The following is a 57,671-nucleotide window of genomic DNA, read 5'->3' on the forward strand; positions in this document are numbered from 1 at the left end:
ATGATGTTGGATACATCAGGTAGTATGGGTAGTGGTAGTATTAGTAACGATTACGGTTCATGTAAAACTAGCTATACTTCTCAGACATCAGAGAGAATCCGGGCCGTTGTTTATAATCGTCAAACTGATACGTCGGCTTCAGATGGTTTGTTGAGAGACGATAGTGGCAATACCGTTAAAAATTTGAGCAGTATTAAAAGTGAACTAACCTTTACCCCTATTGGTTGTAAAGTTGGAAGTGCCAATACGATACGTTACTCTCGATTAACCCGCTTACAAATGGCGCTTATCGAGCTATTGGCTGATGAAGTTTACGATGTAAGTAGTAAATTGAAAGATTCAGGGTCACTATCAGATGACTATGAGATAGGTTTTGGTAACTATAGTTATAGTGGTAATGGTAGAACAGGGGTGGTTTTAGTGCCGACTAAGGCACTAACTGCATTGCAGCGCCAAACGTTAATTGCCGCTGCAAATGGATTGAGCGCAACAGGTAATACGCCAACTGCCCACGCGCTGGCAGAGTCTGGCGCTTATATGATGGGCACTACCTCTAAGGGTAGTTACAGTTATTACAGTGGGTTTGATGACTCGGTCAGCACTTCTAAGTCTGGTAGCAAATATATCTCTCCACTGAGTGAAAAAGAGTGTAGTGGCAATGGTATTTACCTATTGACCGATGGTGAGCCTAACAGTAGTAGTTATACTGTATCTAGATCACTCATGAATACCACTTTATCAGGATCTAGTCCGGCATTATCAATCAATAGCTGTGAGAGTTTAACAGGTGATACCTCGTCTAGGTCATGGGGTTGTATGGCTAGCTATGCATCACTTTTGCGTAATACTGCCAACAATCCGCTTAATTTGCCCATTAAAACTGCAACAGTTGGTTTCGGCGCTTCGTTTGCCGGTCTTACTGGTACACGTACCATTACAGTTGACGGTGCATCAAAAGAGGTGACTGACTGTGATAGCGGCAGTGCAGATAATGACACGCGTAACTTGTGTAGACTAGGTGAGCGTAGGGGCGATGACGAGACCAAAACCTATGGTGATGGTGGTTTCTACTACACAGAAGAATCTTCTGATATTGCAGATAGTATTGTCGATTTTGCCGCTGGACTCGTACAAACCATCAGTACAGCTCCATCGGGTACTATTACGATTCCTGATGACCCGTACCTCGCTTCAAACCAATTGGCATATGCTTTTTTGCCCATGCTTGACCCTGATGTTGCTTCATCTGCAAGTACCTGGGGTGGTAACCTGAAAAAGTACAATTTGGATGAAGGTACACTTTATGGTAAGAATGACAGACTATTATATGAAGATGTGGCAGGTAATCTAGATTCAGATACTCAAGACATATGGCAGACCTCTAACTTTACAGTAGATGGCAGTAATGCCAATAATGAGATTACAGCAGGTGGTGTCTATGCACAGTTAAAAGCACCAGACTCTGGGCTGAGTAGTGTGCGTACACTATATGTAGAAGATTACACCTCATCGAGTAATACCACACCAATATTACGTAAGTTAAGTGTTAATGGAAGTGGTAAGCCACAAGGTTTTGGTAATTTGGTAGATACGGCTACTTATACTCAACTTAACAAGCGTCGCCTATTGAGTTTCTTAGGCTTCAATTCTTTACTTACGGCTGATGGGCAGGTCACAAGCACCACAGATGTTGAAAATCTAACGCTTTCTATACCTACTACTGAGATTAAAGTATTAGGCGGTGTCGTGCACTCAAAGCCTACAGCCATCTCATACGGTGCGGATTTAGATACCAATGGTAATATCACTGATGATCGTGATGATTATGTGTTATTTGGTTCTATGGACGGTGCGCTACACTTGGTGAACTCTGACGACGGTAAAGAAGAAGTTGCCATTATTCCTAAGTATATGGTGGAGGCACAGCCAGAAGCCTTGGTAGACGACTCAACGATAGATAAGATAGGTCAGCCTTACTTCGGTGTCGATGCACCATGGTTGGTGACTACAGATTACACTTATGATTTAGATCTTACTAACCCTAAGGTGACTATTGACACTTCAGCAGGCAAAGGTATGTTTGCTTATGGTGGCCTACGTATGGGTGGTTCAGCTTTTTACGGTATGGATATTTCTGACGTAACTACGCCTGAGATGTTGTTTACAATTACACCAGATGGCTTGCGTTCTACCACTTCTTCTAAATCTACTACAACAGGTTTCAGTCGTTTAGGTCAGATTTGGAGTAAGCCAACCGCTGCTAAAATTCGTCTAACTAGAGACGCTGATGCCACGGATGTACTGGTATTTGGTGGTGGTTACGACACTGGCTACGAAGAAGATAGCTATGTACCAACGTCGAGCGCCCCAGCGCAAGGTAATGCTATATATATAGTGGATGCTGCGACAGGTGAGCTGATATGGTCAACCAGTGGCGAAGCGGGTAGTACAAAAAACCTTAAAACCAGCACTATGATTAATAGTATGGTTGGTGGTATCACCATACTGGATAGAGACAATGATGGCTTAATGGATCATTTATATGCGGCAGATTTAGGTGGCCAAGTATTCCGTGCCGATTTTGAAAATGCTCGCCCTGCGGCAAATGGCTATACTGAAGTCAGTAGTTTTTCTAACAAACGCGTAACACGAGTGCTCAATGTAGCGCCAAGCAGCACATCATACAAAAAATATGCTTACCGCTTTTACGAACGTCCAGTTGTGAGTTTTTATCGTAATGAAGGGATTACAGGTGAAAGTATCGCTAACAATGGTCAAATATTTGCGTTAGTAAACGTTATCTCTGGTAACCGTAGTGCCCCTTTGTCGACCATGCGTAATGACAACAGCTATGCTAACCGCGTTTATGGCCTGATCGATACTGATATCATCTCGACAGATATATATGAAAGTACATTTACGCCCACTATCCAAAACTTAACAGAAAGTAACTTAACTGAGTTATCGACTGCGCTTGGGACTGCTCCGACAACAGCCATCAAAACCGCGGCAAAAGCAGACATGATCAGAGGTACTAAAAATGGTTGGTATTATCCTTTGACTCGATTCGATGGCTATAACAACGTTAGGTACAATAAGGGCGTGGGTGATAGTGCTGTGATCAATAACTTGCTATATACCACAGTATATAATCCTGATAAGCAATATGATGGCACAACAGCCAGCTGTGCAGCACAGATATCAGGTGGTTCAGAGCGTCAGCTTTATTGCTTACCTTATGGTGTGTGTATGGAGGATACCTCAGTGACAGGTACTGGTGGTTATATTCCTGCTGGACAAGGTATTCAAGAGCTAACGCTTGGTGCTTATAACGAAGACAATACGGATGTAAAAGTACTTATCGGTACTACCACACTGACAGAGCGTATCGAAGTGGCAAACCGTGCAGGTTATGGTAGTGATAGCGTTAAGGACAGTAGCAATATCAAAGATCTATATTCAGGCGAAACCAACTCTGCTACTACAACGGGTGGTGATGGTAGCGCGGCTGAGTATATCTTTAATGAGCGTTATACTTTACAACCGCGTGCATGGTACGAGCGAAAGCAGTAAGCAGTACGAAGGCTAAAAATATAGGCAGTGAGGATTGTTTCTGAAGCTATTCACTGAAGCATCATTCACTGCCAATACTGCGGGTGCTGCCAAATAATAGCAATGAATGGTGATTCTAATAGTATTCCTAATAGGGCGCGGTATATGACCAAGTCGTATCAAAATAAGACAGTAAGCATGACAACGTATCGCGGCGCACGTGGTTTTACGCTCATAGAGCTAATGGTTATTGTGGTGATTATCAGTATCCTTGCTGCTATAGCCATCCCCACTTATCGTCAGTATGCAGTGAGAAATGCTGAAAACGAGGCACAGGCAAAAATGCTCCAGCTACAGGTGGAGCTAGAGCGTTGGCGGTCAAAAGCGTTGAGCTATCAAGGGTTCCAACCAAAAGTCATCAATAGTACAACCAACGCTGTTGCCTATAGCTATGATGAATCAGATAACACTACCATCTATGTACCAGATGGTAGTGATGCAGCCAACTATCGCTATTTAATTACCCTAGTAGATGGTAACAATACTGCCAGCTCATTGGTTCCTGCTGCCAGCACTAGTGTTGATAGTGCTACTGGGCGTACATGGAAAATGCTAGCGATACCGAACCCTACAGGCATTACCGCCAATGCCAATGAAATTATGGTAACCAGTACAGGTTTGCGCTGTCGGAGTAAATATAACAGCATTGCCATCGCAGACAGTGATTGTGGGACAGGAGAGGAGGAGTGGTAATGCCTATCATGTTAGATCGACCGACAACTTCATCGCAACAGGGTATAACATTAGTTGAGATAATGATTGTCGTGGCCATCATCGGTGTATTAGCTGCTATTGCTTATCCAGGCTATCAAAGCTACATCATAAAGTCTAAACGTACCGATATGATGAGTGAAATGCAGAATATCGCCACTCAAATCCAAACCAACAAGCTGTCACAAGGTAGTTATAGTAATGATTTGGTGACAGGACTGGGTGGCAACTATCCTGCTCAGGGTACTACTCTGTATCAAGTGACGTTCACCCCTGATCCACTTACCTCTAATTGGACTATCATTGCCACGCCAGAAGCAGGAGCACAGATAGCAACAGATGGTACGCTAAGCCTAGACTATCAAGGTACTAAATGCCGATCGACTACCTGTAGCACTGGTGATGACTGGAATGAGTAAGGCTTTTAGCTGAACCAAATGAAATAAGCGTACACTACTAAAAAAGAGCCACCCTAGATAAATAAACAACCTAGGATGGCTCTTTTTTAGTAGTGTATTAGTAGAATGATAATCATTATCTGACAAAAAGTGTCATGCTCATTTACCTGATACACTTAAATGTCACTTAAACTGACAATTTTCAGCAAGTTAATAGCAACATTAGTCAATAGACAAAAATTGTCATTGGCCGATATATGCAGATCTAACGAAAGCATGAGCGGTTTCTAATATCTCTACAAACCAGAGAAATCTTATCCAATGCCTTTACTACCAATGATTAATATATTGTTAACCATTACTTCATAAGACAGATTTAGGTAGGTAAGCTTGAGTAGCGACTGTATTATTAGTATAAGTCATAAGATTGGTATAGAGAATATTAGTATTAATCAAAAAGTTGGCACGCTACCTGCAACATTATTAATAAGACAGTTAGGCGAGTGAGTCACTCATACTAACAAACCATTATTTATAATAGATGGCAGATAGTGATACGGAATAGCGTATCAATACGATTTGTTATCACCTTACTCTAAAGGACATACTATGAACGCTAATATCCAGAAAGGTTTTACCCTAATCGAATTAATGATCGTTGTTGCGATCATCGGTATCCTAGCTGCTATCGCTATTCCTCAGTACCAGAACTATATCGCTAAGTCACAAGTTAGCCGTGTTGTCGCTGAGACAGGTTCACTGAAAACTGCTTACGAGACTTGCCTAAACGATGGTCAAACTGATGTTGATGCATGTGACCTTGGTTTCACTGGCTCGAACCTATTTGATCTAGATGCTCCAGCAGATATTAATGCTGATACTCCACCAACAGCTGCCGTAACGAACGAAGTAGCGCTTAGCTCTACAGGTACAATTGTAGGTACTTTCGCAGGAGCAGCATCAGCAGCGCTAACCGATACAGCTACTACTATTACTTGGTCACGTTCTGATCTAGGTACTTGGACTTGTGAATCATCAGCAGATCCTAAATACAATGCTACTGCCTGCCCAGCACCTTAGTAATAGACTATTTATCTAAAGCATATACTGTTTAGATAATTATAAAAAAAGCCAAGCATATTGCTTGGCTTTTTTGTTTCTGATTTTCATAATTGATGTATATTTGTTTTAAGGATCACCGTAGTAAAAGTAGTGACTCGAGTTTATTCTATCCAATAATATACTTAGATAATGTTATGTCATGTTGAGTGATTCAAGGCAGGTGGCATAAAGCGTGCACCTATAAAGGTACTATTATAAATCTGGCTACTGCTATGTTATTTACCAAAAATCGTCACATGACTGTTCAACTTGGGTTTACGCTAATTGAGCTAATGATAGTTGTGGCCATCGTTGGCGTATTAGCAGCCATTGCCATTCCTCAATATCAAATATATATAGGTAAAACCCAAGCCACACGAGTGATTAATGAGTTGGGTCAATTACGCTTAACCGTAGAAGAATGCTTGCAGACAGGGAGGACGGTGATTGGAGTCGGCACTACCGAGTGTGACCCACGTGCATCCGGTTCTAATCTGATAGTAGGCAGCTCACAGGTGGGCGTTACTCTGTCTAATGGTATGGGAGTGGCACAGATGACCAGTCCACTGACAGTAACAACTAGCATTACTGCTGTTGTATCCGACCAAGTCAACCCAAGGTTAGCAGGTAAAGATATTGAGTGGATACGTACCAGTAATGGCTCATGGAGTTGTAGCAGTAACATTGAAGCGTTGTACCTGCCAAACTCTTGCAGCTATAATGCTAACTTATAGTTTTGTGCGACAATAGAGTCGTTATTCTTTATACAACGAAAAACCACCTAACAGCCCTTCTTGTCTGATGGCCATTAGGTGGTTTTTTATTAGCTCAAGACAGATTAGACTGTCTTAAAGAGTTATTCTATTTCTCTAAATACTGAATTTTACCTTCTACGCCATCCCACTTTGCAGCTTCTGGCAACTGATCTTTCATCTCAGTGATATTCGGCCACTTTTGCGCCAACTCTTCATTAAGCTGGGTAAACATCTCTTGGCTTTTTGGTACTTCATCTTCTGAAAATATGGCGTTGGCAGGACATTCAGGCTCGCATAGCGCGCAGTCGATGCACTCATCAGGATCGATGACGAGGAAGTTTGGACCTTCATAAAAGCAGTCCACAGGACAGACTTCTACACAGTCGGTGTATTTGCAAAGGATGCAGTTATCTGTAACGACAAAGGTCATAGTAATGTCTACCTGTTATTGGCTTAGGGCTAAATAGAATAGATTAAAATAAAGCGTATTTTAACGCCTTTACGCCTAATTGACAATTCCCTTTAATGACTAATGATTTTCTTTAGATGATACAGTAAATCATGAGCTTGCTTGGGTGTCAGACTGTCAGGATCAATGGCATGCAGTTCATCTTGCAAGCTAAATAACTGATTTTGTTGTGGAATAATTTCTATGCTTTTAGTTTGTATGTCTAGCTTGTCGACTTCGGCACTATCAATACTATTGTAATGCTGTTCACGTTTATCCTTTACTGACTTAGCTAATTCATTTTTATCATCAATAGGTTGCTCGTTTTCCACTTTTAGATTATCTAACTTTACATTATCTGCCGTTAAGTTATCTAATAAGTAGCGTTTAGCGTCATTCAGTACTTGAGTGGGGATGCCAGCCATCTTTGCCACATGCAGTCCAAAGCTAGAGCTTGCTGCGCCCTCCTTGATTTGATGCAGTAGTAGCAACTGACCATCGATCTCACTGGCCGCGACGTGGACGTTACGAATGCTAGCTTGAAGGTTTTCATTATTTTGCGCCAATTGCGTTAGCTCAAAGTAATGAGTGGCAAATAATGTCAGGCAACCAATCTCTATCAATCGATTGACACAAGCATGGGCGATGGCAAGTCCATCAGTGGTAGCAGTACCGCGTCCCACTTCATCCATTAATACCAACGACTTATCCGTTGCTTGATTGAGGATGTTAGCCGTCTCAATCATCTCTACCATAAAGGTTGACTTACCGCCCGCCAAATCATCCGCCGAGCCAATACGCGTAAAGATACGATCGATATCACCGATATGAGCACTCGCTGCTGGGACGAAGCTACCGCAATGAGCGAGTAGGACTATCAGTGCGGTTTGGCGCATGTAAGTAGATTTTCCGCCCATATTAGGGCCAGTAATCATTAATAGCCGCTCAGCGCTTTCATTGCTGCCTACTGTTTGACCAAGAATACAATCATTGGCAACGAACTGGGTAGTGTGTTTTGCCTTACTTTGAGTAACGCTATTCATTGGCTGTAAGGCTGCTTCAACGACGACATGGCGACCTTGTTTGATATTGATACTGGTCTGATTGCTAGTATTTATAGTGTGTTCTGAGTCGTTACTCATCACTGGACGCTGCCAGTTATAATCCAAAGCGAGCTGTGCCCAATTACATAGCACATCTATCTGCGCGATGGCGGCGCTAAGCTGTTGCAGTTCGGCTAAATGACTGCTCAAGACGGTTAATAGCTCTTGATACAACTGCTTTTCCTGAGTTAATGCTAACGTCTGTGCGCTTAGATATTCGGTTTCGACTTCTTTTAGTTCATCTGTGATAAAGCGTTCGCTACTCTTGAGCGTTTGCCGACGGATAAAATGTGCTGGTGCATTTTTCGCCTGCATTTTGGGCAATTCAAAATAAAATCCGCTAACTTTATTAAAGCCAACTTTTAGACTCGGTAGTTGGCTATCTTGACGGGCGCGCTCGACCATGTCATCCAAAGTCACTTGGATGTTGTCATGTAAATGAGTCAGGCGATCAAACTCTTCGTCATAGCCAGCAGCAAGCATACCACCATCACGAATATGGGCAGGTGGTTCTATGACAATGGCTCGCTCAATCAGCTCGGCTACGGATTGTATAGCAGGTAACTGAGCTGGCAGTTGCTGCATAAGCATAGGTAATAGTCCAGCATGCTCATGGCTAATGCCTGATTCGTTGAGTAAGGTAATCAGTTGGTTGCTACTGGCAATGCCATCGGCAAGTTTACGTAAATCGCGAGGTTTGGCACTCATCAGACCGATGCGACTACTGATTCGCTCAACATCACCAATGGCATGTAGCGTTTCGCGTATGCTCGTGACTAGTGTGCTCTTTGTTTCGCTATTTACTAATGTTTGCTCAGAGCGATTTGGCGAATGTTCTGTATTTAAGAGACTTGTGATTGCATCTAGGCGTAAGTTGATACGTGAATGTTGACGAAGTGGGCGTTTCATTTGTTGTACCAGCAATCGTCTTCCCATTGGAGTCTGGCAGTGATTTAATACGGATATCAATGAAGTACCGTTACTGCTAACAGGCGCAAACAGCTCAAGATTCTGTTGGCTATTGGCATCAATAATCAGATAGTCGTCGTTGTACTCTACGATTAGCTGATTGACTTGTGGCACGTGGCGTTGCTGCGTTTGCCGTGCATAGTGAATCAGCGCTGCACAGCTAGATTGAGCCAGTGGTGCATCACTAATACCCAATCCATCGAGACGTTGTACCTCAAATTGCTGGCATAAGGTCGAGCTGGCATGCTCAGGATGAAAGTCATTGGCAGCGACTTCTATAATGGGGCAATCAAGATTTTGACGTAACCACAATATCCACGCTGTATCAGTATCGCCAATACTATCGCTGAGCGCTTCACTAATGATGCATTCACTAGGAGCGAAGCGTGCGAGTACCGTCAGCATTTGAGTTTGCAAACCTTCGATATCATCGTGATCCGCACTGAGGGTTTGCGTGGTCAACGTTCCAGCAGCCAAGTCCATTTGGCTAATGGCAGCTTGCAGAGGCTGTTTGCTATTCGCTCTAGGTGTGGCAATATCAATGGCGACGACCGTAGGCGTATGATTTGGCGCAATTAATGCATCATCTGTAATCGTCCCTGCTGTCAAAGTCTTAACCACTTCACGGCGCATGATACCGCCAGCAGCAGATTTACTTTTGTCTTTCTTTTGCTTATCGCCTATCGTAGGGGCATTGGATTTGCTACTCGTACTGTCAGTGGTTGATTCGTCAATTTGCTCACAGACAACGACTGTCTGCCCAGCAGCGATTAATCGTGCCATATAGCTATCGGCAGCATGGAACGGCACACCTGCCATGGCAATCGTGTTGCCCGCTTTATCCGTACCACGGCGAGTGAGCGTGATATCTAATATGTGTGCTGCGCGCTTGGCATCATCAAAGAACAGCTCATAAAAATCACCCATGCGGTATAGCAGCAGCGCTTGTGGATAGTTGGCTTTCATGGTTAGATATTGCACCATCATCGGCGTATGATCGGCCAAGTTATAAACGCTATCGCCTATCATTAAATGGTCAGCAGTTAATGGCTCAGAGCTATGTTGAGCGCTAACTCTTTTTGACGTGGCATCTATTGATGGATTAGATTTTGAGGTATTAGAGTTTTGAGCGGATGGTTTAACGGTCATGCAGAGTCTCTTATAGTTTTAAATACAAATGGTGCTTAAACATTAAATGAATTTTTATTGATGATTTTCAGTAAATGGGCATTAGATAAGCAGGGTTAAATATTAAATCTAGGTATTGAATCAAAGAATAAATGAGAAAAGTATTAGATAATGAGTTCTTATGATTTTGGTTGAATCGTACTAAAAATCTTCGTTTATAATAGGTCATAACAGGTGAATTACACCCTAATAAATTCGATAGATTTGAGTATGCAAGCATCATTTTAACACGTCCTACTGAGCTTTTATGTTGGCAAATATCTACTCGTTGCCCTTGTATCCATCAGCAGCATAACCATATATAATGGCGTCACACTTAATTGGGCAATACTTCATTAGGCGATACTTCATTGAGTGGTATAGTCAGAGAACTACTAATCAGAGAACTACTAAATAGCTACGGCGTTACCCTACTTAGATGTACGACTTGTACTATCTGCAGTAGGCTGCCTTGTAGCTGTTTTAGACTTCTTTGACTATAGTTAGCCGGATAATGACAAGGCAGCGAGCTAATCGTTGGCTAATGCGCACTAATTATCGAATATTTCCATAGGTCAAAAAATTATGTTATCAAAGATTATAGGCAGTGTCGTTGGCACTAAAAACGAGCGTGAATTAAAACGCATGCGTAAAGTGGTCAGCAAAATCAACGCACGAGAGGCCGAAATACAAGCCCTGTCTGATGAGCAATTACAGCAAAAAACCGCAGAGTTTAAAGCACGTCATCAAAATGGTGAAAGCTTAGATGCATTATTGCCAGAAGCTTTTGCCGTCTGCCGCGAAGCATCATTACGTGTCAATGGTATGCGTCACTACGATGTGCAGCTGATCGGTGGTATAACCTTGCACGAAGGCAAAATCGCTGAGATGAAGACCGGCGAGGGTAAAACCTTGATGGGTACCTTGGCTATGTACCTAAATGCGATCAGTGGTAAAGGTGTACATCTGGTCACGGTCAATGATTACTTGGCCGCGCGTGATGCTGAATTAAACCGTCCGTTGTTCGGATTTTTGGGCATGACGGTTGGCGTTATTTATTCGCAGCAGCCGCCACAAGAAAAAATCGCTGCTTACCAAGCCGATATTACTTATGGTACCAATAACGAATATGGTTTTGATTACCTACGCGATAACATGGTCTTTAAGTTAGAAGAGAAAAAACAGCGCGCCTTAAACTTCTGTATTATTGATGAAATTGATTCTATCTTAATTGATGAAGCACGTACGCCGTTGATTATCTCAGGCCAAGCCGAAGATTCGTCACGTATGTATGCGCTGATTAATACAATTATTCCTGTGCTAATCCGTTCAAAAGATGAAGAAGCCAATAAGAATAACGAAGAAGAAGATTTCTGGATTGATGAAAAGAATCGTCAGATTGAAATTAGCGAAAAAGGCTATGAAAAAATTGAGCGTTTCTTAATCGAAGTCGGTGAGCTGGGCGAAAATGAAAGCTTATATAGCCCAAGTCGTTTGCCACTATTGGCTCACGTACAGGCAGCTATTCGTGCGCATCATGTGTTTGTCAAAAACGTTCATTACATCGTTGATGAAGGCGAAGTGGTCATCGTTGATGAAAATACCGGTCGTACGATGCCTGGTCGTCGCTGGTCAGAAGGTCTGCATCAAGCGGTAGAAGCCAAAGAAAACACCGAGATTCAAGCAGAAAATCAAACGCTTGCGACCACTACATTCCAGAACTATTTCCGTCTGTATGAAAAGCTATCAGGTATGACTGGTACGGCTGATACCGAAGCGGCAGAATTTAAATCTACGTATGACTTAGATGTCATCGTCATTCCAACGCATGAGCCGATTGCTCGTATTGATATGGATGACCAAATTTTCTTAACCAAGTTAGGAAAATACAAAGGCATCATCCGCGAAATTAAAGAGATTCAAGCCAAAGGTGCGCCAGTATTGGTTGGTACGGCGACGATTGAAGCCAGTGAAGAATTGTCTTATTTATTGGATCAAGAAAACGTCAAGCATAACGTCTTGAATGCCAAGCAGCATGAGCGTGAAGCTGAGATTATCGCACAGGCAGGTAGCCCAAAATCTGTCACCATCGCGACCAATATGGCAGGTCGTGGTACCGATATTATCCTTGGTGGTAACTGGCAGTCGTTTATTGAAGATATTGATTCTGTCAGTCCTGAAGAAATGCAGCGTCTAAAAGCCCAGTGGCAAATCAAGCATGACCAAGTGGTAGCAGCGGGTGGCTTGCATATTATTGGTTCTGAGCGTCATGAGTCACGCCGTATTGACAATCAGCTACGTGGCCGTGCTGGTCGTCAGGGTGACCCTGGTATGTCGCGCTTCTTCTTATCGTTAGAAGATGATCTCATGCGTATCTTCGCAGGCGATCGCGTGGTCAATATGATGCGTGCGATGGGTCTCAAAGAAGATGAAGCCATCGAACATAAAATGGTTTCTAAATCGATTGAGAACGCGCAAGGCAAAGTAGAGAGTCGCGATTTCGATGCCCGTAAAAACTTGCTGAAATATGATGATGTTGCCAATGAGCAGCGTAAAGTTATCTATGGTCAGCGTGATGATTTACTGGCAGAAATGGATTTGCTTGATGCTCTCGAAGTGATGCATCGCGAAGTCTACAACGCGATGATAAACCAATTTATTCCGCCGGGTTCTATCGATGACCAATGGAATGTCGATGGGTTAGAGGATGAGCTAGAAGACGAGTTCAAAATCTCGATGCCGATTAATGATTGGCTTGATGAAGATCGCCGCTTAGATGAAGAAGGGCTGCGTGAAAAAATCGTCCAAACGGCACTAGAGCGTTATCATGGTCGCCGTGATCAGATGGGTGAGCAAGACGCAGCTCAGCTTGAGCGCCACTTTATGCTCCAGAGCTTAGATAAGCATTGGAAAGAGCATTTGACACAGATGGATCAGCTCCGTAAAGGTATTCATCTACGTGGTTATGCACAGAAAAACCCTGAGCAAGAATATAAGCGTGAGTCGTTTGAGTTATTCCAAATGATGCTTGGTGCTATTAAGTCTGAGACCGTACAAGATTTATCACGTGTCCATATTCCAACCAAAGAAGAGTTAGAAGCGTTAGAGATTCAGCAACGTGAAAATGCTGCTCATATGCAAATGCAGTTCGAGCATGATGGTGTTGATAACTTAGATAGTAATGGAAATAGTAACGAAAATAGAGCTGCTGGTCAGGCGCAAGCACAAAGCAGTGCTCTAGGTGGCGGCGTTGCAGCGGCTGGTGTAAGTGGCGCTATAGCGGGCAATGTTGATGGTGAACCAAATCCATATGCTGGCTCAAACATCAGTCGTAACGCACTTTGTCCTTGTGGTTCAGGCCTCAAGTACAAACAATGTCATGGTAAAATATAGTCTTCAATTATCCATAAATATATATTGAAACTGGATATTTGAGCATTAGTAGTGATGTATTAGTCGCGTATTATGAAAGGCCCTTATCTAAAGTGGATAGGGGTTTTTTCGTAGTGGCTAGTGTCATTCTATAATTTTTCGATAGTAAGGCTGACTCGGTTAAAATTCTCAGTTATGCTGTATTGATTGCTTACAAATTCGGCATAGGCGTGAATTTACCGAAAGGCTATAGTGTTTAACATGTTTATTTGGGAGTGTGTTATGAGTGTAGAGTTATTAAAACGGTTACGTGGCTCAGTAGTGTTGACCGCGCTGTTCGCAGGTGTTCTATCTATCAGTGCCTGTCAGCAAAAGTCAGAGACAGACGTCGACATGGAGCATGGTACTGATACTGAAGAAACAGTACCGATGTCTGCCGAACCTGCTGAACCTAATAATATAATTATCGATACATCAGATACGTCCGTTGATGAAGTCGAAGAGGGCACCGTTATTTCGGTAGATGAAGATAGCGATAGCGCCGTTAACTAGACATCATCATTGCAAAATAAGATAGTAATGACTGTAACGATGAGCTGTTACTATAAGTTTTTCCCAATTGCCATGCGCAAAGTCCGCTAAAGGTTTTAAAAAATTTATCCAAGAAATGCATCATGCTGTATCAAGAGCATCGACGATAGCAGTCAAAAAAAGCAACGTTATCGTTGCTTTTTTTATCTCTAATTTTTGGGAAGTTGGTTAGACATTATTTATTTTAGTACCAGATCTAGACTCATGCTCTAAAAACCCTTCTTCTGTCACATCTAATTCTTCATGCTTAAGTGCTACTTGAATAGTGTCGGTATGCTTATGCATGGTCTTGCTAATATCAACTTCTTGGATAACATAAGTATCTTTGGTAATAGTGGCTACTTGGCGAGATAAGACTATTTCGATAGGTTCATCACCAATTTCAATTTGCTTACCGTTGACAGTGACGACGGCTTTACTATCAAGTGATGGCTCAACATGACGCAGTATGTCCTGCTTATCGTAATCACCAGATAACAGATCCTGACTGGCCGCGTCATGGTATTCAGTGCGAATAGTAATATACTCTTCTACGAGCTCAATAGGTACATCAATGGTTTTGGTGCGTGCATGCTTGGTGACGGTTACTTTACCAACATCTAGGCGTTCTTTATTGATGACAGGGCGTTCTTCTAACAGCTCTAAGTAGCCATTTTTTTCTCCATTGATGAGATCTTTTTGGTTGCGGTCTTCATTAGATAATGTGGCTTGTTCTGGATAATCACTATTTTTTTGAAATCCATCATTATTATTGGTAGTCATCATAATTTCCTTATAGTTGGGCAGTATTTATAGTTATACAGTTAATGAAGAGTCAATATTAAGACATTTGGTTGATTTAACGTTATCATTAATTTTGTGAGACTCATTAGCAAAAAAAGACCAGAGACATGCTCTGATCTTGATTTATTAAGTAAATATCTTTAGTTGCTTATTACTATCGTATTTTGCTTTGGAGACACTTTTGGTAAGAGCCGAGCAAAGATACGATGGCTTTGTATATTACATACCGCGAGCACGGCGTACATCTTCTGCAGTGATACCATCACGGTCTATAATGTTACCTTCGCGGTCGACTACGTTACCGTCGCGGTCAACATCTAACTCTTCACGCTGAATGGTTTCAACGATGGTTTCAGTATGACGTTCAGTCGTTTTACCAACATTTACTTCTTCAGTGATATAAGTTTCTTTACCGACACGAGCACGTTCAGCCTGTAGCTCAACTTCTACGGTCTCATTGCCATTTACTTCACCGATACGGCGGTCTGTTGGACGATCCACATTAGTACGTTGGATGTTGGCATGCTCTTCTTCTAGCTCAACATCGACATTTCGCTCTTCAGTCACGACATGCTTACCAACTTTGACTAAGCCTGCAACGATGCGGTCTTTATTGACAGTTAAACGTTCTTCTAATAGCTCTAGTGTATTTGGTGCGTCATAAGCATGGTCTTCGATTTCCATACGTTCAGCAACAGGAACGGTATCAGCGACAAATGCCTGACGGTCTTTTTGATACTGGTCTTTGTAGCTGTATTGATAGTCATGGTCGTATACTTCCATCGCTTCAACTTGTGCTTGCGTTAAGCTATCAAAAAATACATCATCTCCAACGATACGTGCTAAACCTGCTGGTACTAACACTTCTTTTGAGCTGAACCAACCGCCTGCATCGACGATTAAATAACGAATACGGCCTGTCGTATCTTCTACTAGTGCGCCTTCGATTTTACCGATCTTTTCTTCATTGACACCGTAAGCAGTTTTACCTGTTGGGTCATAATAGTCATCACCAATAAGGTCATGGTGAGTTGCTTGAATATCTTTTAAACGAATTAGTTGGCTCATTGGTGTATTCCTTTTTTATGAGTTAATTATTAATAGTTATTGTAGAAATATCTTGTTTTCGAAAAGCTTTTTTTATAATAAAACGTGTACCAAGTCATTATGAGATGCTTCTACGTTGACTTGAAACAATCCTAACATCATGATTTTTGATGAGATATATGAGCAAGGTAGCAAAGTGTGCACTTGAAGTAATTGCGTGTAATAGGCTGTAAACGGCATAACATAGCTAGGGGTATAAATTAACGTGACTTTACAGAAAGCAATATTTCCTGCGTATTGAGAATTGATAGACACAAAAAAACCGCAGAGCAATAAGCGCTGCGGTTTTTGAATACTAATAAAATTAATAAAATTCGAAACTATCAACCTAATTTGAAAATGCTAAGTCATTAACATGCTCAAATTTCAGGTAGTTTTAAATACTAGGCAAGTTCTATTGCAACAGCAACGGCTTCACCGCCACCAATACATAGAGTAGCAACGCCTTTTTTGCCGCCTGTACGCTTTAGAGAGTTGATAAGCGTGACTAAGATACGAGCACCAGAACAGCCTACTGGATGACCCAGTGCACAAGCACCACCTTCGACGTTGACCTTAGCGTGCTCAATTTTTAGCTCGTCCATAGCAGCCATCGTTACCATGGCAAACGCTTCGTTGATTTCCCATAGATCGACATCTGCGACTGACCAACCAGCGCTGGCCAATACTTTTTCAATCGCACCAATTGGGGCAATAGTGAATTCGCTTGGATGACGAGAGTTAGAAGCAGTCGCGATGATACGCGCTTGGTAATCTAGACCTTCAGCTTTTGCTTGAGACTCTTTCATGACGACAACAGCGGCAGCACCGTCAGAGATTGAGCTGGCGTTTGCAGCAGTGATAGTACCGTCTTTTGCAAAGGCAGGACGTAAGGTCGGGATACGATCAGCATTGGCAAGTGCTGGCTGCTCATCAGTATCAACGGTTTGCTCACCTTTACGGGTTTTAAAGGTAACGGCTTCGATCTCGTCTGCGAAGTGACCATCTTTGATGGCTGTTAGCGCACGATTCAGCGATTCGATAGCAAACTCATCCATTTGCTCGCGTGTATAGCCTTTTTCAATTGCCATTTCTTGAGCGAACATACCCATGAGCTTACCAGTTTCAGCATCTTCTAGACCATCTAGGAACATATGATCTTTGACTTCTTTATGACCCATACGATAGCCGCCACGCGACCCTGGCATGAGGTAAGGTGCATTGGTCATAGACTCCATGCCACCAGCAACGGCCACATTAAAGCTGCCTGCTTTGATACCGTCATGTGCTTGCATCACTGCTTTTAGACCTGAGCCGCACAGCTTATTAATAGTGACAGCACCAGTAGCATCAGACAGACCAGCTTTACGCATGGCCTGACGTGCAGGACCTTGTCCCAAACCTGCTGTTAAGATACAGCCCATGATAACTTCATCAATATTCTCAACACTCACACCTGAGCGCTCAACTGCAGCTTTGATAGCAGCAGCGCCAAGATCTGTTGCGCTCATATCTTGCAACGCGCCTTGGAAGCCGCCCATTGGTGTACGTGCGCCGTTTAGAATTACAATTGCATCATTTGACATTTTTATTATTCCTTTTTGCGTATTTTAAATGAGAGTATCTTACGTTAAGTAAAATCAAACATTTACTAATGATCAAACGCTGATAATCTAGCAGGTTTCTGACTTGCTTACGCTAGCTCATCTAAGCGAATGCGTACTACTTTATCGGTAATAGTATCTAGCTTTTCAATTTTTTCAATTGCTAGATTCATCTGACTCTCGACTACAGGCAGTGTCAAAATAATCACCGGTACTTGACCCACTTTATGCGCAGGCTTTTGTAAAATTGCATCAATATTGATGCCAGCATCACTTAAAATGCGCGTGATATCCGCGAGTACACCTGGATTGTCATTAGCATGCACACGCAAGTAATAACCAGTGGTCATCTGCTCGGCACGTAATATCGGTGTATCTGATAGCTGCTCAGGTATAAAGGCCAAATGCGGGACATGATGACCATGGTTGTTTTCATTATTACTACTTTGGTCGTCGTTATCTGTACTACCCAATACGCGAACCAAATCCATGACATCAGCCATGACTGCAGAAGCCGTCGCGCCAGCACCAGCACCATCACCACAATAGAGCGTCTGCCCAAGTGGGTGAGAGTTTACCAATACGGCATTTTTTACACCGTTGACGTTGGCCAGTAGCGCATCTTGTGGAATAAGTGTTGGGTGTACACGTAGCTCAATACCAGCGGCATTATTGTCACCTTGGCCATCACGGCGTACGGCAAATCCTAGATGCTTGATACGGTAGCCCAGCTCTTCCGCATAGTTCACATCTTGTAAGGTAATACCAGTGATGCCTTCACAGTAGACTTTATCAAACTGTAATGGGATACCAAAGGCGATAGAGGCGAGTAGGGCTAACTTGTGTGCCGCATCAATCCCTTCCACATCAAAAGTTGGATCTGCTTCAGCATAACCCAGCTCTTGCGCTTCGTTCAGTACGTCTGCAAACGGGCGACCTTTGTCACGCATTTCGGTCATGATAAAGTTGCCAGTACCGTTGATGATACCTGCAAGCCAGTCGATTTTATTGGCAGCGAGTGCTTCACGCATCACTTTGATGATGGGAATACCACCTGCCACGGCTGCTTCATAGGCAACGTGCACATTATTTGCTTCAGCAAAAGCAAAAATTTCATTGCCATACTCAGCCAACAGCGCTTTGTTTGCAGTGACCACATGCTTGCCGTTTTTAATAGCGTGCATGATGACGTCTTTGGCTAAGGTCGTACCACCGATCACTTCGATCACGATATCGACATTTTCGCTCGCAGCAATTGCCATCAAGTCACTGTTTTGAATAATATCGGGATCAATATCATCACGCTGACGGCGCGTACCGACTTCGGTAATAATAATATTGCGTCCGCTACGGCGTTTTAGCTCATCTAAGTTGTCATTAATTAGATTGATCACGCCCGTTCCGACGGTGCCCAGACCAAGTATCGCTAGTTTGATGGAATTGCTCACAGTATCCTCAAGAGGTTAAATATAATGAACCGAGTATAAAGCCATTACGAGTCAAATTCGCGAATAGTATTCAGCGCATTTTGACAGTAGTCGTATTATCGCGGCGCCATTATAGTTGAATAAAAAATGCTCAAATAAAAGTATGCTGCAGATTTTTCATAGCGCTTTATCGTATCATACCGACAAGCAGTTGTGACGTCTACACAATGTCGCCATCGTCATAGTGTCTATTCAAAATAAGTCAGACAAGTGGTTAGGTTTGTTCCGTCTACTATGTGTCGTACTTTCACTCGCCTTGCGTGTATCCGACTTATCTTGCAGCAACTATAGATATCAAAAATGCTGAAATCATCTTATAAATTTTAGTTAGCGCCTGCAGCTTCTGCCAATTGTGCTGCAGGTAGATAGCCACCAATTTGCTGTCCTGCTTCAGTAAAGATAGCGGGAGTACCACGCACACCAAGTTTTGTACCCAATATCATATGCTCTTGCACAGGATTGACACAGCTAGGTGCTTGAATGTTCGCACCTGCTTTTGCTTGATTCATGGCGGCTTTACGATCTTCACTACACCAAATCGCTTCCATCTTTGGTATGGACTCTTGGCTGCGTGGCCATGCTAAATAACGTACTTCGACACCGAGCGCATTGATGTCGTCTATCTCTGAATGCAATTTACGACAATAACCACAGTCTGCATCGGTAAAGGCATAGATAATAGCCTTCGTTTCGCCTTTCGCTGGATAGATAACCATGTCTTTTTTATCAACTGCTTTTAGGGCTTCTTGCGCTGTGTTAGCAACCAAGGCAGCACTAATATCTACAGGAGCTTCTTGACCCACTGCGATGATTTGCCCTTGGATGATGTGCTTGCCAACCTTGTCAGTGAAAAAAGGAGGTAGCCCTTCTGCTGTTACCCAATAAATCCCGTCCATATCGGTTGGTACTGCTGAAACAATTTTCTCTTCGATACCAGACGCTTTCAAATTCGCTTGCAACGCATCTACCACGGTAGCGTCGTTACCTGCTGACGTTTCAGTAGCGCTGACGTTGGTCTTTGTATTATTGACAACACTGGTATTGCTGGTTGCATCCGCTGCATTGTTTGAACAACCTGCCGCCACAACAACAAGCAATGCGCTCATCATAAAACGAGACAAGTTACTTTGAGGAAAGCGCTTACGGGCCAAGGTGTTTTTTACAAAGGGAAGTGGCATATGGGTGTCCTGTCGGCATCGAGCCTAATCGTAAATTTTTTAAGAAAGAAGGTGATAAATTATATATATGATAGTGCATGGAAAACCCCTTAAGATTTTGAATATTAAGGAGATTCAAGAAAATATTGATCATGTAGGGTAAGCGGTAATGTCGTCTATATTAACATATTTATGGTAAATAACAGCCACAGGCTATCGGTCTATAGTTGGTTCAATATAATTTCGATACAAGGAAACCGAGTGCAAGTTATACATTAGTATGCTTAGCGAGGATGACGATGTAGCGGATTCATATGAACTTGACTATATATAGATTATGATTACAGTGCTACTGATAAAGGTAAGCTCAAAAACTAAGATACATTTGTACTATTTAATATCTATGCTTGTATCGCTAGGCTATTAATATGAGTGTTTTAAGAGCGTTCAAATACAAGGAAGGCTAGTAAAAGCATCATAAATAGCAGGTTGAGCGACCCTAAAACCATATCTGTCCTATATAAGATTAACCATAGTAGTATTTAACATTGTTTTTATCAGACTCTATATAATACGCTTATCACTATTTATTTCAAAAAATTCATAATAAGGAACACACATGGCAGGCGCCAGTTTATTACTCTTACTTGATGACATAAGCCTATTGATGGATGACGTCTCCGTCATGACCAAGGTAGCTGCTAAAAAAACAGCCGGTTTGGTTGGGGATGATTTAGCACTCAACGCTGAGCAAGTAACTGGCGTTAGACCAAGTCGTGAATTGCCTGTCATCTGGGCAGTGGCCAAAGGCTCGTTCGTCAACAAGCTTATCTTAGTACCAGCAGCACTACTCATCAGTTATTTTATACCGTGGTTAATCACGCCTTTACTCATGATAGGCGGTCTATACCTGAGTTTTGAAGGGGCTGAAAAGGTTATTCATAAATTTTGGCCAAAGCTATTACCACATGATGAAGTACATGAAGCACGACGTGCGGCAAATGCGGATGATAATGTGGATATGGTCGCGTTTGAAAAAGATAAAATTAAAGGGGCTATTCGTACCGACTTTATTTTGTCAGCTGAAATCTTAGTCATCTCTTTAGGCGCAATAACTGCAGCAGGAGCAGGTATCTTAGAGAAAGGAATCGTGCTTTCTATCGTTGCTATTGTTGTGACCATTGGTATTTATGGTCTGGTTGCTGGTATTGTAAAAATTGATGATGCAGGCCTACATCTGATTGAGAAGCCAGATGCTAGCGATGGGACTCGCAAGCTTGGTCAGTTTATGCTATCTGCTGCACCAAAGCTGATGAAGTTTCTATCGATTGCTGGCACGATAGCTATGTTTTTAGTGGGTGGTGGTATTATCGCCCATGGTATTGCACCTTTAGAGCACTTTTTAGAAGGTATTGTGCATCAGATAGGGGTACTAGAAGGTTTGGTCACTATGTTGTTGCATGGCATTCTTGGATTCGTGGTTGGCGCCATTGTTTTATTTATCATCACTGTCATCAATAACGTCCGCGGTGGTAAAGAGTCTACTGCCCATTAAAATTTATAGATGCTAGGGCGTGTCCTCATTTTGAAAATGGTGCTAAAAATGAGATAAATGGCAGCTAAACAAGGAAGGTAGTACAGATAATATCGAGATATCAGCAAGCTACTTGACACAGTTTGGCAAAGATTTAGCCATTTTTAACCCATTTCACGTTTACTGTTCAGATTGGGGACACGTCCTAATTAGCAGGCAATAAAAAGCCCCGCATATAATATGTGGGGCTTTTTACGTTTAGAGTAGCTAATGACTATTAACTGTCTGAGTTATCACTATCCAACTGTTCTGCTTGCGTTGGCTTCTTATGATCTGTCTTAGGCTTACGAGTGCGAGCCTTTGGGACTTTGGGTGTGGTTAAGTTGAACATACCTGTTTGAGGTAATAGTTGCTCAGCCACATTTTCGATCATGTTTTTATAACTGGCTATCGTGGTTTTTGACTTTGCCGCCTGAATTTCTTCTTTAGTAGGTTCCTCTTTATTAGGCTCTTCTACTTTAGATTCAGGTGCTGGTTCGATAGCAGTATCAGCCGTCGCTTCATCACTTGTGCCACTAGTCTCTTCGGAATCTACGTTTTCAGTAGCCGTGTTTTCTTCAGCTGGCTGGTTGGTAGATTCTGATAAGGCTTGATCTGCCTCTAGCAGCTGTTCGCTATCAGCACTGACGTCGTCCGTCTGAGCCTGACTGGCTAGCGCATTGGCCTCTACATTATGAGCATCTACTTCGTTCTCCGCTTTTTCAGAGGCCACTTGCTCGGTACTAGTATCAGCCGCTTGTTCAGTCGGTAAACTTAACACTGCTGGCTCCTGATAATCAGGGTGCTGACCACGTGGATCATTGCTAGCACGTTTGCCGATAGCACGAGGTTCAACGTCGGTTTTACCTTGCGTGGCTGCAAACTGACTGACCGCTTGGGTCATCGTTTCGAAGCGTGCTAGATAGTCCGCTGCTAATGGCTGATAGCCGTAGTTGCTAAAGTTAAAGCTTTGAGTTGCAAGCTCGTTACTATCGATAGCGCTTACGGTTGCACCATTATCAGAGCTCTGAGCTTGCGCCATGTGCAACGCAACTGTCTCGATAAAGCAGTTGATCACGCCATCTGCTGTTAAGCGAGTCTGCGCTTCTGGCAACGTCGCACGAATGAACTCACCAACTGTACCGCGAATCGCTGGCACGCTTATAGCTGCTTGCTCGTTGACTTGAGGCTTTGGCGTCACTTGTGCCTGCTGACTAAGCACAACACGTGGATCGTTACTGGCCTGACCAAACTTCTCAGCAGTCACGTAGCGTGTCGCAAACAATGCTTCATGTGTCAGCTCAAGTGCAGAGTTACTCTTGGCGCTGTCACTATCATTGCTACCACTATTACTAGCCTCTACGCTAGGGCTAGTAGTCTGAGCGCTCGCAGCTTTCTCAGCATTGTCACTCTCATTACTGCTCTTAGTAGTTTCATCAATAGTAACTTCATCAGTAGCAGTTTCATCAGGCGTATTCGCCTCCTGAGGTTTCTCTGTTACTGGCGTGCTATCTGCTTCAGCAACTACTGGCTTCACAGTGTTAGATGCGCTGTCTTTATCACTTTTGGATACTGACTGCTCATCTACGACAGGTTTTTTGATATCAGTGTTAGCATCAGCTTTCACGACGTTGTTTTGGCCATCATGACTATCGTCTTTAGCAGTGCTATCAACCTTAGCTTCGCTGACTTCTACAGCATTATCGTCAGTTGTTTTTTCAGCCGTGACCTTAACTTCAGCATCTTTTTTATCAGCGCTTCTGCTATTAGTCTGCGGTTGAGCATTAGGCGCTTTGGCTACTTCATCTTTCGCAACGTCATTTGCTGAGCTTTGCTTTTCAGTAGGTTGAGGTTTTGCCTGTGTTGACTTGCTGTCATCTAACGACAGATGCACAACTTCTGATGGCTTAAGCGCAGCAGGTGCTTCGTTGACCTGTAGCACGACTTCGTTAGGGTTCTGATTGCGACGCGTATTGGCTTGGTTTCTATTGCCGTTATTGCTTGCCGCTGCTTGCTGATTATGTTGTTTGACATTGTCTGCCGTTAGCGTTTCACCGCGCTCTAGCTTGCCACGTGAGCCGCGTTGAGTGTGCGATTTACGTTTAGTGCGAACTTGCTCCTCTGATGCTTCGCTTTCTTTGTCATCAGTAGCGTTGCGCGCGTTTGCATTGCGGTTACTATTTTGATTATTACTGTCTTGACGATTGTTGCGATTACGATCATTCGTACGTCTATTGTCATGCTGACGTTTGTCCTGATTGCTCGACTGTTTGTCGTCAGTATTATTTGCGACATTATTTGTAGCACTATCTGACGTGTTGCTATCAGCATCGCTACTTACATTATTGCTAGTCTCATCCGTTTGATCTTTTCTTTGACGCGGCTTAGAAGATCTAGATTTACGCGGTTTACGTCTTCTTCTGTCTTCATTATTACTATCATCGGTATCGCTGTCAGAGGTATGACGATCCTGCTGACGATTAGTGTCGTTGTTTGACTGCTGCGCATCATTCTTCTGATTGCTGTTCTGCTGAGTTGCTTGCGCAGTGTTAGTTGCAGTAGTCAAAGCACTGTTATCAGTTTGTCCAAATGAGCCTAAGCTTTGTGCGCCAGTGTTTACTAGTGCTTCAATGGCTTCTGCTGCATCACTACTGCTCACGCTAGGAGTTGTTGATGCTTGGGGCGCTTGAGCAAATAGATTTGACAACCATGCTACGGCTTGTGGCTGTGCAGCTGTTTCAACATGCGCAGGAGCTGGTGCTTGAGTCGCTACTGGAGCGACAGGTGCTGCAACACTTTGGCTTTTGCTAGCTTGCGGTGCACGTGCAGATGAAACGTTCGTGGCATTTTTATTGTCGCGATGATCGTTGCTATGCTCAACGGTATTGCTTGGCTTATTATTAGGAGCCTTATTGTCTACTGCTTGACGTGGCTGGCGAGTAGGCTGTTGTTCTGGACGTTCTTTTTCAGCTGTTTGCCAGTCAACTTCATAGCCCAAATCGCTATGTTCTTGGGCGGTATCCGTAATACGCTCATAGCTCGAAGGTGCAAAACCATCACGGTTGAAGTGCAGTTTGAAGTTTGGTGATTCCAAATGCGCATGCGGCAAAATGGTAATACGCGTACCACTATCTTGCTCAAGATAGACTAGGCTGTCACGTTTTTCATTTAACAAGAATGCTGCGATGTCAGTCGGGACTTCTGCTTGTACTTCACCTTGACGCTCTTTAAGAGCAATTTGCTCAATTTGACGCATGATAGATAGTGACAATGAGCGCAAATCACGAATCATACCGTTACCATGGCAGCGTGGGCAGATGTAGCCAGTTGATTCTTCTAGTGAAGGACGTAGACGCTGACGGCTCATTTCCATGAGACCAAATTTAGAAATATCACCGAATTGAACGCGTGCACGGTCATATTTAGTGGCATCAATCAGACGTTTTTCTACTTCTTTTTGATGCTTATTATCATTCATGTCAATGAAATCAATGACAATCAAACCACCCATATCACGCAAACGTAGCTGACGAGCAATCTCATCGGCTGCTTCTAGGTTAGTGTGGTAAGCGGTCTCAGCGACATCTGAACCTTTGGTAGATTTTGCTGAGTTGATATCGATAGAGACCAATGCTTCCGTTTGGTCAATAACGATTGAGCCACCTGAAGGCAAACGAACTTCACGTTGATAGGCGGTTTCGATTTGTTTTTCGATATTAAAGCGCGAAAACATCGGCTCATAATCGGTATATTTACGTAGCTTTTCAGCTTGTTTTGGCATCACTGCATCGATAAATCCTGCCGCTTCAATGTAAGCGTTTTCGTTATCGATCCAAATTTCAGCGATGTCATCACGTAGATAATCGCGAACGGCACGTGTGACAACGCCCGCTTCTTGGTGAACCAAGCGCGGCGAAGGATATTTTTGGTTTTGTTCTTGGATAGCCTGCCAGATATTGAGAAGGTGGTTCAAATCGTGTTGCAAGTCTTCTTGAGTTTTACCAATACCAGCAGTACGAATGATGACACTCATACCTTTTGGCAAATCAAGATTACTCAGCATACGCTTCATGTCTTCACGAAGTTTGCCTGAGATTTGACGTGAGATACCACCGCCACGAGGGTTGTTTGGCATCAATACCAGATAGCGACCTGCTAATGAGACATAAGTCGATAGGGCAGCGCCTTTGTTGCCACGCTCTTCTTTTTCAACTTGGACGATTAATTCATCGCCTTCTTTGATCAGTTTTTTGATATTTTCGTCACGTGGGTTACCGCTTAGATATTCAGCAGAGATTTCACGAATCGGTAAAAAACCTTGACGCTGTGAGCCATATTCGACAAACACCGCTTCTAGCGACGGCTCGACACGGGTCACATGACCTTTATAGATGTTAGATTTTTTTTGTTCACGGGTACGGTTTTCTAAGTCGAAATCGTACAGATGATTGCCTTTACATAAGGCGACACGAATTTCTTCGTTTTGAGTGGCGTTGATCAAAATGCGTTTCATATTTGTATCCTATGAGTACGCATAACAACGACGAGACGGGCTTTAGGGCGTGATAGCAAGTATGGCTAATGTGTTATTAGCATTGGTAGACGTTAGTCAACGGTAGAACGTAAATGATGTATTTAATAAAGCGCTTGGGCTTTTTTAATGGCTTATTTTTACCTAAAGCATATTAGCAGTGCTAACGTAAATATAAATCGTATAGGGTGTAAGGCTATCTATTCATATCTTATTATTGATCGGCTTGGTTTAAATGTTCATGCGTTAGCATACTATTAAATTTTCATTATCAGTAAGTTCTGTTGGTAGCGATGTCAGCACGCTTTGTAAGAGCAATCGACGGTCAGTTACTGGCTTAAAAATATTGAAAAGATATATCGCTGTTGCAGTCAATCCATCAAAGTCTAGCAATAATATCGCTGTTATGAGTCCTATTATATAAAATAGTTATTCAGCAATTATCTCTCTAGGTAAAGCAATTGGTCATTCTTTATTTATCGTTCTTTCTGGTATAACGTCAATAATATCTTGGGTGTTTTAAGGTTAGGCATCGCGGCTTTGGATATTAGCGGGGCGTACTTGGCAAACAGAAGAAATGACCAGGCTATCGGCGTGGTGCTGTATTTACATTGTTATCGTCATCTGTTTGACCACCAATACTTAGGCAGCTATCGATATACTTTTCGATCCTAATGCTAAATCACCCATACTTGCTCAGCTACGCTCGCATAAAGGACTATCAAAAAATGTCATTGTTATGCAGGTTGTGAGTCAATGTAGTGTTATTAGCGATTGATAAATAGGCATTTTGCCAAATTTATTAATGCTGAATTTATTAACACAAAGGTATTTAGTGTCACTATTTAATGTTATGGCACTGCATAAAAGTCAGTGCTGTTCTTTCAATTTATGGGCTAATATCTATAAATATCGGTAATGGATATTTTTAGACAGATAGTACACCTTAAAATTAGATGAAACGTACAATCTTGACAGGGTATACAGCTTCTACCTTGTTGCTAGCAAGTAGCAAAAATGGTGGCCAGCTATCTGAAACAACAATGATTATTGCCGCAGCCTCTGCTTAATTGTCGCTCAACATGCTAAACTATAGCAAATCTTTGTGTAAATACCTAACTAAAAATGACGAACTCAAAAATGACTGAAGACGCACCTACCCCCGAAGCTCCTGCTATCTTTAATAGCAAAACACGCCCGCAAAGCGCTGACGATGAAATCAGCAACTTTGGTAAGGTTAATTATCTTGAAGTAACACGCCATCAGCATGACCAACGCTTGGATAATTTTTTGTTGAACCGTTTAAAAGGTTTGCCAAAACCGCATATCTATAAAATGATTCGCTCTGATGAAATACGTGTCAATAACAAACGCTGCAAAGCGCACGATAGAGTACAGCGTGAAGACGTGGTGCGTATCGCGCCAGTGGTACTCGCTACTCGGGAAAAACCAATCATTAGCACCGAGTTTGCTAAAAGTTTATTAGCACGCGTGGTTTATGAAGATGAAGGGATGCTAGTGCTGAATAAGCCTTCAGGCATCGCCGTTCATGGTGGCAGTGGTTTGGATTTTGGCGTTATCGAAGCCATGCGTGAAGTTACGGGTAAAAAATACCTAGAGCTGATACATCGTATTGATAAAGATACGTCAGGTCTGTTGATGATTTCTAAAAAACGCTCAGCACTAAAAGCATTGCAACAGCATCTAGTAGACAAAACTATCCAGAAGCATTACTTGTGTATCGCAAAAGGCCAACCAGCGCTAAATGAGCAACGTATCGATGCGTCATTACTACGCTATACAGTTGCTAGTGGTGAACGCCGCGTCAAAGTAGATAAGCAAGACCCACAATCTAAAGAAAGCCAGACGGATATTGTCGTTCATGGTCGTTTTATGATTGCCGATCAGCCAGTTAGCTTGATCGAAGCCAAGCCTCTGACTGGGCGTACTCATCAAATTCGTGTGCATTTGGCTCATATTGGCCATGCTATCTTGGGTGATGATAAGTATAACGTACATGACAAATCAGGTGTTCACCGCCTGTGCTTACATGCGTGGCGCTTAGATATCCCAGGTTATGAAACTATTACCGCACCGCTACCAGATGATATGGCAGACTGGTTACCAGAGCAGATTACATTGCCTGAGTAAGTAGCACAGCTCAATAAATGCTTTACCTGTTAAGTATCCATCCTAAACGTCACGAACTCTTATTTTTTCTAATAAGCCGCCGTGACGTTTTCGTATCTACACTTTATTATCACTATTTGCTAAGGTCTATTCATGAGTGAACAATCTGTAGCCAGTATTATCACCTCTGACGAAAACGCTTCGTTATTAACCAATCATCAGCTAGCAGATAAGACGCTGATTATCTTTGATTGGGATGGTACATTGATGGACTCAATCGGTTTAATCGTTGAGTCGATGCATGTGGCAGGGCAGGCGCATGGGTTTCAGACGACAGATAAAGCCGTGCAGGACATCATTGGCCTTAGCCTAATGAATGGCATTGAGATTTTGTATCCGCAAGCAAGTGAGTCGCAGAAGCTGGCTATTCAACAAAGCTATGCAGAGTACTATATTGCCAATAGTCACAGTACACCGCTTTTTGCGCCTATAGAAGATATGTTGCAGACTTTGCAGCAGCAGGGTAAAAAACTAGCGGTCGCAACTGGTAAAAAGCGAAAAGGTTTAGATCGTGTGTTAGATGCTTCAGAGAGTCATCATTACTTTGTGATGACGCGCTGTGCCGATGAAGCAGGCTCGAAACCTGATCCACAGATGCTTATTGATATTCTGAATTATACGCAGAAGCAAATTTCTGATGCCGTATTTATCGGAGACAGCATCTATGATATTCAAATGGCGACTCAGCTAGGCATGACCAGCATAGCGGTGGATTATGGTACAGCATCTAATGCTGAGCTTGCCGCGCAGCAGCCTACTTATCAGGTTGATACACCAGAAGCACTGGCTAAACTCTTATGTGGATAATATCAATTTGAGTGGCTTAGCTATTTAATAGTGTCGCTACAATATGCTCTCTGTGACAATAAAAAAGGGTTTATCGATAATAACGATAAACCCTTTTTATGGAAAGCCATGAGAGTTATTTGCTCTCGTTTTGAGCACCTTCTTTTTCAACACTGTCTTTTTCAGCGCTATCTTTTTCAATAGCGTCTTCTAGCTCTTCGCCTTCTAGTAATGCAAAAGAGGACTCAATAATTTTGTCTGCATCAAGCTGGTACTCATACCAGTTGCCCATGATGCCAGCTAACTCATCAAGGCCTTCTTTTCTCAAAGCTGAAAATAGCTGAATAGTACAATTTAACCCCAGCTCCTTTAGCCTTTTACGAGTATTCAGTAGAGCATTCTTGGACGCGCCATATTTCAGTTTATCTGCTTTGGTTAGCAAGATATGTACTGGCAGTTCGCCATCATTTGCCCAGCGTAGCATTTGCTCATCAAAGAATTTTAATGGATGACGAATGTCAGTCATCAGTACCAAACCTGCAAGGCTTGAGCGTGATACGAGATATTCCTCTAACTCGACCTGCCATTCTTTTTTCATCTCAAGCGGTACCGCTGCATAGCCATAACCAGGCAAATCGACCAATCTTCGATCGTTATCACCGATACTAAAAAAGTTAATCATCTGCGTACGGCCAGGTGTCTTAGACGAACGTGCTAGTTGACGCTGATTGGTCAAGGCATTGATAGCAGAGGATTTACCAGCGTTTGAACGCCCGGCAAAAGCAACTTCTAACCCCATGTCAGGTGGGCAAAGACGAAAAGTAGGTGCTGACATCAAAAATTCAGTTTGCTGAATCTTTTGACGGGATTTGGTGTTGAACACCGCATGTTCGGCGGCGACATCTGTAAACGGGGTATTCATAAATGGCTCATTAATCTTAAAAATTGGATACGATTATAAAATTTGATTTAGCTGGTTGTGAAAGCGGTGCAGACGGCAAAAGACAGAGCAAAGTTTTGCATTGCTACTTTTAGTGCCCATGTGTCGTAAAAGCAGTCGTTTCAAATTACTGACCATTCTATACTATTAGTGGTCTTACTTATTGAAATAACTGCGATTAACATCATATAAGTAGCAACATAACATTAAAGTCATGAGTACAAGTAATCGCTATACCAGACACACTACCAAAACGAAACTCGATTTATCTATATTTAGGTGATATATATTGTTACAATATCAATAAGATACAGTAAATAGAAGACGTTTAATAGGAAGAGTGATTAAACGAATAAGATAGCAAAAGGGGGGGTATATGATTTCAATCACCATGATTTTTAGCCAAGCTCGCCGTGTTTTAATAGCTAGTGTCTCGACATTACTGCTAAGCACCGTCATTATGACCAACGTAAACGCTGCTGATACCGCCACGACCTATAGTAACTCATGTGCCGCCTGTCACGATAGTGGCGCGCTAAATGCGATTAAGAAAGGTGATAGTGCGAAATGGCAGCAACTCATAAAGCAAAAAAGTATGCCAACGCTGATCAATTCAGTCAAAAGCGGTATGGTTCAAATGCCTGCTGGTGGCCTCTGTGATGCTTGTAGTGATGATGATTACCGTAAGCTCATTGAATATATGAGCAAGTAACAGATGCGGGAATAAGACAAAGTCATACCAAATAAAGCGCTAGGTTTTACGACCTTTATGCGCTTTTTATTTTTTGTGAACATCTTGGTGTACTTTGTTAGAAAAACTGACCGATGTGACGATTAAGTAGGCAAATGCTACAAAGTCTTGCTATAATAATCGAAAATAAACCCTGATGTTAGTAAGTACTTTCAGATTGTTTGTGGCCAAGACCTTAAATCATATACTTGCCTTGCTAATTATAAGGCAGTTTGTATCAGGTATCTTATTAGTACACTCATTCTCAATAATACTTACACCGAGTTAGTAGGATTTGTATCAATGAAAAAGTTAATCGCTGCTGCCAGCTTATGCGTTGCAAGTTTCAGCGTACAAGCTGCTATTATTGTTCCTGAACACGACGTCAATGCTGGTAAGCAAATCGCAGAAACCGTATGTGCTGCCTGTCATGGTGCTACTGGTGTTAGTGTTGTCCCTGCGCAGCCTAACTTAGGTGGCCAAAACGTCAAATATCTTTATAAACAGCTGGTCAATTTTAAAGCGGGTTACCGCAAGAATGGCATCATGCAATCGCAAGTTGCGAACTTATCGCAGCAAGACTTGGCCAATGTGGCTGGTTACTATGCTAGCCAAGCGCCTTGGGGTGTTGGCTTCGGTAATCCTGCGACCAATCAAGCAGCTTCTAAGTTATTCTTAGGTGGTGACAAATCACGCGGCGTTATCGGCTGTGCGGGTTGTCATGGGCCAGATGCTGCTGGTAATACTTGGGCAGCATTTCCAAAGCTAGGTGGTCAGCACGCAGAATACATATCTACTCAGCTAAAACTCTTCCGTGCCGCTGGTCGTGTCGATGATATCGATAGTGATGACCAAAAGCGAGTTAACGATGCAGCGAAAGAAGGCGAGATGGGTATGATGCAGACAGTTGCGTCGAAACTATCGGATCATGATATTCGTATCTTGGCAGACTACGTCAGTGCTGTTCACTAATTTATCAATACTTTTTATGAGTACGTAGTGCATGCTTTGTAAGTACTGCTGCTGAGCTCTAAACCGTATAGCCGTCATTGTTTTATTATTAAACCCCGATTTCGGGGTTTTTTTATAACTATTCATCCCTTATATTATAGGGGCAGTATATATACAGGTACTCATCCTTGTGCCGTATAATTATAAACTATCGTTATTCACTTTATATCAAACTCAAAAAGTACGATTAGCTGTGTCAAAGTTGTTAGCCTGTGCTGCATAGCGCTTATGGTTCTCGCTACTCTAATTTTTGTGAATGATATTAGCTCGTTTGGATTTAGATTATGATGATCCGTTATGCCTCTTATTTTATCGCAGCCCTGCTACCATTACTGCTGTTCCGTTGGTTTGCACCTGCATCTGTTGGCGAGATTGATTTCTGGCTACTTTGGTTACTAGCAATGGTATTGGTATCGTTGCCAGTCGTTTATGCTGAAATAGCTTTAGCCTATCGCAGTGTTGAAGCACCATTAGCAGGAATGCAAAAGCTGACTCGTGAAGCAGATGCCAGTCCAATATGGCGTAGTTTTGGTTGGTTGGCAGCACTAGTAGCTATCATTATCGCAGCATTGGTCGTATCTGGCGCAAGCTCTGGCATATTAGGAGCACTGAGTGACCTGAATAGCACACCTGATGTACCAAGCTTTGCAGTTGCTGCAGGCTTAATGGTCATTGCTCTGTTATTAAGTTTAGTGGGCGTTGCACCTTTACCAATTGGACTGGGGTTGATGGTTGTCGGTCTAGTACTAGGTGTGGCAAATGGTCTACCTAGTATCGACTTTGCTATGACTGACATTAGCTTAAATGAATGGGCACGTGCGGTGGCGTTAGCGCTAGTGAGTGTTGGTGCAGGGACTGGCTTGTACTGGTTCGGTCAAAACCTAGTAACCAAACAGACGGCAACAGCGGTAGATGCCGACAATTATAACGCGCAAACGCCTGCTCGTAGTCGTGTGACAGCTGAGTATCGTGCAACGAAATTGGTACTACCGATTTGGATATTGCAGTTAATCGTTGGTGTGGTTGCACTATTAATTAGTGGTGTGTCATTACCACCAATTGGACAGCTGCTATATTGGGTAGGGGTGCTATTCGTCGCAAGCTATTTGCTACATTATAGTACGCAACAGTTGGCACATAAGTTTGGGCTACTGGTCAGCTTGGGATTGACGTTGGTATTAGCACTCGTGTTAGTAGTATCTATTCCAACCACGTGGTTGGTCGGTATTTTGGTCATTATTAGTAGCGTGGCAGTATTGCTGTTATCGATCTTTGCAGGGTGGCAGATGAAAATCAGCCATTTGCGTAAGTCGTTGAACTTCGGTAATGAGGCACTGTATAACTTATGGCGGATAGCGATACGTTTGGTTGTGCCACTCGCACTGCTATTAGCATTGATAGGTTGGGTGATGCAGTGGATAAGCTAACAGCTGATCAAGATAACGGTGTTAATAATAGTGACGTGCTGTCGTCAGAGCAGACCAAGTTAATGACTGTATATTTGGCATATGCTGAAGATGAAAAGCGTCAGCATTACTTAGCGTTACAAGTTAGCCGTGATACCAGTTTGTATGCTGCGCTACAGCAAGCAGGCTGGCTGGTACAGTTTCCAGATTTAGCAAGATGGTGTGATGAGGTTGCTGATATTGTTACGCCGGCTGCTAAACGTTGGCATGTAGGTATCTATGCACAAAAGCAACCGCTTAGCTATCGCTTACAGCCTTTTGACCGTATTGAAGTCTATCGCAGCTTGAGCGCTGATCCTATGTCTCAGCGCAAAAGTAAATCTCGTGGTTAAGTATTTAAGCCTATCACTATTACGAAGCTGGAAGGCTTTCTATACCTTCGATACGACTGACCAAACCATTATCATCAAAATAGATAACTAAGTGTTGGCTAGCATTTTTGACATCAGCAATACCTTTACGGCTGCCTTCTGTCCCTGCTTTATAGTCATAAATATAATCCCAGCGCTTAGGTTCTAAAGTGTCTCTAATGGCTGGGCTACCAAGGATATAAACTACTTGGTTTTGATTCATGCCTACTTGCAGATTTTGCGCTTGCGCCTGAGTTATAGCAGTGCCTTGTGGCAAATCAATCTTATAAACACTCAGTAATGAGCAGCCAGACATAGCGACAGTAGCGCTAAGCATACTGGTGATAATAATCTTGCGTAATGTGCTTGTACTGCTTAACGGACGAAAAGTTAATGTCTTTATCATGGTAAGATGACTCACAAGAAATGAATTAGGCGCGGCCAAAGTTGGTTGGTGCTGTTCTGACCGACAATCTTGGACAAATGATACGTCATTTACTTGCAATTTCCTACCACTTACGACATTATTTACCAAACGCTACCTGAGTGATGTTATCATTTATATTTTAAATTCATATACTTGCATAAGTATTTATTGAAAAATAATAGACTAATAATTCATTCGGAATAAGTAAGTTTACTGTTCTTAAAATACTTCATATATAATCAAAATAATCGTTAACGGTTATTTATCTCATATTTTTGGTTCTTTATTTGCTAAGACTGTTACAGTCAGAAGGGATATTATGGCTTCTTTTACCAATCAAGATTTACGTAAAGCCGGATTAAAGGTTACGTTACCTCGCATCAAAATTTTAGAGCTGCTAGAAAGTGCGGCGCTGCATCACATGAGTGCAGAAGAGGTCTACAAGGCGTTGATTGAACAAGGCGAAGATGTTGGCCTAGCGACTGTGTACCGAGTGCTCACGCAGTTCGAGCAAGCGGGTATCGTTGAACGTCATAACTTTGAAAATAATTTGTCAGTGTTTGAAATTACCCAAGAAGGTCATCATGACCATCTAGTTTGTGATGTTTGTGGAAAAATCGTAGAGTTTCATAATGAGGTAATCGAAGAAGAGCAGCTAAAAGTTGCAGAGAAGCATGGCTTTAAGCTATCAGGTCATTCATTGGTACTATATGGTATCTGTGATGAGCAGGAATGTCAGGATAGTATCAAATAACCATCTTTGATTTTTCAATACTCTCAACGACAAATCATTTATCACAGCTTGTAACGATCTTTGAAATAGCAAAAAAGCCCTCATTATTAATAATGAGGGCTTTTTTGCGTTAAATAGTCCATATGTTCTAGCAAAGACACCATTGCCACCTCTAGTAACTAATTCAAGTAACTAATAGCATTTAGGTAATATTTAAAGATAAACTGTCAGCACCTTCATCTAGATTACCTGTACTATTTTTGCTATTCAGCTTAATTTGAAGGCGTAAGTCGTTAGGCGAGTCAGCATGGAGAATGGCTTCTTTATACGTGATTTCTCCTTGCTCATATAAGTCAAAAAGCGCCTGATCAAAAGTCTGCATACCGCTATCACGTGAGCGTTTCATGACATCTTTAATCTCATGAACTTCACCTTTACGAATATAATCACTGATGAGCTGTGAGTTCAGCAGAATCTCAATAGCAGCACGGCGTCCCTTACCATCAGGTGTTGGAATGAGTTGCTGCGCGATGATTGCTTGCAAGTTAAGTGACAAATCCATAAATAGCTGATTGTGGCGATTTGCTTCAAAGAAGTGAATAATACGGTCAATAGCCTGGTTGGCATTGTTAGCGTGCAAAGTTGCAAAAACCAAATGACCCGTTTCTGCATATTGAATGGCGTAGCTCATGACTTCACGGTTACGAATTTCACCAATCAAGATAACATCAGGTGCTTGGCGCAATGTGTTTTTTAGACCTGCTTCAAATGAGTGGGTATCTATACCGACTTCGCGCTGGGTAATGATACATCCACGATGTTTATGGACAAACTCAATAGGGTCTTCGATAGTGATAATATGGCCGTGAGAGTGTTGATTACGATGTCCTATCATTGAGGCAAGCGTAGTAGATTTACCAGTACCGGTTGCGCCCACAAGTAAGATGATACCGCGTTTTTTCATTGCCAGCTCTTTTAGCGCTGGTGGTAAACGTAGCTCTTCGACGGTTGGGATTTTATTTTCGATTTTTCGTAAAATCATTCCTGCCATATCACGCTGTATAAAGGCACTGACACGAAAACGGGCTTGTTGTGCTTCATCTGCAATAGCAAACTGACACTCGTTGGTTTCTTCAAACTCTTTTATCTGACTGGGTGTCATGACACCTTTAACCAATCGCATGGTTTGCTCTGAGCTTAAGGGCGTTTTACCCACAGGCAGAATTTTCCCATTTACCTTCATAGAAGGTGCTACATCAGCGGTAATAAAAAGGTCAGAGCCGTTTTTATTGATCATTAACTGTAATAGTTTATCAATGTCCATATCGTACCTGCATTCGACGTAAAGCGATTAAGAGAATATCTAAAATCATGATTGAAAGATCACTAATGATGAAAAATAAAAACAATGCTACAAAAATGCATCAGGCTGTTTAGCATAAGGACGGGCAACATCTTTACTGATCGTACCTTTTGACACTAGGTTTTTAAGTGTCTGATCTAGCGTAATCATTCCATCGCCTGCACCGGTTTGGATAGCAGAATACATCTGAGCGATTTTATTTTCACGTATTAAGTTACGAATAGCAGGAGTGCCTAGCATAATCTCATGTGCTGCAACACGTCCACCTGCCTGACGGCGTAGCAGCGTTTGTGATACAACGGCTTGGAGTGATTCTGATAACATGGCACGAATCATGTCTTTTTCTGCTGCAGGAAACACATCGATGACACGGTCAATCGTTTTTGCCGCTGAGCTGGTGTGTAGTGTGCCAAACACTAAGTGACCAGTTTCTGCTGCAGTCAATGCCAAACGAATGGTCTCAAGGTCACGTAGCTCACCAACCAAAATAATATCCGGATCTTCACGCAATGCAGAACGCAGAGCAGGCTCAAACCCTAACGTGTCACGGTGAACTTCACGTTGGTTGATCAGACTCTTTTTGGATTCGTGAACAAATTCGATAGGGTCTTCAATAGTTAGGATATGCTCTTTACGACTTTCATTGATATAATCAATCATGGCCGCTAGCGTTGTTGATTTACCAGAACCTGTTGGACCAGTGACCAGTACCACGCCACGCTTTAAGTCTGAGATGCGTTTGAATACTTCGCCCATACCCAGATCTTCCATGGTCAAAACCTTGGAAGGAATGGTACGAAAAACAGCGCCAGCTCCGCGATTTTGATTAAAAGCATTTACTCGGAAACGGGCTAAATTAGGAATTTCAAAAGAGAAATCTGTCTCAAAGAATTCCTCAAAGTCAGCACGTTGCTTATCGTTCATAATGTCATAGATGAGCTGATGTACGACTTGGTGAGTCATGTCTGGCATATTAATACGTGTCATTTCACCATCGACACGAATCATGGCAGGCATACCGGCTGAAATATGTAAATCTGATGCTTTGTGCTTAACGGTAAAGCGTAGCAAATCTTCGATGCTTAAGTTGTTTTTTTCAGCCATAATCAGGTATTCCTATCAATCAATAAGGGTAGGACAAAAGAGCGTAAAGGTGCGTGGTTAATTATCGATAAAAGATCTGTCTTAGGTCTATTCTATCAGTAAAATATAATTTGGAATTTTTACCATTATTACTATATTCAGTAGTATATGTTAAACCATGTAACAATATAATAACAAGACTACTGACATTTAACCATCTACTACGCTAAGAAAATATAAATTATTCATTTACGTACTTAATCTATATATTTATAGATTTCGAATTCATCTAGATAGAAAGATGGTTGTAATCAATTCGACTATGTCCAACAAGAGCTATTGGCAAAAAATAAAAAACAACTGATTTAAAAACTGATTAAATTATCCTTGTGAGTAATATATGAACAAAACTGAAAATAATATTGATGATTCAAACCTTATTGAGAACTGGCAACAAGTCAGTCAGCAGCTACAACAAGCATGTGATAATGCTAGAAGACAATCTGATAGCGTTATATTGTTAGCTGTTTCCAAAACCAAGCCAGCCAGTATGGTTTCTGCTTTGATCCAAAAAGGACAACGTCATTTTGGTGAAAACTATCTACAAGAAGCCCTAGAAAAAATTAATGTGTTGAAATCAAAACCTGAAGGTAAGGGAATAGTTTGGCATTATATTGGCAGTATTCAACGTAACAAGACCCGCGATATTGCTGAGAGTTTTGATTGGGTGCAAACGGTTGAGCGTGACATTATTGCCAAACGTTTAAATGATCAACGTCCAGCTGAGCTACCACCACTTAATGTACTGATTCAATTAAATATCGATGATGAAGAGAGTAAATCAGGTTGCTTGCCAGAACAGCTACCTGAATTGGTAAACACTATAAAGGCATATGATCGCCTACAGTTACGTGGTTTGATGATCATTCCTGCGAAGTCAGATACCGATGCATTTGCTCGTACCAAGCAGTTATTTGAAGAGATCAAAGAAAAGTATCCAGAGCTAAATGGTTGGGATACACTGAGTATGGGTATGAGTGGTGATATGACTGAAGCCATAGCCAATGGTTCGACGATGGTGCGCGTTGGCACTGCCATATTTGGTGCACGAGCTTGATCTTAATTTACCCACGCTAGATAGTAGATAGGGTATGTCATCAATCATATGACGAAAATAAAAATGCTTTGACTGATGACATTATCCTAATTTCTTTCAGTACTATTTATCAGGTGCTATTTATTAAACAACCTCATCGATTTTGGTCACGAGCATTTGAGTGATTTTGAGATTGTCGGTTGCGATAATCTCAAATCGATAATTGGCATACTCGACAGTGTCCGTTTTCTTTGGAATTTTGCGTAGCATATACATCATAAAACCACTGAGTGTCTCATAGTTTTGACTGCGGGGCAGATTAACAATATCTAAAGCACGAACCACGTCTTCAATGGGCGTCATTCCATCGATTAACCACGAGTTATCCGTCCGTTGCACAATGGGCTGTTCTTCTAGCGTTACAAGCTCACCCATGACGATGCTCATCACATCCTTGAGCGTGATGACACCTACGACTAATCCATACTCATTGACGATTACGGCAAAGTCAGCGCCAGTAGATTTGAACATCTCTAACACTTCAAATAAAGATAGAGTATCGGGCACAAAGAGGGCAGGCATCAGTAGCTCTTTGCTCGTTAAGCTAACTTCTTGTTGGTTGAGCACTAACGCGAGAAAGCTGCGTGATTCTACATAACCCACAATATGTTCTAAATCATCGTCATGACAGACTAAGAATTTATTGTGGGGTTGATCAATCATCACCTCGACCACTTTTTCAGTACTTGTCTTGGTATCAAAATAAACAATATTTTCGCGCGGGTTCATCACTGAAGTCACCGTACGTTCTTGCATATCAAAGATGTTTTCTATCAGGTGATGTTCTTGTTTCTTAAGTACCCCTGCTTCAGCTCCTGCATCCATGACCGCATAAATATCTTCTGGTGTCATATCATCCTGACGTGTGGTTGAGACACCTAGCACTTCAAAGAGGAGGTTGGCTGCGCCATCGAATATCCAAATAACGGGTTTGAAGATGAAAATCAATAACATCATGGGTCGTACGAGTCGCACCGCGATAGTTTCAGTGTTTGACATCGCAAAACGTCTGGGCATCAAATCAGCCAGTAGAGAAAATAAGCTGGTGATTAAGATAAAGGCTATGACTGAAGCAACTGCCTCATTATTGAATAACATTAATAAGTAAGGACTGATAGCTGATTCACCCACTGCCCCAGCCAAAATAGCAACAGCGTTCAAAACCACCTGTACGACAGTGATAAAGCTACCAGGGTTGTCCTGCATTTTAAGGACATCCAAGGCACGGACATCTCCTTCTTTTGCCATGATTTGTAGCTTAATTTTGCGACCCGCTGCGATAGCAATCTCGGCAGCAGAGACAAAGGCACTTAGAGCCAGTAATAGAATAAGAAAGACACTAGCAGTTAGCAAACTCATGACATACTCGGTAAAAAAGATAGGGGTTAATAATAAAAGTGGTAATTGATGTTAAAAAAGAAGTGGTAAACATTGAAAGGAAGTAATGGTTTATAAAAACTCAACTTATAGAACCTAAAAAAGCTGGGCAAGCACCCAGCTAATCATTAATCAATTCAGTTTTTATAAAAAAGCAGGCTATCAGCGCCGCCTAACTCTTAGGTAATAGAAGTTAGGCAAATAGAGACGCTGAATGTTGTTTAGCCTTTAATTGACCATTTATTTACTAATGGATAGCGGCGTTCACGTCCAAAAGCTTTGTGGCTAATTTTAGTGCCAATCGGTGATTGCAAACGTTTGTACTCGCTATTGTCTACCATTTGAATGACCTTTGTGACCATCTCAGCATCAAAGCCTTTATCAATAATATCTTGATAGCCCATGTCCTCATCGATATATGACATAAGGATACTGTCTAGGACATCATAGTCAGGTAAGCTGTCTTGATCTTTTTGATCTGGACGCAATTCAGCAGATGGTGGACGAGTAATAACGCGCTCAGGAATAACAGGGGTATCTTCTAAGCGGTTGCGATAGCTGGCTAATTTATAGACCTGTGATTTATAAACATCTTTTAGGACGTCGAAGCCGCCTGCCATATCGCCGTATAACGTCGAGTAGCCAACTGCCAATTCAGACTTGTTACCAGTGGTGATGACCAAGTGACCAAATTTATTAGACAATGCCATCAGAACCACACCACGCGCACGTGCTTGGATGTTTTCTTCGGTGGTGTCTGCTGGTGACTTGTTAAATAGAGGTGCTAGGGTATGACGGATACCTTCGACAGCATCAAAGATAGGACAAACGGTATAAGACACATTCAAACGACGTGCCTGTGCTTGTGCATCTTCTAAGCTGATTTGAGACGTATATTCGTAAGGCATCATCACCGCGTATACCTTGTCAGCACCCAACGCGTCAACTGCGATACATAGCGTCAATGCTGAATCAATACCACCTGATAGGCCAACGATAATGCCAGAAAATCCTGAGTGGTTTACATAGTCACGTAAGCCCACGACCAATGCTTGATACATCTCTGATTCACGGCTCAATGTCAAAGGTGCTTTGGCTTGGCTATCAAACTTAGCCGTTTTGACATCTAAAGTCGCTAGCAGTAACTGATTCATAAAGCGCGGTGCTTCATGTGCGACACTACCATCAGCTTGTACGGCCATAGAGCCACCATCAAATACTAAATCGTCTTGTCCGCCAACGGCGTTGACATAAACGATAGGTAAGTTGTTTTCACGGCTGCGTTTGGCAAGCATGGTTTTACGGTTTTCTTGTTTTTCGATCTCAAAAGGTGACGCATTTAAGCTAACAACGAGATCAGCCCCTTGCTTTTTCAGCTCAGCAATTGGGCCTTTTTCCCATAGGTCTTCACAAATGAGTAGGCCGATAGTGATGCCTTTATAGTCAAACAAGACTTGATTACGACCTTTATCAAAATAACGACGCTCATCAAAAACGCCATAATTTGGTAAGATTTGCTTATGATAAAAGCCTTTCTGATGGCCGTTATGTAGGATAGCAGCAGAGTTAAACGTGCCATGATGATCGACATGGGGATAGCCAACAATCATTACGATATCGTTGATATCACTTAAGCTAGATAAAGCGCTTTTGACGCGACCCGATAAGCTTGGGCGTAGTAACAAATCTTGTGGAGGATAGCCAAGTAGTGCTAGCTCTGGAAAGATAATGACATCAGCACCTTGCTCGCGTGCTTCTAATGCTAATGTACGCATTTTTTCGGCATTGGCAGTGATATCACCAACCAAGAAATGTGATTGGGCCAAAGCAAAAGTAACGGTGTCTTGTGGTTTCTTAGTCTTGTTGGCCTCGGTTGAGGGGTTTGTATTGGGATTATCAGTGTCTTTTGACATTTTTATTGTTCCTATCGATATATTATTTAAAATTTGATGGGTCAGTATTGATTTAAAATAAAATCAAAGTAAGTCCGAAATTAACTAAAAATAGCACTTTTTCATATCGAGTTCTAATATTGAACCTATATGATGAGCTTAAATTATGCGTAGGCTTTTTATATGACGTTGGCAAAATACAGTGCTGACGAACGCTTACGCATAATATCCAAAATTATGACGCCGCTCTAAAGGTTAGATCTTATGATAGTCTATAGAAGGGCGATAAAAGAGGGTTGTGGCATATAGTTTGAAAAATACTGTGTTTGTATAACGGTCAAAATAAATAAGGCCAAACAAACTTAACTATATTGAAAAGCTTAAAATAATGACTTTAGTATAACATCAATTGTCGCGACAAATAGAACGCGCCAGTGAATTACCTTACAAGGTATTGCTTTAGAGTGTGAATGTAGAATCAGTTATTAATGTATTGTTTTTACATACTAAACCCATGTATTGGCTTCTATCTATTCGTGTCATCATCTAGTAAGCTTACGCATAGAAAGTTGTAAGTAAAGATTACAACATAGCGTTATAATAGTCATCGTATTTTGTTGCATAATAAGCGCTGATAATCGCTGTATTTTTATCTCACGTTAGTCAAAATTATAGCCAATAAGTATGCTACGGTGTCCTATGATCTAATGCTTTCAAATTAGATTCTTATCCGTATATTTATGTTGGTGATTTACAACCCTCGCTAATGAATGCAATTTATGGACAACGTCTATAATTTGCGGTTCATCTCACATTTATAAACTCGTCAGCATAATCATAATAGGTCTTTGCTGTCTGTACTTGGTTTATACGCTATGATTGAAAATTGGACAAAAGAGTTTATTATTCAGCGCTTACTGGCCATTACCTTATTGGTTGTGCTGTTTGTACTGTGTTTTCAGGTGATACAGTTTTTTATCGTGCCAGCACTGTGGGCAGCGATTTTAGCGTATGTGACTTTTCCTGTTTATAACTTTTTTTATGAAAAAGTAAAGCTGAGTCCTAATGTCAGCGCTACTATCATGACGATGAGTATCTCGTTAATGATAGGCGTACCACTTGTCATTGGTGTGTTTATCCTACAGCAAGAGGCGCTCAGTTTAATCAGTAATTTGATATATCGTATAAAGGTTGGCTATTTAGATGTGCCTGATTCTGTTAAAGATTTGCCTATCCTCGGTCAGCAAGTCAAAGATGTACTATGGAGAATCAATAAAAACCCTGAAGGGACGTTAGAGACGTTTCGCCTTTGGGTGCAGTCACATTTATATTATGGCAAAGTCGCCTTTGATGTGGTGTTTAGCGGTCTTGCCAAGTTAGGCATGGCACTGATGACGTTGTTTTTCTTTTATCGTGATGGTACCAGCTTGGTTCGCCAGATCCGTCAAGCACTGCGTAATATCATTGGCAATCGCATTGATGGTTATATTGACTCTGTGGGTACGACCACGCGTGCCGTGGTTTATGGTATTGGCTTGACAGCATTGGCACAGGCAATACTAGCAGGTGTCGGTTATTACTTCGCCAGTGCGCCAAGTCCGATTTTATTGACTATTATAACCTTTATTATCGCATTGATTCCGTTTGGTACCCCATTCGCTTGGGGCGCTGTCTCTATTTGGTTAATGAGTCAAGGTCATACGACAGAAGGTATTGGATTGGCACTATGGGGTGTATTGGTGATCAGCTGGGTTGATAACTTAATCCGTCCTATTGTGATTAGTGGTGCGACCAAAATTCCTTTTATTATTATTTTTATCGGTGTGCTAGGTGGTTTGACAGCTTTTGGTTTTGTTGGTCTGTTTATTGGGCCTGTGGTATTGGCCATAGGACTTGCCGTTTGGCGTGAATGGATATCGCAGCATAAAAACGAAATATTTGCGCCACAAGAGATAGAATTGTCTGATGACGACGCATTGCCACCAGTGAATGAGTCGCAATAAATAACAGCGATTCTACTACTAGAACCACTATTATTTGACTATGTTATAAAAACGATGAAGGGTAGGGTGAATACTATTAATCATATTACTATTTTGGCTGATAGCAATATCGCCAGTTTGGACAAGTTTTTTAACGCCTCTAGACTTGGTCAGGCATCGGAGCAGGCTGTAGATATCATCACCGTTTCTGGACGAGATATCAACGCGTCATTACTTGCAGAACTGCAACCTAATATTCTGTTGATACGTTCTGTTACTCAAGTGAATGAGGTATTGCTGGCGAATAACGACAGTGTTCAGTTTGTGGGTTCTGCAACCATCGGTACGGATCATGTCGATCAAGATTATTTAATGCAGCGCCATATCACTTTTGCCAATGCCGCTGGCTGTAGTAAGCATTCTGTCGCGCAGTATGTACTGACAGCCGCATTAACGTTGCGTCCGCAGTATTGGCAGCAATCAATCACTCTCGGTATCATCGGTCTGGGCAATATTGGTAGTACGCTTGCCCAGTATGCCAATGATTTGGGCTGGCAAGTATTGGGTTATGATCCATTATTACCAAAATCCAAGATTAATAATGCCAGTTTAGAGCAGGTACTTAGCCAAAGCGATGTAGTCAGTTTGCATGTGCCTTTAACAGACGAGAAGAATGATGTACATCCTAGAGGCAGCGAGTATCCAACACGGCATCTCATTGATGCAGATACATTGGCTATGATACCTGCTGATACAATACTGATTAATAGCTCGCGTGGGCCTGTGATTGAGGCAGATGCGCTGGTAGCAGATATTGAGCGTACTGGGCGACAAGTGGTGCTTGATGTGTTTGAGCAAGAGCCTCAAATATCTGAGCAATTATTATCCAAGCTTGCCTTTGCCACTCCGCATATCGCTGGCTACACGGTAGAAGGTAAGCTGCGTGGTACGCAAATCATTTATGATGCGCTATGTGAGAAACTGGCCGTTATACCTACCCAAACGATGCACGCGCTATTACCGCTTAATTTATTTCTATGGTCTGAATTAAAAGCACATCCTGACAGACTGATAAAGTTTTATGATATTGAGCAAGATGATGCCTCATTGAGAAGCAAAGAAATTGATGGGCAGATAAATGGTGCTGACTTTGATGGTTTGAGACGTGATTATCATTTACGTCGTGAATGGCAGTTTTAAAAAATCTAAACACCCAATTACCAAACCGATTATTTATCAATCGCAGTAGATAACAAATGACTCAAGCAAATAACATTTATTCGCAGCCGATTACTTCTAAGCCTATTAGTTCTAAGACTAGCTATGCACCGACCATGACATTGGCGATGGCGCAGCAGCGTGCGCAGTTTATGAGTAATATCCGTCAGTTTTTTGCTAAGCGACAAGTGTTAGAGGTGCAGACACCGCTACTGTCACAAGCGGGTAATACGGATACTTTTTTGCAGTCAGTCGCCGCGCAGGTCACTTATAAAGATAAACCCCAAACCTATTATTTGCATACGTCACCTGAATTCGCTATGAAGCGTTTATTGGCCAGCTGGCAGGTGCCTATTTATCAGATTTGTCCTGTTTTTCGAGACAATGAAATAGGGGTACGACACAATATCGAATTCACCATGCTCGAATGGTATCAGCCAAACTATAGCCTAGATGATATAGCGACTGAACTGGGTGAGCTATTAGAAGCGCTTTATGGTAATGCGGTCGTAATGAGCCACTACCGTTATGTTGATGCTTTTATGGATTTTGTCGGTATCCATCCACTAACCGCTAGTCTGGCCACACTACAAGCAGTAGCAGAAGATAAAGGCTTAACAGGTTTCGACTTTAATAGTGAGTTGAGCAGCGCAGTAAATACGGAAGAAGACCGTCGCCAGAGCTGGCTAGATTTGTTATTCAGTCATGCAGTTGAGCCAAATTTAGGTCATGATTTACCGACATTGATTATAGAGTATCCACTAGCGACGGCCGCATTGGCAAAAACAGCTTTGGATAAAGACGGTAATAAAATTGCTAAACGTTTTGAGCTCTATATCAATGGTATTGAGATTGCCAACGCTTATGATGAGTTGGCAGATGGGCAAGCGTTAAAAGAGCGTTTTGAGCAAGATAACCAATTGCGCCAGCGTCATAACCTGCCACAAATGCCAATCGATGAGCATCTACTAGCGGCATCTGATGATTTGATACCTTGTAGTGGTATTGCTGTCGGCGTAGATAGGCTACTAATGGTTATCACAGGAACTAGCAGCCTAGAGGAAGTGATTCCGTTTCCGAGTGGTTTGGCATAGTTACTCTTTAGAGGCTAAATATTATTATTTACTTAATAATCTATTCTCAAACGACAGCCATAAAAAAGCGAGTAAACCTTTCGGCTTACTCGCTTTTCTGCTTCAATGATTATAACTTTGCGATAGCTTCACCAATGGCTGTCTCACCATTTTGCATGCTAAAGACGGTCTTGATAGTATTGTCTGCCTTTAATACAGCTGCCAAAGTAGTGGCGACATCCTCAATCGAATTTTCGCCTGAGCTGTCATTATTAACAGTAATTTTGCCAGTGGCTTCACGCTCTTTTAGCGCGCCTGCCTGTACGATGGTGTAGTCCAAAGTGCTATTGTTGATTAACCATTGGTCAGCATAATGTTTACAGATATAGTATTCTTTTAAGTCGGCAATTTTATCCCATTTACTGGTATCTAATGAGAATACAGTGCTAAGCATAATATAGCGTTTGATGCCTTTGTCTTGTGTCGCTTGAATGGTCTTAACTGCACCATGTAAGTCTACTTCTAAGACGTCTTTGCCACCTGAGCCTGCAACAAAATAAACAGCATCAATATCTTTATCAATTTGCTTTTGAATCGCGTCTTTTTCAGCCGTAATGTCTAAATCTAACTGGCTATAATTGTCATCTTTGAATAGCTTTTCTTCCTGACGGGTAGTACCAATCACTTGATGGTCGTCAGCCAATAACTGCTTAACCAAATCAGTGCCTACTCGACCACTTGCGCCAATTACTAAAATTTTCATCGTCATTCCTATTTTTATTTACGTTATCTTTATTTAAAAACTAAACATAGAGTAACAAGAATAGGCGGTACGCTTCGTTATGAAGCGTGCCGTTTGCATAGTGTTTGGTTATATAGTGTATAGGGTTTGCAAGGAGAGAAATAAAACAGGTAGCTCTAATAATGGACGTTAGTATGGTAAAAAATCAGATGAAAAATGTCTGGTGAATGTTAGAAGTTAACGCACCAATTTATTTAATCCATCGGCAAACGCTTTTTTGTCACGATCACCGTAGGGTTTCTGTCCGCTCATCTCTTGCAGTTCTAAGACACCAGTACCACGCATGGTGTCCATAAAATCGCGCATATTGAGCTTTTGCTTGATATTATTTTTATCGTAGATCACACCGCGAGTGGTCAAAACCATGCCACCTTTGTCCAAAATATCATTGGCTAACGGTATGTCGCTGGTAATGGCCAGATCGCCTGGCTGTATTTGCTCAACGATATAATCATCGGCCTTATCAAACCCTGACGGCACCACTGTCATAGTGAGCAGTGGTGACTTGCGCAGTTTAATCGACTGATTGGCGACGAATATCGCCATGGTTTGTGTGCGTTCAGCCGTTTTGATGATCAAGTCTTTGGCTATCAATGGTACTGAATCCGCATCCACCCAAATCTGCATTATTTCTTAGCCTTTTCTGTTTTCGACTTAGCGTTGATAGCTTTATCTGAATGGCTGTCTTCAATACTGACTTCTGTATTTTCTATAGCAGTGTCAGTTTCAGTCGTGGTTAGACTCGCTTCCACTTTTGGCTGGCTATCAATCGCAGAAGGTTTTTTCTCAAGTCCCATTTTATTGGGTAGAGTCGCGACGAGCTTGGCTAAAGCAGGCTCTAAATCGGCCACATCGTTCGGCATTAGAGTAATATGCGCAATCTTACGATCGTCACGTTCTTCTTTGTGGTAGCTATGATAGTGCGCACCATCTATATCTAGCACGGTGCTGATATCAGGATATTGTCCTAAGATATTGAGCATAATCGCTGGGTGTACATTATCCGTATCACCTAGTGGTAGGTTGACGACTGCGCGAATGTGGTTTTCAAATTGACTGGTAATGGCTCCTTCAATACTCCAATGTCCAGAGTTATGTACGCGCGGCGCAATTTCATTAGCAAGTAACGCATCATTACCACGCGCGTCTTTGGTCACAAATAACTCAAGCGCCATGACACCAACATAGTCTAAGTGGTTCATGACGGTGGTAATAGCATCAGTTGCTTGCTTAAGCAAATGGCTAGTTCCAACAGCAGGGGCTTGGGTTTTGGCTAAAATGCCATGGTGATGATGGTTTTCGACCAAGTCATAGCAGCGAACCTGACCGTTTTGTGCACGTGTCGCAATCATAGATACTTCACGGCTAAAGTTAATAAAACCTTCGGCAATCAATGGTGCTGGTGTCGGTGTGAGTGAGCCTTTTCCAGTGACTGCGTCTTTGAGATCTTGCCAAGCAGCTTTAATATCACTGTCTTGTTTGATGAGGAACTGACCTTTACCATCATAACCGCCGCGGCTAGTTTTTAGAACGATAGGCAGCCCTAGTTCATTACAAGCTTGCTTTAATTCAGCTTCAGAATTGACAGCCATAAAGGGTACGGTGGCAATATCAAGCGTGTTAAACATCTGCTTTTCTTTTAAGCGATCTTGCGCAATATCAAGCGCAATCAATGGTGGAAACATGCCTTGCTTGCTACCAGACTTCGATAAGGCAGTAAGCTGCTCGACAGTTGCTGTCGGAGTGTTTTCAAACTCGAGCGTAAAAACATCAGCGGCTTCGATAAATGCTTCTAATTGCTCACTGTGAAACACGCGACCGTATAGGCTGGCAGGGCAGTCAGTGCTGTCTTCTAAAAAAACACATTGGTAGCCTAGCGGCATGGCTGCTTCGGCAAGCATCATACCAAGCTGACCACCGCCTAAAATACCGATGGTACGAATGGTTTGGGTAACAGGATAAGCGTTTGCTGTAGTCATGGCAGGCTCTTTGAATAAAAGTGAATAAGGTTTGTGTATATTAAAATATAAAAATCAATAGGTTAAAATAGGAAAAGGTGCACTGTATGCACCTTATATCTAGTAAGATTTTCTTGAAAATACAACGTGATAGCTTTTATTTTTGGGCTACCAATATTAAAGACTCTGCTATAAAAGCCAGTCAGTCTATACGCAACTAGGCATTGATAATACCTGGCGTTGGACTAGCAAGAATGGTTTCAGTTTGAGACTGTCGCATCTGATCTAGCTTAATAGCAATCGTGTCATCATGCAAGGCTAAGACTTGAATCGCAAGTAGAGCAGCATTATAAGCACCAGCTGAGCCAATTGCTAATGTCCCAACGGCGACACCTTTCGGCATTTGCACGATAGACAGTAAGCTATCCCAACCGCTGAGCATAGATGATTTTACAGGAACACCAAAGACAGGTAGTGGTGTTTGGCTGGCACACATACCAGGTAAGTGCGCCGCGCCGCCTGCACCAGCGATGATAACTTGTAAGCCGTTACCTTTTGCATTTTTGGCATAATCAAACAGTCTATCAGGCGTACGATGTGCCGAGACCACTTCGCATTCAAAAGCGATATCAAAATCTGCCAGTAATTGGGCAGCGGCGCTCATGGTCGCCCAATCAGACTGTGAGCCCATGATAATGCCAACTTTTGGTTGACCAGCAGGAGAGGTGATAGGTCCGTTTTGCTCAACAGTGTTAACAGTTGCCGATGTGGTGCTCATGCGTTGATATCCTCAAAAAGACCATCATACAAAAATTTAGCCGCCTTCGTAAAGCCAAGTTTACGGTTTAATACGATAGATGCATCAATATCGCTAATATTATGGGTTTATATGGATATTTTTATCATGGCGATATTGTATGAAGTTGCTGGCTCGTAATGGTAGCGGCTGCTCGGTATCGAACTGATAGCAAGTAAGGTAGCCACTGTCTACTGCTGCCGAATAGTCGGTACAGGCGACTTGTTGGCTCAGTGGTTCGGGCATGCCAGTTAACCAATAATGGCCGACAAATACAGGTTTATGCGTCTTTAGAGCAAAGTCGATGTTTTCGGCCATTGCATCTTTTGGTATTTGAGCCATTGCTGATGAAGGCGCACGCGAAATCTCATGCAGTGTGCGCGACTCTAACTCATCAAGCCACCAACGTACCCGCACACGTGAGCGTTCAGTACCTTCCTTATCGACCATGACCAAACCATCAGGCAGTGGGGTTTCTACACCTTTTAATACGCGCTCTAAAGCGTCGAAATGTACGGTATCTTCTTTGGCGGTGGCGATTAAGCCTTGTGGCGTTAGGCAGTTATTATCAGTCAATGATGGTTTTAGCATCGCCATACTATCTACATCCCAACAGGCATGCACAAAACAAGCGTAGTCAGTTTCAATCCATAATGGAATTTCATATAACCGCTGTAGCCAATATTGATGGCTCTCTGAACCAAATGGTAATTCGGCTAAGAATGCTTCATGTTGACGTGTATGCACCTCATTGTGCGAACGCAGATATTGAGTAGGACTATCAGGATCAGGTGTAGCAAAAGCCAGCGCATTGTATTCATGGTTGCCCATTACCGCATCAGCCACATCCGCATCTAGCATAGCAAATACAATCTCTAGTGTTGCGACTTGCTGTGAGCCACGGTCGATTAAATCACCGATGAATAGGGCTCGATGACCTGCTGGCGGTATAAAGCACTCACCATTATGAACATACCCTAACTGTAGTAGCAAGCCGACCAATTTGTCTGCGTAGCCGTGAATATCACCGATAATATCTATAATCATAATTAACTATCAAATCTTAATATATATAAAGTCGAAGAATACGAAACTGATAAGGCTAAGATAACTACTGTCTACAATAATTTCAGAAAGCTACTATCGTTAAAAGTTATGGTCGTTAAGAGCAGCCCTGTATCATTGTTATTTTATTATCTCTAATCCAAAAGCTATCTATCTAAAAACTGGGAGACAATAGCGCATTGATAAAGTGTGATAATACCCGTGGCTCTAGTACAATCGTCGCTATTACTCCAAATGCTCCACCCCACAAATGCGCCATGTGATTGATATTGGAGCCACCGCGTTTGTCTGCGTATATACTATAGGCGACATAAGCGACCGCAAATAAGATAGCAGGGATAGGAATGACCGCAAACAGATAGATTTTTTCCCAAGGTGCTAGCAAAATAAAGGCAAACAATACGGCGGATACACCACCCGAAGCACCAAGGCTTAAGTAGCTGGCATTTTTTTTATTCTTAAGGTAGCTTGGAATCATCGCAATGATGATGGCCAATATGTAGAACACCACAAAACCGTAACCGAATAAGAATGACCGATACAATCCTTCAATCGCGCGACCAAAAAAGTACAAGGTAAACATGTTGAAGAGCAGATGCATACTATCGGCATGAATAAAACCATGCGTCACAAAACGATCCCATTGACCATTATTTACCGCTGGTGGATAAAAAATAAGTCGATTGAATAACGCTTTATTTTGCCATGCTAATAAGCTGATAATAACGGTAATTATAATGATAAGGGTCGTATGATTGAACAAAGGAAAATCCTTAGGCCGCGCCTGATGTATGACAATGTTATAAATGGCAGTATTATAAATGCTGGCAGTGTTCAAAGCCTAAGCGTTACGGCTGAGTAAAAACCTACATATGACCAATAATTAATGATTAAATGTCGAATATTAATAATGAAGCCATACTAACAGTAGTTATGATGATACGAAAACTTATTGTGTGACAAATCAATGCATTTTCAGGCTGTTATAGTGAATAATATAACAATGTATCAGGCAGAATCAGTAATGCTTCGTATAATGACAGTAACTAGTGCTAATAATGATGACTGATAATAAATAGAGCGGATGGTAACAGTGCCATCAATGATAGAAATATGCTAAAAATGACGTCAGTCAGCAGACAAAACCAAAATCGACACTCAATTCTTTTACACGTATAAAGCGAAGGCCGAAAGAGGCAATAATCTATGAGTATTATCGACCAGTTAGAAAAAACCGTTACCCCAGCTGTATTAGGTCAGAGTGATAGCAAAGATAGCGTGGCGCATGTCAGTCTACTTGAGCAGTTTTATGCCATTTTAGCCGCACGCCTAGCATTGCCTCAGGTTTACTCGCAATTACTTCGCACGGATCAATTGCTGGCGACCAACAATGGCACAGAAACGACATTGTTTAAGCAGCTATGGCAAGATCATGAGATGCAGCAGACTATCATCCAAGAACTTTCTGCTACGCATCATATTGATGAGTCTATGACTAGCGAGCTACTCATCAACTCATCACCACTGGCTTATCGCGAGCTAAAAATATTGGCCAATGGACAGTTTCTACCAGCATTTTTGCAGGGTGAGCAGGCGGCGCTGCGTCAGTACTTACCGATATGGTCAGCACCTATTATTGCCGCCAGTTCAGGTCTGAACAATGAGGTAGGTTCAAAAACCATAGCGGAAGTAAGATCCGTATTAGAGACTGATACTGTTTTAGATAAATTTGATAGGCCCAATGTAGAGACAAGCGCAACAAGTGCAATGACAGAAGCCGATATAGATAGCACTGAGACAGAAAGAGCAAATGATGATCTTAGCACTAACTTGGGTGCCATCCATGCCAACCCGTCAGCACATCATTTGGCAGAAAATAGTAGCATCAAGCAAGCCAAAGTACGTACCCGTAACCAACGCAATGATTTATTGGTAAAAGTGTTTTTATTAGTCCTAGCCATTGCTGCTATGGCGTTGGCCGCTTGGGCGTTATTAATCAAGCCTAACAACGTACCACCTGTAGAGCCTATTGCGACAGTACCTGTTGTCGCAGCGCCTGCGGCACCTGTAGAAGTATTGACGCCAGTTGAGCTTATCGTGGGAATGGATAACAGCGGAGGACTCACTAGCTGTAGCGCCGTTGTTGGTGATGAAGCGCTACAGAATGCATTGCAACAAGCATTCAATACCAGTTTTGGCCAGCAAGCGAGCACTTGTGAGTTGACAGTACGGGCAGGCGTCGCTAATAGTGTGGCGAATCTACCTATGGAGATACTGCCTAATATTTTAAACATGCTCAGAGCGGTACCATTTGCACGTCTAGAATTACAGAATGATCGCCTCACGTTAGCAGCGCCAGATAGTACTTTATTACAACGTCTGGTCACGGACATTCGCACATTAGCACCAGCGATGATAATAGAAAGCAAGGAGCCACTGCCATTACCTGATAACAGCAATGGTGACAGCGTGAACGGTCTGTCAGGAATGAATGAGATGGGTGGTCAGTTTGCAAACGGTGAGGCTGCTTTAAATAATCAGTATGGTAACGGTGATAGCAACGGCGGTTCTGGAGAGTTCCAAGCAGCAGATGACAACACTGGCGATCGTATGTTGCCAGCCCCTAATAATGGTATGAACAATAATGCTATGAACGAGCCTGTTAATAATACTCGCAATATTCCCAACAATGCACCGACGAATAACCGCCCATCAGGCCCTATTTCAGAATCAGAATTAGATGATTTGGCGGGTACCTCTTTTATAGTTGAGCCTGCCCAAGTCAGAAACTAACTGGTTTGATAAGAGATGTTTGATTGTTTTTACTTTGGAATTAACAATTTAGGTGGATGAGCAATATGTGGTGGTATGAGCTTCTCGTGCCACCATTTTTTATCTAGGGTGCTGTGTGATACAGGCTATTGTGTGATATAGGTTTATATGTGACCACGGCAACATTACCTAACGTATCATTCGCACAACAACGTGTCGATTGTTAAAGCTGATTTAATACTTCTATAATAATAAAAAACTGAATACAGCAATAATGACACCGACCGTTATAGCTTTTATCTGTCATCAAAATCTTATCTAACAATATTTTTAAATGTTTTAAGCCTATAATTAGGTATTAATAAATAGGGAGTTATATTATGGATATTACCAGTCATTTGACCCGAACAGTAAGTCCAGCAGTATTGGAAGATGATCGTAGCCCAGCTAAAAAAAATCTACTGGAGCAGTTCTACGCTATTTTTGCTGCCCGATTAGCGGATAATGCTACCTATGACCGTTTTGCCAATGAAAGTGTTACTCGTGATGATCAAGAGTTCTATGATCGTGTATGGACAGACAGCTCGCAACGTGACCAAATCGCTCGTGAGCTGGCAGGTAAGCACAATGTCGATGCGACCGCCTCTCGCGGACTCATTGCTATGGCAGCGCCACTTGCTTTTCATGAGATAAAAAGCTTGGCAGGTACCACGCCTGTACCACAGTTTTTGCATGACAACCTCGCCAGCTACCAGCACCATATTCCTACTTGGGCAAGCGCTGTCTTACCAGTCAGTACTTTGGCAGCCGAGCCTGTAACAGCAGTGCCTATTTCTAATGCAGCTACTACAGAGTCATTACCACGCGAAGATGAGCCAAAAGACAGCTTCTTGAAAGCGCTACTACCAATCATTGGCTTGATTATTTTGGGAGCGTTGGCATGGGCCTTACTACGTGGCTGCCAAGAAAATCCTGAGCCTGTCGCCACACCAGCAATGGCGCAGCAAGTAGCAGGTGTCAATAATGTAGAGCTTGCTTCATTGCGTATTGCCACCGATGAAAACAGCGAACTGTATGCTTGCCGTATGAGCGTGGGTGATGAAACGTTGCAGACCAATATGATGAATGCACTCACTGCGGCATTTGGGGATGAAGCCAATAAATGTCGTGCTGATGTCGATGATAAATTTGCGATAGATATGCCAGCCACAGCTCAGCTGACAACAATTTTGCCTATTCTCAAAAATGTACCAAATGCGAGCATGCTGATCGAAGGCGATACTATCACCGTCAATACGTCTGATGTGTTGGCACTGGACAAGCTAATCGCTGATTTAAAAGCGGCAGCTCCAGCCATGAAGGTACAAGCGGAAAGACCGTTAGACTTAAAAAATGAGATAGAAAGTAGTCTATTCGCTGCAAATAATGCTATGGAAAATCTTGGTGACAATCCCGATCCAAATGATGTGGCTCGTGCCCTAAGTATTCAGGTCATTAATTTTGCTGTAGATGACGCGACACTTCCCGAAGTTAATAAAGAGTTGCTTGACCGTGCTGCGAAAATTATTAGCGAAGCACCAGATATCAAACTGATGATTGTGGGTCATACAGATGGTCAAGCATCGGACGAATATAATAATAAGTTGTCTCTTGAGCGTGCTGAATCTGTAAAACAGTACTTAGTTTCTAAAGGTGTTGATGCCAATAAATTGACAGTAAAAGGCATGGGTGAATCAGAGCCTATCGCTGACAACTCGACCGAACAAGGTCGTTTTCATAATCGCCGCATTGAGTTTGTCGTTGATGAACAGCCTAATGGTGCAAACGATGGAATGGTTATTGGTAATGATGCGCTTGACCCAGATTTGAATCCACTGGATAGTGATAACGATGACTTATTGCCTGATGGTGATGATGCGACTCAGGGTACGGCAGTAGATCCAGCCAATTAATTGATATCAGTTTGATTAAAACGCTATTGATGATTAAAAAACCGCACCTTGATAAGGTGCGGTTTTTTAATTGGTTATTTATAAATTATAGATAGCTATTTATAGTTAGTAGGGTCTTTTGGCTCATTGGTATTATTAGATGTTTGCTCATCAGCTTGAGGATTAAAAAAGGCCTGAGTCACATTTTGCTTGGCCTGTTGCCAATACTCAAACTGCTGGCAGGTAGATTCAAGGTCTCCTTGCCATACTGGTATATTGCCACACATGGTTTTGATGCGTTTTTGATTGGGATAAGGGAGGTCTTGAGCTGCTTGAGCTGCTTCATGTGCTGCGACTCGATCATTGCAAACCAGTGCAATGTCACACCCTGCCTCAATTGCCGCCTTTACACGTGCACTGACATCGCCCGCTGCTTTGGCACCTGCCATGCATAGGTCGTCAGAGAATAAAACACCATCAAAATCAAGCTGATTACGAATGATGTCTTTTAGCCAGATTTTAGAAAATCCTGCTGGCTTATCATCGACTTGTGAAAAAATAACATGGGCAGGCATTAACGCATCAAGCGATATTAGCGTTTGGGCAAAAGGCTGCATATCACTATTCATAATCTCGTCAAGACTACGTGTATCGATGGCCTCAGCCACGTGTGAATCAGGCGCAACTGCACCGTGTCCTGGGAAATGCTTGCCTGTGGTTGCCATACCTGCCGTTTTCATACCGCGCATAAACTGTGTTGCTAGAGCAGTGATTGCCTGTGGCTCATTATGAAAGCTGCGATCGCCAATGACTTGACTGATACCGTCTCTATCAAGCACTGGTGCAAAACTGAGGTCGATACCCACGGCCAATACTTCTGTCGCCATTAGATAGCCACAGTCATAAGCAAGGCTCAGCGCATGGCTAGGGTCTCGGTTGAATAATTCACCGAGCCTGCCCATCGCTGGTAAAGGAGTGAAGCCATTGCGTAGCCGCGCGACCCGACCGCCTTCTTGGTCGACGCCGATTAATATATCAGGGTTGTGGTAGCGTATGTCATCGCACAAGGTTCGCACTTGTGCAGCATCTGCTACATTTCGAGCAAATAAAATTACCCCGCCAACTTGTGCCTGTTTGAGTAAACTAACATCTTCAGCAGTCAGTGCGGTACTATCAATATCAATCATTAAGACGCCGTACATTGCGTAATCCTTATGGTGTTATATATTGTTATATGATGGGTAGGGCTAAAAGTAGCAAGTGATGAATCAGAACTGCCTTATTATGACAGCTATTATTGACTGAGCATAACGTGGCACAGGTATCGACTCAAATCAATTTTTAGACAGCCATTAGATCGGTAACAACATGTCCAAATAATGATGCACAACAAATATCATAGAAAGTTTGGTATGTGCAGGCGTAGCGTGTAATATTGCTTATACAGTTTGAGACAGTTCAACCATAATGCTCATGATAATATTGATTGATTTTGAACGCTATTTGAACATTATATTGGCAGTTTTTGACGAAATTTAGAGGCTATTATTAGGACGCTGTAATCGTAAAATGTCTAACAAGCAGTATCAGTAATAACTATTTTAATGCACAGAATAAATGAAATTTATAGGTAGCGAGATATTTAAGCACTTTTGATCTTTATAAAACAAATAATATTATTAACGCAAAATAACTAGGTATATATGATGAAAAAACAACCAGCACAGTGGTTACTCAGTGCAGCGTCAGTGGGCATCGCCGGTATTATTCTTACCCAGAGCTATGGAACGGCAGTCGCCGAAACCAACACTGAAAGCTTCATGCAAACTCCCGAACAAAAAGTCACCACTCGCCAAGTAGCGGCATTGCTGGACCGTAGTCATTATCTGAATCAGCCGCTCGACAGCAAAACGGGTAGCGAAATTCTATCCATGTATATTGACAGTCTTGATCCAAACCATACTTTGCTTTTGCAGTCTGATGTCGATGAGTTTAAGAAAAAATATGCCGATGACTTTGGTGCTCGTCTCAAGCGAGGTGATTTATCAGCTGGCGTAGATGTTTTTGAGCGCTATCGCAAACGTTCAAATGAGTATTTTGCGATGGCAAGTAAAATGCTAAA

General features: G+C 42.2%; 43 protein-coding genes (2 of these 43 running past the window's edge). 22 read left to right on the forward strand and 21 right to left on the reverse strand.

The window, feature by feature from the left end; all coding sequences use genetic code 11:
* The 5 genes from I6E61_RS02000 to I6E61_RS02020 form a co-directional block, all read left to right on the forward strand.
* Positions 1–3,573: the 3' portion of a PilC/PilY family type IV pilus protein gene (locus tag I6E61_RS02000; RefSeq protein ID WP_197128971.1), read on the forward strand. The gene continues 177 nt to the left of window position 1, outside the view; the window shows 3,573 of its 3,750 coding nt (coding positions 178–3,750); its start codon lies off the left edge, out of view; it ends in the stop codon at positions 3,571–3,573.
* A 144-nt stretch (positions 3,574–3,717) separates the two neighbouring features.
* Positions 3,718–4,305 carry a prepilin-type N-terminal cleavage/methylation domain-containing protein gene (locus tag I6E61_RS14335; protein WP_320158558.1) on the forward strand — a complete coding sequence of 196 codons (588 nt, stop codon included), beginning with the start codon at positions 3,718–3,720 and terminating at the stop codon, positions 4,303–4,305.
* On the forward strand, positions 4,305–4,742 hold the full coding sequence (locus I6E61_RS02010; protein ID WP_320158559.1) for a type IV pilin protein: 438 nt from the start codon (positions 4,305–4,307) through the stop codon (positions 4,740–4,742). Before I6E61_RS14335 ends, I6E61_RS02010 begins: the two co-directional genes overlap by 1 nt.
* Before the next feature lie 588 nt (positions 4,743–5,330).
* Entirely contained in the window at positions 5,331–5,801 is a 471-nt protein-coding gene (locus I6E61_RS02015) for a pilin (RefSeq protein WP_197128973.1), read from the forward strand.
* Positions 5,802–6,079: 278 nt separating this feature from the next.
* Complete coding sequence (locus tag I6E61_RS02020; protein WP_197128975.1) at positions 6,080–6,556, forward strand: pilin; 477 nt, start codon at positions 6,080–6,082, stop codon at positions 6,554–6,556.
* Between the two features lie 127 nt (positions 6,557–6,683).
* Here I6E61_RS02020 and fdxA read toward each other — a convergent pair whose 3' ends face one another.
* A complete protein-coding gene (gene fdxA / locus I6E61_RS02025; RefSeq protein ID WP_110921842.1) occupies positions 6,684–7,007 on the reverse strand; it encodes a ferredoxin FdxA in 324 nt (107 codons plus the stop codon).
* 92 nt (positions 7,008–7,099) lie between these two features.
* Positions 7,100–10,246: a DNA mismatch repair protein MutS gene (gene mutS, locus I6E61_RS02030; protein ID WP_197128977.1), complete on the reverse strand. Its 3,147-nt coding sequence runs from the start codon at positions 10,244–10,246 to the stop codon at positions 7,100–7,102.
* A gap of 603 nt (positions 10,247–10,849) precedes the next feature.
* Between mutS and secA the strand changes: the two genes are divergently transcribed.
* Positions 10,850–13,657, forward strand: a complete 2,808-nt coding sequence (gene secA / locus I6E61_RS02035; protein ID WP_197128985.1) for a preprotein translocase subunit SecA — start codon at positions 10,850–10,852, stop codon at positions 13,655–13,657.
* A gap of 261 nt (positions 13,658–13,918) precedes the next feature.
* Positions 13,919–14,188, forward strand: a complete 270-nt coding sequence (locus I6E61_RS02040; RefSeq protein WP_197128987.1) for a hypothetical protein — start codon at positions 13,919–13,921, stop codon at positions 14,186–14,188.
* A 207-nt stretch (positions 14,189–14,395) separates the two neighbouring features.
* On the opposite strand, the gene I6E61_RS02045 is transcribed toward I6E61_RS02040, so the two are convergent.
* From I6E61_RS02045 to I6E61_RS02065, 5 genes are all read right to left on the reverse strand, one after another.
* Positions 14,396–14,989 (reverse strand): YsnF/AvaK domain-containing protein, encoded by a 594-nt coding sequence (locus tag I6E61_RS02045; RefSeq protein WP_197128989.1) that lies wholly within the window; start codon positions 14,987–14,989, stop codon positions 14,396–14,398.
* Positions 14,990–15,229: 240 nt separating this feature from the next.
* Entirely contained in the window at positions 15,230–16,078 is an 849-nt protein-coding gene (locus I6E61_RS02050; protein ID WP_197128991.1) for a DUF2382 domain-containing protein, read from the reverse strand.
* 422 nt (positions 16,079–16,500) lie between these two features.
* The gene (locus I6E61_RS02055) at positions 16,501–17,682 is read right to left on the reverse strand and encodes an acetyl-CoA C-acyltransferase (RefSeq protein WP_197128993.1); all 1,182 of its coding nucleotides are present in this window, start codon (positions 17,680–17,682) and stop codon (positions 16,501–16,503) included.
* A 107-nt stretch (positions 17,683–17,789) separates the two neighbouring features.
* Positions 17,790–19,148, reverse strand: coding sequence for a homoserine dehydrogenase (locus I6E61_RS02060; protein WP_197128995.1), 1,359 nt, complete (start codon positions 19,146–19,148; stop codon positions 17,790–17,792).
* 362 nt (positions 19,149–19,510) lie between these two features.
* Complete coding sequence (locus I6E61_RS02065; RefSeq protein WP_197128996.1) at positions 19,511–20,365, reverse strand: DsbC family protein; 855 nt, start codon at positions 20,363–20,365, stop codon at positions 19,511–19,513.
* Between the two features lie 598 nt (positions 20,366–20,963).
* Between I6E61_RS02065 and I6E61_RS02070 the strand changes: the two genes are divergently transcribed.
* Entirely contained in the window at positions 20,964–21,899 is a 936-nt protein-coding gene (locus tag I6E61_RS02070; RefSeq protein ID WP_197128997.1) for a DUF808 domain-containing protein, read from the forward strand.
* Between the two features lie 256 nt (positions 21,900–22,155).
* Here I6E61_RS02070 and I6E61_RS02075 read toward each other — a convergent pair whose 3' ends face one another.
* On the reverse strand, positions 22,156–26,430 hold the full coding sequence (locus I6E61_RS02075) for an Rne/Rng family ribonuclease (RefSeq protein WP_197128998.1): 4,275 nt from the start codon (positions 26,428–26,430) through the stop codon (positions 22,156–22,158).
* A gap of 1,158 nt (positions 26,431–27,588) precedes the next feature.
* On the opposite strand from I6E61_RS02075, the gene I6E61_RS02080 reads away from it, so the two are divergent.
* Entirely contained in the window at positions 27,589–28,599 is a 1,011-nt protein-coding gene (locus I6E61_RS02080; protein ID WP_194196000.1) for an RluA family pseudouridine synthase, read from the forward strand.
* 132 nt (positions 28,600–28,731) lie between these two features.
* Positions 28,732–29,445: an HAD-IA family hydrolase gene (locus I6E61_RS02085; RefSeq protein ID WP_197129000.1), complete on the forward strand. Its 714-nt coding sequence runs from the start codon at positions 28,732–28,734 to the stop codon at positions 29,443–29,445.
* 115 nt (positions 29,446–29,560) lie between these two features.
* Here I6E61_RS02085 and yihA read toward each other — a convergent pair whose 3' ends face one another.
* Positions 29,561–30,346 (reverse strand): ribosome biogenesis GTP-binding protein YihA/YsxC, encoded by a 786-nt coding sequence (gene yihA / locus I6E61_RS02090; RefSeq protein ID WP_197129002.1) that lies wholly within the window; start codon positions 30,344–30,346, stop codon positions 29,561–29,563.
* Between the two features lie 394 nt (positions 30,347–30,740).
* On the opposite strand from yihA, the gene I6E61_RS02095 reads away from it, so the two are divergent.
* From I6E61_RS02095 to I6E61_RS02110, 4 genes are all read left to right on the forward strand, one after another.
* Positions 30,741–31,076 (forward strand): cytochrome c5 family protein, encoded by a 336-nt coding sequence (locus I6E61_RS02095; protein WP_197129005.1) that lies wholly within the window; start codon positions 30,741–30,743, stop codon positions 31,074–31,076.
* A gap of 321 nt (positions 31,077–31,397) precedes the next feature.
* A complete protein-coding gene (locus I6E61_RS02100) occupies positions 31,398–32,066 on the forward strand; it encodes a cytochrome c (RefSeq protein ID WP_197129007.1) in 669 nt (222 codons plus the stop codon).
* 323 nt (positions 32,067–32,389) lie between these two features.
* Positions 32,390–33,532 (forward strand): hypothetical protein, encoded by a 1,143-nt coding sequence (locus I6E61_RS02105; protein ID WP_197129010.1) that lies wholly within the window; start codon positions 32,390–32,392, stop codon positions 33,530–33,532.
* Positions 33,520–33,903, forward strand: coding sequence for an RnfH family protein (locus I6E61_RS02110; RefSeq protein ID WP_320158560.1), 384 nt, complete (start codon positions 33,520–33,522; stop codon positions 33,901–33,903). The genes I6E61_RS02105 and I6E61_RS02110 overlap by 13 nt, the downstream gene beginning before the upstream one ends.
* Before the next feature lie 19 nt (positions 33,904–33,922).
* Here I6E61_RS02110 and I6E61_RS02115 read toward each other — a convergent pair whose 3' ends face one another.
* Entirely contained in the window at positions 33,923–34,342 is a 420-nt protein-coding gene (locus I6E61_RS02115; RefSeq protein WP_197129013.1) for an outer membrane protein assembly factor BamE, read from the reverse strand.
* A 325-nt stretch (positions 34,343–34,667) separates the two neighbouring features.
* Here I6E61_RS02115 and fur point away from each other — a divergent pair, with 325 nt between their 5' ends.
* Positions 34,668–35,102, forward strand: a complete 435-nt coding sequence (gene fur, locus I6E61_RS02120; protein ID WP_110921825.1) for a ferric iron uptake transcriptional regulator — start codon at positions 34,668–34,670, stop codon at positions 35,100–35,102.
* A gap of 181 nt (positions 35,103–35,283) precedes the next feature.
* On the opposite strand, the gene I6E61_RS02125 is transcribed toward fur, so the two are convergent.
* Together I6E61_RS02125 and I6E61_RS02130 are read right to left on the reverse strand one after the other, a co-directional pair.
* On the reverse strand, positions 35,284–36,405 hold the full coding sequence (locus I6E61_RS02125; protein ID WP_197129015.1) for a PilT/PilU family type 4a pilus ATPase: 1,122 nt from the start codon (positions 36,403–36,405) through the stop codon (positions 35,284–35,286).
* 87 nt (positions 36,406–36,492) lie between these two features.
* Positions 36,493–37,548, reverse strand: coding sequence for a type IV pilus twitching motility protein PilT (locus tag I6E61_RS02130; protein ID WP_197129018.1), 1,056 nt, complete (start codon positions 37,546–37,548; stop codon positions 36,493–36,495).
* A gap of 379 nt (positions 37,549–37,927) precedes the next feature.
* Here I6E61_RS02130 and I6E61_RS02135 point away from each other — a divergent pair, with 379 nt between their 5' ends.
* A complete protein-coding gene (locus tag I6E61_RS02135; RefSeq protein ID WP_197129020.1) occupies positions 37,928–38,644 on the forward strand; it encodes a YggS family pyridoxal phosphate-dependent enzyme in 717 nt (238 codons plus the stop codon).
* A 123-nt stretch (positions 38,645–38,767) separates the two neighbouring features.
* On the opposite strand, the gene I6E61_RS02140 is transcribed toward I6E61_RS02135, so the two are convergent.
* On the reverse strand, positions 38,768–40,042 hold the full coding sequence (locus I6E61_RS02140; protein WP_197129023.1) for a hemolysin family protein: 1,275 nt from the start codon (positions 40,040–40,042) through the stop codon (positions 38,768–38,770).
* Positions 40,043–40,281: 239 nt separating this feature from the next.
* Complete coding sequence (locus I6E61_RS02145) at positions 40,282–41,973, reverse strand: NAD+ synthase (RefSeq protein ID WP_197129026.1); 1,692 nt, start codon at positions 41,971–41,973, stop codon at positions 40,282–40,284.
* Positions 41,974–42,827: 854 nt separating this feature from the next.
* Between I6E61_RS02145 and I6E61_RS02150 the strand changes: the two genes are divergently transcribed.
* From I6E61_RS02150 to epmA, 3 genes are all read left to right on the forward strand, one after another.
* Entirely contained in the window at positions 42,828–43,955 is a 1,128-nt protein-coding gene (locus I6E61_RS02150) for an AI-2E family transporter (protein ID WP_197129029.1), read from the forward strand.
* 75 nt (positions 43,956–44,030) lie between these two features.
* Positions 44,031–45,134 (forward strand): 4-phosphoerythronate dehydrogenase, encoded by a 1,104-nt coding sequence (locus tag I6E61_RS02155; RefSeq protein ID WP_197129478.1) that lies wholly within the window; start codon positions 44,031–44,033, stop codon positions 45,132–45,134.
* Between the two features lie 56 nt (positions 45,135–45,190).
* Positions 45,191–46,246 carry an EF-P lysine aminoacylase EpmA gene (gene epmA / locus I6E61_RS02160; protein ID WP_197129033.1) on the forward strand — a complete coding sequence of 352 codons (1,056 nt, stop codon included), beginning with the start codon at positions 45,191–45,193 and terminating at the stop codon, positions 46,244–46,246.
* Between the two features lie 109 nt (positions 46,247–46,355).
* Here the strand turns inward: epmA and I6E61_RS02165 are convergent, their stop codons facing one another.
* The 6 genes from I6E61_RS02165 to I6E61_RS02190 form a co-directional block, all read right to left on the reverse strand.
* Entirely contained in the window at positions 46,356–46,988 is a 633-nt protein-coding gene (locus I6E61_RS02165; protein ID WP_197129035.1) for an NAD(P)H-binding protein, read from the reverse strand.
* A 216-nt stretch (positions 46,989–47,204) separates the two neighbouring features.
* Positions 47,205–47,654: a YaiI/YqxD family protein gene (locus I6E61_RS02170; protein ID WP_197099776.1), complete on the reverse strand. Its 450-nt coding sequence runs from the start codon at positions 47,652–47,654 to the stop codon at positions 47,205–47,207.
* Positions 47,654–49,006: a 5-(carboxyamino)imidazole ribonucleotide synthase gene (locus I6E61_RS02175; RefSeq protein WP_197129039.1), complete on the reverse strand. Its 1,353-nt coding sequence runs from the start codon at positions 49,004–49,006 to the stop codon at positions 47,654–47,656. The genes I6E61_RS02170 and I6E61_RS02175 overlap by 1 nt, the downstream gene beginning before the upstream one ends.
* Before the next feature lie 196 nt (positions 49,007–49,202).
* Entirely contained in the window at positions 49,203–49,763 is a 561-nt protein-coding gene (purE, locus tag I6E61_RS02180; RefSeq protein WP_194195984.1) for a 5-(carboxyamino)imidazole ribonucleotide mutase, read from the reverse strand.
* Positions 49,764–49,862: 99 nt separating this feature from the next.
* Entirely contained in the window at positions 49,863–50,828 is a 966-nt protein-coding gene (locus I6E61_RS02185; RefSeq protein ID WP_197129042.1) for a metallophosphoesterase, read from the reverse strand.
* Positions 50,829–51,000: 172 nt separating this feature from the next.
* Positions 51,001–51,609, reverse strand: a complete 609-nt coding sequence (locus I6E61_RS02190; protein WP_194195982.1) for a rhomboid family intramembrane serine protease — start codon at positions 51,607–51,609, stop codon at positions 51,001–51,003.
* 443 nt (positions 51,610–52,052) lie between these two features.
* Here I6E61_RS02190 and I6E61_RS02195 point away from each other — a divergent pair, with 443 nt between their 5' ends.
* A complete protein-coding gene (locus I6E61_RS02195) occupies positions 52,053–53,639 on the forward strand; it encodes a hypothetical protein (RefSeq protein ID WP_197129045.1) in 1,587 nt (528 codons plus the stop codon).
* Positions 53,640–53,998: 359 nt separating this feature from the next.
* Positions 53,999–55,570: an OmpA family protein gene (locus I6E61_RS02200; RefSeq protein WP_197129048.1), complete on the forward strand. Its 1,572-nt coding sequence runs from the start codon at positions 53,999–54,001 to the stop codon at positions 55,568–55,570.
* 95 nt (positions 55,571–55,665) lie between these two features.
* Here the strand turns inward: I6E61_RS02200 and nagZ are convergent, their stop codons facing one another.
* On the reverse strand, positions 55,666–56,751 hold the full coding sequence (nagZ, locus tag I6E61_RS02205) for a beta-N-acetylhexosaminidase (protein WP_197129051.1): 1,086 nt from the start codon (positions 56,749–56,751) through the stop codon (positions 55,666–55,668).
* A 504-nt stretch (positions 56,752–57,255) separates the two neighbouring features.
* On the opposite strand from nagZ, the gene I6E61_RS02210 reads away from it, so the two are divergent.
* Positions 57,256–57,671 carry the 5' portion of a carboxy terminal-processing peptidase gene (locus tag I6E61_RS02210; protein WP_197129054.1) on the forward strand. Its footprint extends 1,795 nt past the window's final position, so 416 of the gene's 2,211 nt are visible here — the first part of the coding sequence; it begins with the start codon at positions 57,256–57,258; the stop codon falls past the right edge of the window.

This window comes from Psychrobacter sp. NZS113 (assembly GCF_015864825.1).
GTDB lineage: Bacteria > Pseudomonadota > Gammaproteobacteria > Pseudomonadales > Moraxellaceae > Psychrobacter.

Coding starts and splice junctions, on each gene's coding strand:
- I6E61_RS02070 (WP_197128997.1), top strand. CDS start 20,964: ATGGCAGGCGCCAGTTTATTACTCTTACTTGATGACATAAGCCTATTG.
- I6E61_RS02105 (WP_197129010.1), top strand. CDS start 32,390: ATGATGATCCGTTATGCCTCTTATTTTATCGCAGCCCTGCTACCATTA.
- I6E61_RS02100 (WP_197129007.1), top strand. CDS start 31,398: ATGAAAAAGTTAATCGCTGCTGCCAGCTTATGCGTTGCAAGTTTCAGC.
- I6E61_RS02075 (WP_197128998.1), bottom strand. CDS start 26,430: ATGAAACGCATTTTGATCAACGCCACTCAAAACGAAGAAATTCGTGTC.
- I6E61_RS02080 (WP_194196000.1), top strand. CDS start 27,589: ATGACTGAAGACGCACCTACCCCCGAAGCTCCTGCTATCTTTAATAGC.
- I6E61_RS02125 (WP_197129015.1), bottom strand. CDS start 36,405: ATGGACATTGATAAACTATTACAGTTAATGATCAATAAAAACGGCTCT.
- I6E61_RS02140 (WP_197129023.1), bottom strand. CDS start 40,042: ATGAGTTTGCTAACTGCTAGTGTCTTTCTTATTCTATTACTGGCTCTA.
- I6E61_RS02020 (WP_197128975.1), top strand. CDS start 6,080: ATGACTGTTCAACTTGGGTTTACGCTAATTGAGCTAATGATAGTTGTG.
- I6E61_RS02045 (WP_197128989.1), bottom strand. CDS start 14,989: ATGACTACCAATAATAATGATGGATTTCAAAAAAATAGTGATTATCCA.
- I6E61_RS02170 (WP_197099776.1), bottom strand. CDS start 47,654: ATGCAGATTTGGGTGGATGCGGATTCAGTACCATTGATAGCCAAAGAC.
- I6E61_RS02200 (WP_197129048.1), top strand. CDS start 53,999: ATGGATATTACCAGTCATTTGACCCGAACAGTAAGTCCAGCAGTATTG.
- fdxA (WP_110921842.1), bottom strand. CDS start 7,007: ATGACCTTTGTCGTTACAGATAACTGCATCCTTTGCAAATACACCGAC.
- fur (WP_110921825.1), top strand. CDS start 34,668: ATGGCTTCTTTTACCAATCAAGATTTACGTAAAGCCGGATTAAAGGTT.
- I6E61_RS02150 (WP_197129029.1), top strand. CDS start 42,828: ATGATTGAAAATTGGACAAAAGAGTTTATTATTCAGCGCTTACTGGCC.
- mutS (WP_197128977.1), bottom strand. CDS start 10,246: ATGACCGTTAAACCATCCGCTCAAAACTCTAATACCTCAAAATCTAAT.
- I6E61_RS02055 (WP_197128993.1), bottom strand. CDS start 17,682: ATGTCAAATGATGCAATTGTAATTCTAAACGGCGCACGTACACCAATG.
- I6E61_RS02095 (WP_197129005.1), top strand. CDS start 30,741: ATGATTTCAATCACCATGATTTTTAGCCAAGCTCGCCGTGTTTTAATA.
- I6E61_RS02040 (WP_197128987.1), top strand. CDS start 13,919: ATGAGTGTAGAGTTATTAAAACGGTTACGTGGCTCAGTAGTGTTGACC.
- secA (WP_197128985.1), top strand. CDS start 10,850: ATGTTATCAAAGATTATAGGCAGTGTCGTTGGCACTAAAAACGAGCGT.
- I6E61_RS02145 (WP_197129026.1), bottom strand. CDS start 41,973: ATGTCAAAAGACACTGATAATCCCAATACAAACCCCTCAACCGAGGCC.
- I6E61_RS02085 (WP_197129000.1), top strand. CDS start 28,732: ATGAGTGAACAATCTGTAGCCAGTATTATCACCTCTGACGAAAACGCT.
- I6E61_RS02195 (WP_197129045.1), top strand. CDS start 52,053: ATGAGTATTATCGACCAGTTAGAAAAAACCGTTACCCCAGCTGTATTA.
- I6E61_RS14335 (WP_320158558.1), top strand. CDS start 3,718: ATGACCAAGTCGTATCAAAATAAGACAGTAAGCATGACAACGTATCGC.
- I6E61_RS02010 (WP_320158559.1), top strand. CDS start 4,305: ATGCCTATCATGTTAGATCGACCGACAACTTCATCGCAACAGGGTATA.
- I6E61_RS02135 (WP_197129020.1), top strand. CDS start 37,928: ATGAACAAAACTGAAAATAATATTGATGATTCAAACCTTATTGAGAAC.
- I6E61_RS02065 (WP_197128996.1), bottom strand. CDS start 20,365: ATGCCACTTCCCTTTGTAAAAAACACCTTGGCCCGTAAGCGCTTTCCT.
- yihA (WP_197129002.1), bottom strand. CDS start 30,346: ATGAATACCCCGTTTACAGATGTCGCCGCCGAACATGCGGTGTTCAAC.
- nagZ (WP_197129051.1), bottom strand. CDS start 56,751: ATGTACGGCGTCTTAATGATTGATATTGATAGTACCGCACTGACTGCT.
- epmA (WP_197129033.1), top strand. CDS start 45,191: ATGACTCAAGCAAATAACATTTATTCGCAGCCGATTACTTCTAAGCCT.
- I6E61_RS02050 (WP_197128991.1), bottom strand. CDS start 16,078: ATGAGCCAACTAATTCGTTTAAAAGATATTCAAGCAACTCACCATGAC.
- I6E61_RS02185 (WP_197129042.1), bottom strand. CDS start 50,828: ATGATTATAGATATTATCGGTGATATTCACGGCTACGCAGACAAATTG.
- I6E61_RS02130 (WP_197129018.1), bottom strand. CDS start 37,548: ATGGCTGAAAAAAACAACTTAAGCATCGAAGATTTGCTACGCTTTACC.
- purE (WP_194195984.1), bottom strand. CDS start 49,763: ATGAGCACCACATCGGCAACTGTTAACACTGTTGAGCAAAACGGACCT.
- I6E61_RS02015 (WP_197128973.1), top strand. CDS start 5,331: ATGAACGCTAATATCCAGAAAGGTTTTACCCTAATCGAATTAATGATC.
- I6E61_RS02175 (WP_197129039.1), bottom strand. CDS start 49,006: ATGACTACAGCAAACGCTTATCCTGTTACCCAAACCATTCGTACCATC.
- I6E61_RS02165 (WP_197129035.1), bottom strand. CDS start 46,988: ATGAAAATTTTAGTAATTGGCGCAAGTGGTCGAGTAGGCACTGATTTG.